Genomic DNA, 57,671 nt, shown 5'->3' with positions numbered 1-57,671 from the left:
CGATGGCCGACTCGCTGACGCTCACCGAAGCCTTCACCATTACCGCTGACAACCCCTGTTCGGGTGCGCATGCGCTGGTGACGGCACGCCGGCCTGCGCCGTCCGTGGGCCAGGAGCGGCTGTCGACTCCCCTGGCCCACGCGGGCTTAGCGAAGGCCGACGGCGTGGTCCGTACCGGTTGCAGCCAACTCCCGCACCCGTCGGCGCGACGCACCCTGCGAACTCCAGGCGCCGGTACCCCCCGTTCAGGCTGCGCGGACCGCGTCCGCGCCGGAGCGTGCCGCGTTCCGGCGCGCCGAAAGCAGAGGTGAATTGATGGACGTCGCTGTCATCGGCATCACAGGGCGCTACCCGCAAGCGGAGGACCTGGACACGCTCTGGGCACACCTCCGGGACGGCAGGGACTGCGTCACCGAGCCGCCCGCCGACCGGTGGGAGGAGGCGCAGCGATCGGGAGCCTGGGGCGGATTCCTTGAGGGGATCGACAGGTTCGACCCGGCGCTGTTCGACATCTCCCCCCGCGAGGCAGCGCTGATGGATCCACAGCAGCGACTGTTCCTGGAGACGGTGTGGGAGCTGCTGGAGGGCTGCGGCGTCACCCAGGAGATCATCGAGCAGCAGTACGGACGGCGCATCGGCGTCTACGTCGGGGCCGCCTGCCAGTTGTACCGGGCGGACGCCTCCGATCCCGCAAGTGCGGCGCTCACCTCGACAGCCTCGTACAACCTCATCGCCAACCGTGTCTCCTACTTCTTCGGGCTGGAGGGGCCGAGCCTGGCGGTGGACAGCATGTGCGCCTCCTCGGCCATGGCCATCCATCTGGCCTGTGCCGATCTGCACCGCGGGGAGAGCCGACTGGCGGTCGCAGGCGGGGTGAACCTGGCCACCCACCCGGACAAGTTCCGCGGGCTGTCCGAGATGGGGCTGCTGGGCAGCCACCCGGGCAGCCGCAGCTTCCGCAACGGTGACGGCTACCTTCCCGCCGAAGCAGTCGGCGCCCTGCTGCTCAAGCCGCTGGACGCCGCAGTGCGCGACGGCGACGACGTACACGCCGTCATCAAGGGCAGCGCCTCGCTGCACAGTGGTCGCGCCAACGGCTTTCTGACGCCCAGCAGCCGCGCCCAGGTGACCGTCATGCAGCGGGCACTGGAGCAGGCCGGCGTCGAGCCGGACTCGATCGGGTACGTCGAGTCGGCGGCCACCGGAGCCACGACGTCCGACGAGACCGAACTGAGCGCGCTGCGGGAGGTGTTCGGCGAGTCGGCGGAGCCTGTGGTGGTCGGTTCCGTGAAGTCGAACCTCGGGCACCCGGAGGCGGCCTCGGGGGTGGCGCAGCTCACCAAGGTCGCCCTCCAGCTGCGGCACCGCGAGCTGGTCCCGCTCACCGAGGCCGGAGAGCCCAACCCCCGCCTCGGACTGGACGGCAGCCCGCTGACCCTCTGCGAACGGCTGGCTCCCTGGGAAAGGCGCCGGGACGCCGGAGGCCGGTCGACGGCACACCGTGCGCTGATCAACTCCGTAGCCGTCGGTGGCAGTCACGTCAGCCTGGTGGTCGAGGCTCCACCTGAGAGCACGGCCCGGCCGCAGCCCCAGGCCGACGCACGCCCGCAGCTCGTCGTGATGTCCGCCGCAGGCCGGTCGCGGCTGCTCACGGCAGTGCGGCGGCTGGACGAGTACCTCGGGCACAGCGGCGAGATGAGCCTGGCGGACGTCGCGTACACACTTCAGTTGGGCCGTGAGGCGATGCCCGAGCGGCTCGCCGTGGTGGCGGGCGATGTCGACGGGCTGCGTGACTCCCTCGCCCGGTTCCTGGCCGGGGCCGACGACTCCACGGTGCACACGGGCAACGCCGCGGATGGCGGGGCAGGCCCCCTCCTCGCGGTGCTCGACGGGGCCCCGGGCGAGGCATTCCTCTCCGCGCTGGTCGCCGACCGCGACCTGGAGCGGCTCGCCGAACTGTGGGTGAACGGCGCCCGGATCCCCTGGAGCAAGCTGCATCCGCAGCGTCGGCGCCTGCTGCCGCTGCCGGGGACCGCGTTCGAGCGGGGGAGCTACTGGCTCGGCCGTACGAGCGCTCCCGCTCCCGCGCCCGCGACCGGCCGGTCCGAGCTCCCGGAGCCCGCTCCCGTGGACCCGGCGTCCGCGGGAGCCGAACAGGCCGATAGGGAAGGCGGGGCCGAACAGGCCGACAAGGAAGCAGCTGTCCTTGCGGTCTGCGCCGAGTTGCTCGGGTTCCAGCCGGGCGAGCTCGGACCTGAGGACAGCTTCCTGGCGCTGGGAGGCCACTCGCTGCTCGCTCACCGGTTGGCCGCGCTGCTGCGGGAGCGGGGCATGCACTGTGCCCCGCCGAGCATCCTGCGGGCTCGCTCGCTCGCATCCATCGCCGACGCGGCAGAAGTGGTCGGGACGGCCGGGACTGCCGAACCTGTCGAAGCAGCCGGAACGGTTGAACCGGTACCGGCGAGCGCGGTTACGGCCTCCACGGTGAACAGCGGGCCCACGTCGGCGCCCGCCGGGATTCCCGGGAACAGCACCCGCGTCACCCCCGACATGCTGCCTCTGGTGTCCCTCACCGAGGAGGAAGTGGCGGCCGTCGTCGCCGCTGTGCCGGGCGGAGCGGCGAATCTCCAGGACGTCTACCCGCTCGCCCCGATGCAGGAGGGCATGTTCTTCCACCACATCAGGGAGAGCGAGCACGACCCCTACGTCTCGTCGGGGCTGTTCTCCTTCGCGGACCGCGACTGTCTGGACGGGTTCGTCCGAGCGCTGCAGGCGGTCATCGTCCGGCACGACGCGCTGCGCACCGTGATTCTTTCGAACGGGCTGAGCGGACCTGTCCAGGCGGTGCTGCGGCAGGTGGAACTCGCCGTGGAAGAGGTCGAGCTCGCTTCCGGCAGGCCGGCCGAGGAGCAGTTCGCCGAGCTGCTCCGGCGCGCCCCGCGCATGGAGCTCGACCGGGCCCCGCTGATCCGGCTGCGGCGCGGCCGGCATCCGGACACCGGGGTGTGGCATGCGGCGTTGAGCCTGCACCACACCATCCACGACGCCTCGTCGCTCGGCCTGCTGTTCGCCGAGATCGGCGCGCACATGGAGGGGCAGGCCGAGAGCCTGCCGGACCCGGTGCCGTACCGCGCGTTCATCGAGCACACCCGGCGCGGGCCGGAGGACCTCGATGCGGCCGCCGCCTTCTTCACCGAGCTGCTCGGTGAGGTGTCGGAGCCCACCGTGATGTTCGGACTGCACGATGTGCACGGCGACGGAGAACAGGTCGTCGAGGTTCGCCGGTCGCTGGACGACGGGCTGGGCCGACGTATCCGTGCGCTGGCGGAAGAGCTGAAGACCAGCCCCGCGACGCTGTTCCACGTCGGCTGGGCCCTGACCGCCGCCGCCTGCTCCGACCGCGACGACGTGGTGTTCGGCACGGTCATGTGGGGGCGACTGCAAGGGCCCGCCGGGACGCAGAGCATGCTCGGCAGCTTCATCAACACCCTGCCGGTGCGCTTCGAGCTGGCCGGCCGCAGCGTGCGGGAGCTGGTGGAGCAGGCCGATACGACGCTGCACAGGCTCGTGCGCTTCGAGCAGACCCCGCTCTCCGAGGCCCGGGCGCACAGTGGACTGCCCAGCCCGGAGACGCCGCTGTTCAACGCGATCCTCAACTACCGGCAGATGCCGGGTGACAACGGAGTTGAGCGCCTGCTCCAGCGGGTTGGCGTCACCCCGCTGTCGTCCGAGGTGATCGAACGCAGCAACTACCCGCTGACCGTCTCCATCAACGACCTCGAGGACACGTTCCAGATCGACGCCCAGATCCACCAGGCGCAGGACGCCGATGTGGTCGTCGACTGCCTGGAGGCCGCCATGGTCGCCCTCGCCGACGCGCTGTCCGGTCAGGAGAGCGCCGGGCGCCCGGCCGTGGAGCTGTCCGTGCTGCCGTCCGCGATGCGGGAGCGCGAGATCGCCGGGTTCGCCTGGGAGCCGGTGACGACCGAGGACCCCGGCGGCGCCCGCTCCGACCGCCGCGTGGACGCGTGGTTCGAGGAGATCGTGCGCGAGGTGCCGGACGCGGTGGCGGTGCGGTGCGAGGACCGTTCGCTCACCTACCGGGAGCTGAACGCGCGGGCGAACCGTCTCGCGCGGTATCTGCGGGCGCAGGGTGTGACGCGTGATGCGCTGGTCGCGGTGTGCCTGCCGCGGAGCGAGTGGCTGGTGGTGTGTGCGCTGGCGGTGGTGAAGGCCGGCGGCGCGTACGTACCGCTGGATCCGTCGGCTCCGGCGGAGCGGCTCGGTCATGTGCTCAGGGACAGCGCCCCGCGCGTGCTGCTGGTCGACGGCGCGGTGCCCGAGGGGCTCGACGCGGGCGAGGCCGCGGTCGTGGACGTACCGGGCGACGCCGGCCGCTGGGCGGATCTGCCGGACGGCGACCTGGAGCCCGAGAAGGGCGCCTCGACCGGGGATCTGGCGTACGTGATCTACACGTCCGGCTCCACGGGCCTGCCCAAGGGCGTGATGGTCGAGCACCGCAACATGTCGCGGTTCTTCGTCGCCGCGCAGGAGTGGTTCGGCTACCGGACCGGGGATGTGTGGACGCTGTTCCACTCCTTCGCCTTCGACTTCACCGTCTGGGAGATGTGGGGTGCGCTGCTCCACCGTGGCCGCCTCGTGGTGGTCACGCAGGAGGTGGCGCGCAGCCCGAAGGACTTCTACGCGCTGCTGTGTGCGGAAGGCGTCACCGTCCTGGGCCAGACGCCCACCGGCTTCGGGCAGCTGATCGCAGCCCAGGGCGAGGACGGCGCCCCGCACCAGGTGCGGACGGTGCTGCTCGGCGGGGAGGAACTGGACGCCTCGCCGCTGGCTCCGTGGTTCCGGCGGCCGGTCAACGACGGGACCACGCTGGTCAACATGTGGGGCACCACCGAGACGACGGTGGTCTCCACGTACCGGGAGGTGACCGAGCCCGACACCCGCCTGACGACCCGCCCCATCGGCCGCCCGCTGCCGGGCTTGAGCGTGTACGTGCTGGACAAATACGGGAAGCCGGTGCCGACCGGCGCGGTGGGCGAGCTGGTCATCGGCGGCGAGGTCGTGGCACGCGGCTATCTGAACCGGCCGGAGCTGACCGCCGAGCGCTTCGTGGAGGATCCGTTCTGCGGCGTACCGGGTGCCCGTATGTACCGCACGGGAGATCTGGGGCGCCGGCTGGCGGACGGCACCCTGGAGTTCCTCGGGCGCACCGACGGCCAAGTCAAGATCCGCGGCTACCGCATCGAGCTGGGCGAGATCTCCACCCGCCTCAACGAGCACCCCGCCGTTGCGGATGCCCGCGTCGTGGTGCGCGGCCAGGGCGACGACCGGCGGCTGGTCGGATACGTCGTACCGTCCGACGGTGCGGCGCGACCGGTGCACGAGCTGTTGCGCCTGGCCCGCACCGAACCGCACGTCATGGACCGGGTGCACGAGCTGCCCAACGGGCTGCCGGTCTTCGCCCGGGACCGCGGTGAGGCCGAGTCCCGCTACGCGGAGATCTTCACGGCGCAGGGCTTTCTGCGGCACGGCATCACGCTCGGCGAGGGCGACTGTGTCGTGGATGCCGGCGCCGGTATCGGCCTCTTCACGCTGTTCGCGGGGCTGCACTGCCCGGCGGCCAGGCTGTACGCGTGCGAGCCGAGCGGGCCGCACTCCGACGCGCTGCGCCGCAACGTCGCGCTGTACGGACTCGACGCGCGGGTCTTCGACGGAGCACCGGCCGCAGCCCTGGCGGAGATCCTGGCGGAGGAGGGCGCAGCCCGGATCGACCTGCTGAGAGTGGGCGCGGAGTCCGCCGGGTCCGAGGTGCTCCGCGGCATTGCCGGCGCCGACTGGCACAGGATCCGCCAGCTCGTGGTCGAACTCCCCGACGCTGACGGGCAGCAGGAGAAGGCCGTGGCGCTGCTGGAGGAGCACGGCTTCGACGTCGTCAGCGAGCGGCGCGAAGGAGCGGGGCCAGAAGCGGCGCCGTACGTCCTGTTCGCCAGGCGCCCCGACGACACGGTAGGGGCAGGTGCCGTGATGGACGTGCCCGTGCCGCGCTGGCCGAACGAGCGGGTCCTGAAGGCGGAGCTGGACGCCGCGGTGCGGGCCGCCCTCCCGTCGTACATGGCGCCTTCCGGCTACGTCCTGCTGGACGAACTGCCGCTGACCGGCAACGGCAAGCTGGACACCGGCGCGCTGCCGGAACCCGAGAGCCCGCGGCGGTCCGACGAGCAGGGATCGGCCCCACGCACCGCGACCGAGCGTGTCGTCTGCGAGGTCTGGGCCGAGCTGCTGGACATCGACGCCGGGCACGTCGGGCTGGACAGCAACTTCTTCTCGCTGGGCGGTAATTCGCTGCTCGTCACCCGCATGATCAACCTGATCAAGCAGCGGACGGGGGTGGAACTGCGGGTCCAGACGATCTTCGGAGCGGAGCAACTGGCCGATCTGGCCGCCGAGGTGGAGCGGAGCCTGCCGGACACCGGGCCGGCCGCCGAGCTCGACCTGGGCACGATCAGCGAAAGCATCAGCCTCGTCCAGAACATGACCGACGCAGAGCTGGAAGCGCTGGACATCGACAACGCCGTCGCCGACACCGAGAGCTAGGCAGAGAGATCAATATGAGCATGCCGCAAGAGGAGAGCGGGCAGGAGCTGATCCGCAAGATTCAGTCCATGCCCTTCAAGCGGCAGCGCGCCGTGATCGCGCTGTTGCGCAAGCAGGGTGTCGACGTGTCCGCGCTGGATCTCATTCCTCGCCTGCCCCGGTCCGAGGACCAACTGCTGACGTTGTCCTTCGCCCAGCAGCGGCTGTGGTTCCTGGCCCAGCTCGAGGACACCAGCGCCCACTACAACGTCCCGATGGCGCTGCGGCTGCACGGGAAGCTCGACGGCGCCGCGCTGCGTCGTGCGCTGACAGAACTCGTGCTGCGGCACGAGGCGCTGCGTACCCGCTTCGAGGACCGCGACGGCGTCCCGCACCAGATCATCGACGACGGCGCCGACTTCACGGTGCGTGAGCGGGATCTCGACGACCCGGCGGCCGTCGTCCGGACCTGCCAGCAGGAGATGCTCACCCCCTTCGACCTGGCGCACGACACGCTGATCCGGGCGCTGCTGCTGCGGCAGAGCGAGACCGAGCACGTCCTGATGGTGACGATGCACCACATCGTGTCGGACGGCTGGTCGGTCGGCGTGTTCTTCCGCGAGGTCACCGAGCTGTACGAGGCGCACCGCCAGGAGCGTGAAGCCGCCCTGGAGGCGCTGCCCGTGCAGTACGCCGATTTCGCGCACTGGCAGCGTCAGTGGCTGGCCGGCGAGGTGCAGACGCGACAGATCGAGTACTGGAAGAAGCAGCTCGACGGCGTCGACCCGGGGCTGACCCTGCCGGCGGACCGGCCGCGCCCGGCAGTGCGCGACCACGAGGGCACCCGGGAGTTCTTCCGGTGCTCCCCGGAACTCCTCGGGCGGCTCCGGAAGCTCGGCGAGCAGCACGACGCCACTCTGTACATGACGCTGCTGGCCGCCTACTCCGTCGTACTGCACCGCTACACGCAGCAGACCGACATCGCCGTCGGCACCATCGTGGCCAACCGCAGCCGGGCCGAGGTGGAGGGGCTGATCGGCCTTTTCGCCAACACCCTGGTGATGCGTAACGACCTGTCCGGCGACCCGGCCTTCGCCGAACTGCTGGCCCGGGTGAAGCAGACCGCGCTGGAGGGCTACGACCACCAGGACGTGCCCTTCGAGGCCGTGGTGGAAGCGCTGCAGGCGGACCGCAGCCTCAGCCACTCGCCGGTGTTCCAGACGGTGCTCGTGCTTCAGGAGGAACAGGCGGAGCCGAAGCTCACCCTGGGCGGGCTGGAGGTGACCTCTGTCGAGGTCGACTTCAACATCAGCAAGTTCGACCTCACCCTGGACCTGCGGGAGACCCCGGACGGACTGGCCGGTGCCGTGGAGTACAGCACAGCGCTGTTCGACAGGGAGACCGTCCAGCGCTTCATACGTCACTTCACCACTCTCCTCGCCTCCATCGCCGAGGCGCCGCAGGAACGCATATCCCGGCTGGAGCTGGTGGACAGCGCCGAGCTCAGCCGCCGGGCGGAGGAGTGGAAGGCACTGGCCGGGGACGCGAAGTCGTCGGAGCGGTGCCTGCACGAGTGGTTCGAGGAGATGGTGCGTGCGGCGCCCGACGCCGTTGCGGTGCGGTGCGAGGACCGTTCGCTGACCTACGGGGAGCTGAACGCGCGGGCGAACCAGGTGGCCCGTTTCCTGCGGACCCGGGGCGTGGGCCGCGAGTCGCTGGTGGCGCTGTGCCTGCCGCGGAGCGAGTGGCTTGTGGTGTGCGCGCTGGCGGCGCTGAAGGCCGGTGGCGCGTACGTACCGCTGGACCCGGCGGCGCCGCCGGAGCGGCTGCACCATGTGCTGACGGACAGCGCCCCGAAGGTGGTGCTGGTGGATGGCGGCGTGCCCGAGGGCCTGGACGTCGGCCGGGCCGCAGTGGTGGACGTGCGCGACCGCTGGGACTGGCTGCCGGCCGACGATCTGGAGCCGGTGGATGGTGCCTTCCCGTCGAACCTGGCGTACGTGATTTACACGTCGGGGTCGACGGGTCTGCCCAAGGGCGTGATGGTCGAGCACCGCAACGTCTCCCGGCTGTTCACCACGACGCGGGAGTGGTTCGAGTTCGGTCCGGGGGATGTGTGGACGCTGTTCCACTCCTTCGCGTTCGACTTCTCTGTGTGGGAGATGTGGGGGGCGCTGCTGCACGGCGGCAGCCTGGTGGTGGTCCCCCAGGAGGTGACGCGCAGTCCGCGGGACTTCTACACGCTGCTGTGCGACGAAGGCGTCACCGTCCTGAACCAGACGCCGAGCGCCTTCGGCCAGCTGATCGCGGCGCAGGGCGAGGACGGCGCTCCGCACCGGCTGCGGACAGTGGTCTTCGGCGGTGAGGCGCTGGACACCGCGGCGTTGCGGCCCTGGTTCGCGCGGCCGGTCAACGCCGGGTCCGAGCTGGTGAACATGTACGGGATCACCGAGACGACGGTGCACGTCACCTACCGCGCGCTGACCGAGGCCGACACTGCTCGCGTGGTCAGCCCGATCGGCGGCCCGTTGCCGGACCTGAGCGTGTACGTCCTGGACGCGCACGGGAATCCCGTGCCGACCGGCGCTGTGGGCGAGATGTATGTGGGCGGCGCAGGTGTGGCGCGTGGGTATCTGAACCGGCCGGAGCTGACCGGGGAGCGCTTCCTGGACGATCCGTTCCGGGGCGTGCCGGGTGCCCGGATGTACCGCACAGGAGACCTGGGCCGCCTGCTGGCGGACGGTTCGCTGGAGTACTACGGACGCAACGACGACCAGGTCAAGATCCGGGGTCACCGCATCGAACTCGGCGAGATCTCCGTCCGTCTCGACGAGCACCCCGAGGTCCGCTCGTGCGCCGTCGTGGTCCGCGAGGACCGGCCCGGCAACCGGCAGCTCGTGGCCTACGTGGTACCCGCGGCCGGCCAGGCGCCCCCCGAGCTGCGTACCGAACTGGACCAGCTCGCGCGGCGTGTCCTGCCCGAGTACATGCTTCCCGGTGCCTATGTGTTCCTGCCGAGCCTGCCGCTGACCACCAACGGCAAGCTCGACCGCGCCGCGCTCCCCGCACCTGACATCGACGCCTACGCGGAGCGGGAGGAGCGGGCGTACGTCGCGCCCTCCACCAGCACGGAGCAGACGCTGGCGGCGGTGTGGGCGGAACTGCTCGGCTTCGAGCGCGAGCAGATCAGCGCGGACGACAACTTCTTCACGCTGGGCGGCCATTCGCTGCTCATCACCGTCCTGGTGGCCCGGCTGCAGGACGCCGGTCTGCACCTCACCGTGCGCGACACGTTCAGCGCCCCCACCCTGGCGGCTCTGGCGGCGCGCATCGACGAGAACACCGGCGCCGACGGGTCCGCCGCGTCGGGAGCGGCCGACGGGGGGAGCGCCGTCCGCTACACCGTGCCGCCGAACGTCATCCCCGAGGGATGTGACCGGCTCACACCCGAGCTGCTGCCCCTGGTCCGGCTCGGCCAGGAACACCTCGACGCCATCGCGGACCGCGTCCCCGGTGGCGCGTCCAACATCGCCGACATCTATCCGCTGGTTCCCTCGCAGGACGGCATCCTCTTCCACCACCTGATGGACCCGGAGAACGACCCCTACGTGATGTCCGCGGCGTTCACCGCGGAGGACGAGGCGGCGTGCACCGCGTTCACCGAAGCCCTTCAGGGCGTGATCGACCGGCACGACGTGATGCGTACGGCGGTGCTCACCGCGGGGCTGCCGGAGCCGGTGCAGGTGGTCTACCGCTCGGTTCGGCTGCCCGTCGAGCACATACGCCTCGCCGGGGACGAGAGTGCGGCAGGCGGGGAGGCCGAGGAGCAGGTCAAGGCACTGCTGCACAGCCCTCCTCCGCTGCTGCCGGACCGGGCGCCGATGATGCAGCTCCGTATCGCTCCGGAACCCGGCTCGCAGCGCCGGTTCCTGCTGGTGACCTTCCATCACCTCATCGAGGACGCCACCTCGCTGCGCCTGATCTTCGACGAACTGGCGACGCTCATGGCCGGGCGTGCCGACCTGCTCGCCCCGCCCGCGCCGTACCGCGACTTCGTCGCCCACACCCTGCACCAGTTGCGCACGGGCGACGCGGAGGAGTACTTCCGCACCGCTCTCGGCGATGTCACCGAGCCGACGGTGCCGTTCGGCCTGAGCGATGTGCACGGTGACGGGCGGCGCACGCACAAGCCGCGCCGTTCGCTGTCCGCCGACCTCACCGGGCGGCTGCGGGCCGAGGCCGGGCGGCTCGGTCTCAGCCCGGCGTGGCTCTTCCACGCCGCCTGCGCCCGTGTCGTGGCCGCCAGCAGCGGACGCGACGACGTGGTGTTCGGCACTGTGATGTCGGGCCGTCTGCAAGGGGTGCCCGGCGTGGAGCGGATGCTGGGCAACTTCATCAACACCCTCCCGCTGCGGGTGAAGCTGGCCGGCCGGACCGTCCGCGATCTCGTCGACGAGGTCGCCTCCGGGCTGCGCGAGCTGATCGCCCGCGAGCAGTCCTCGCTGAGTCTGGCCCAGCGGTGCAGCGGGCTGGACAGCGATACCCCGCTGTTCAGCGCCGCGATCAACTTCCGGCACTTCGAGCCGGGGCACGAAGAGGTCTCCGCTCCCTCTCTGGAGGCGCAGGGGATCGGTTGGCTGAGCGTGATGGACCGCACCAACTACCCCATGGGTATGTCGCTCGACGACATCGGCGACGAGCTGTCCCTGACCGTCCAGGTCGAGGACGCGGTGGAACCCGAGACGCTGCTGACGTACGTGGAGACCGCGCTCGACGGCATCGTCGAGGCACTCGCCGCCGATGACGGGCGCAGTACCCGGGCCCTCGACATCGACGTGCTGCCCCCGGCGGAGCGGCAGCGGCTGCTGGCCACAGCGCGGGGCGAGCGTCCCGCGTACCCGCAGGACTCCTGCCTTGCCGAGCTGTTCGAGGAGCAGGCGGCCCGGCGGCCCGACGCGGTCGCCGTACGGCACGGCGAGCGGCGACTGACCTACGCCCAGCTCAACGCCCGTGCGAACCAGGTGGCCCACCAGTTGCGCGGCGCAGGGGTCGGCCCCGACGTCCTCGTCGGACTGTGCGCCGACCGTACGCCTGAGCTGGTCGTCGGACTGCTGGGCATCCTCAAGGCGGGCGGAGCCTACGTCCCGATCGACCCCGACTATCCCGAACAGCGGATCCGCAGCCTCCTGGAGAGCTCCGGGGTGCGCGTGGTGCTGGGACAGTCCCGGCTGCCGGACGCGCTGTTCGCTCAGGTCGCCGGGGTGGCCGAGGTGCTGCACCTCGACACCGGCGAGCGCGCCGCCGACCGGGCACAGGTGCTGGAGAGCATGCCCGAGCACAACATCTCCCGCGTCGGCCTGGGCCTGACGCCGGACCACCTCGCCTATGCCATCTTCACGTCAGGCTCCACCGGTCGGCCCAAGGGCGTGCTGGTCGAGCAGCGTGGTGTGGTCCGGCTCGTGCGCAACCCCGACTACTTCGCCGCCGACGAGGACACGGTGGTGCTGCACCACTCCTCGATCTCCTTCGACGCCGGCTCCCAGGAGGTGCTCACCCCGCTGCTCTCCGGCGGCCTCCTGGTGCTGCACGACGGTGACTCCAAGGACCCCGCGCGGGTACTGGACAGCGTCGTACGCACCGGCGTGGACACCATGCTGCTGTCGGCCGCTTTCCTCCCGGCGTTCGTGGAATCCGCGGCCGGCCGTGAACTGCCGCTGCGCTGCCTGGCGGTGGTGGGCGACACCTTCTCGGCCCGGGACGTCCGCCGACTGTACGCGGCACAGCCCGGCCTGACCGTCGTCAACGGATACGGCCCCACCGAGAACAGCATCGCCTCCACCTACCACGAGATCCCGCGGGACATCGCCGAGGACGCCCGGGTGCCCATCGGCCGGCCCGTCCCGCACACCACCGCCTATGTGACCGATGAGCATCTGCGGCTCGTGCCCGACGGGGTGATCGGCGAGCTGTGCCTGGGCGGTGCCGGAGTGGCCCGCGGCTACCTCGACGACCCGGAGACGACGGCCGAGCGGTTCGTGCGCGACCCCTTCGGCGAGGGCCAGGGCGCCCGGCTGTACCGCACCGGCGACCTGGTGCGCAGGCTGCCCGACGGCACCTTGGAGTTCCGCGGCCGGGTGGACGACCAGGTCAAGGTGCGGGGCTTCCGGGTCGAACCCGGCGAGATCGAGACGGTGCTGCACGCCCACCCCTCGGTGCACAGCGCCGTGGTGGTGCCGCAGACATCGGGGGAGGTCCACGGCCTCAGCGCCTATGTGCGCCCCGCGGAGGAGTGGCTGGAGGCGGCTGCCCAGGAGCAGACCGCCGAGCATCTGAACCAGTGGGAGCGGCTCTTCGAGGACCAGTACTCACGCAGCGGGGACGACGAGGCCGTTCCAGATGACCTGAATCTGGCCGGCTGGGAGAGCAGTTACACGGGGGAGCCCGTCCCCGAGCCGGAGATGCGCGAGTGGATCGACGGCACCGTCGACAGCATCCGCCGGCTCCGGCCGAAGCGGCTGCTGGAGATCGGCTGTGGCACCGGGCTGCTCCTCTTCCGTTACGCGGAGAGCTGTGAGGCGGTGCACGGCATCGACATCTCTCCCTCAGCCCTGGACGACGTACGACGGGGTGCGGAGCGCCGCGGCTGGTCCCACGTCACGCTGCGGCAGGGCGATGCCCTGTCGGTGGCCGAGCTGGGCGCGGGCACGGACGAGGCAGCCTTCGACGTGGTCGTGCTCAACTCCGTGGCGCAGTACTTCCCCAGCCGCCACTATCTGGACGAGGTCATCGCGCGGATCCTGCCCCTGGTCGAGGAGGGCGGCCACATCCTGCTGGGCGACATCCGCAACCTCGACCTGTTCTCCGCTCACGTGTCCGCCATCGAGCGCAGCCGCTCCGGCGTTCCCAGCACGGCGGGTGCACTGAACGCGCAGGTGCAGCGCCGACGTCGGCAGGAGACCGAACTCCTGGTCAGCCCCACGTACTTCACACGGCTCCAGGAGCGCTTCGAGGAACTGGGCGCCGTCGACATCAGGGTCAAGCGGGGAGTCGGCGACAACGAGATGCTCGCCTACCGCTACGACGTGGTGCTGACCAAGGGCACCGCAGCGCCGGTGGCCGAACACCCCTGGCTGGAGGCCACCACTCCGGCCGAACTGCGTGCCCTGCTGGACGCCGGTGCTCCGGACCTGTTCGGCGTCACCGGGTTGACCAACCAGCGCGTCGCGGACGATGTGCGCGTCTGCACCTCGTTGACCCGCTGGGCACCGTCCCGCCAGGTGGAGCCGCTTCCTGGTGGCTCCCGGCTGTCCATGCGGGCACAGGAAGAGATCCGGGAACTGGAGGCGGTGCTGCGGCACGCCGAGGAGCTCGGGTACGAGGTGTCGGCAACCTGGTCGCAGGACCGGCTGGACGGCCTGGACCTGGTCCTGGGCCGGGGCGAGGCGCCCCGGGTGCGGGCGCGCTCCCCGTACCGGGCCCTGCGCCTCGCGAACGCGCCGCAGGTCGACCGACTGGGGTCGGCCCTGGTCCGGGAGCTGCGGGACCATCTGTCCGAGCGACTGCCGGACCACATGGTCCCCGGTGCCTTCGTGGTGCTGGAGGAGCTGCCGGTCACCTCGCAGGGCAAGGTCGACAAGCGGGCGCTGCCCGCGCCCGACGAGGAGGACGTGGCCAAGGAGGTGTACGTCGCACCCCGTACCGAGGCCCAGCGCACCCTGTGCCGGATCGTCGGCGCTGTCCTGGACCTCGACCGGGTCGGTCTCCAGGACAACTTCTTCAACCTGGGCGGCCACTCGTTGCTGGCCACGCGCCTCAACCTGCGGGTCAAGAAGGAGACGGGCATCGATCTGCCGCTCCAGCTCATTCTCACGGCCGCCACCATGGAAGAAATGGCCGGGGCTCTTGAGAAGGAGCTGGACACGCGGCCACGTGCGGAGCTTGTGCCTGCCGCACCCGCTGCCGAGGGCGCGGAGGCGCCGCTGTCCACCGCGCAGCAGGACCTGTGGTTCCTGCGTACGCCCGCCCACCTGGGTGCCGCGTACGACAACGTCCAGCTCGCGCTGCGGCTGCGGGGTCCGCTGGACCGTGACGCCTGCACCGGGGCCGTGCGCGCACTGGTGGAACGCCACGCGATCCTGCGTACGGGCTACGTGCGCCGCGAAGGGACCGTCGTCCAGCGTGTGAACGGCGCCGACGGCTTCGAAGTGCCTGTCCTGGAGGTCCCTGAGTCGGGGAGGGGCGACGAGGCCGCGCTCACCGAGTGGCTACGGGCGGAACGGCTGCGTCCGTTCGCGCCGGAGGACCGGCACCTGCTCCGGGCTCATCTGCTGGCCCTCGCGGAGGAGGAGCACGTCCTGGTCCTCACTCGGCCCTGGGGCGTCTTCGACGGCTGGTCGACGGGCATCGTGCTGCGGGAACTGCTGGTGGCCTACCGAGAGTTGCACTCCGGACGCGAGCCGGTCTTCGCGCCGCTGCCGCTCCAGTACGCCGATTTCGCCCGCTGGCAGAGCCGTACGGTGGACGCGGCGGAGCTCGACCGGCAGCGCGACTACTGGCGGGGGCAGCTCGCCGGGCTGCCCGGATGCCTGTCGCTCCGTACCGACTACCCGCGCTGTCCGATGAAGACCTACCAGGGCGCGGCGGTGGAGTTCTCCGTTCCGGCCGACCTGGTGGAGCGGTTGCGGAAGCTCAGCGCGGACCACGGCGCCTCGCTGTACATGACGATGCTGGCGGCCTACGCCGTACTGCTCAGCAGCCGCACCGACGACCGTGAGCTGGCGATCGGCTCCCCGGTGACCAACCGTCCGGCCGCCGAGCTGGACGAGCTCGTCGGGTACTTCGTGAACAGGCTCGTGATGCGCCTGGAGGTGACCCGGCAGCGGGCCTTCACCGAGCTGCTGGGCCAGGCCAGGGAGGTGGTGGCGGAGGCACAGGCACACAAGGATCTGCCCTTCGCCGATCTCGCCCGCACCCTGGTGCCGCAGCCCGATCCCGCCTGCTCCCCGGTGTTCCAGGTGATGTTCAACCTGGTGCCGGCCCTCTCGCCCGGCGGCGCGGGATCCGCGGGGGCACCCGACCCGGACGCGAAGGACGCAGGCGGTGTCGACGGCCTGGAGGCGGAGCCCGTGGCCAACGGCGCCGGTACGGCGAAGTTCGATCTGAGCCTGGCGCTGCACGAGACGGACTCCGGGCTGGACGGCCACCTGGAGTACAGCACCGATCTGTTCGCGAGGGGCACCGCTGACCGTCTGGCGCGCAGCTATGTGCGCCTGCTGGAGCGGATCGTTCAGCACCCGGACGCGGAGCTGGCCGGGCTGATCACCGACACCGTGGAGTCGGCGTGAGCCATCTCGTGGCCACGGTGCTCGGGGACGTGGCTCTCGTCGTGCTGGTGTCCTGGCTGTTCGGTGGCCTCGCCCGGCGCCTCGGGCAGCCCACCGTGATCGGCCAGATCCTCGCGGGCATCGCCCTGGGGCCGACCCTGCTGGGCCGGCTCCCGGGCGACCCGTCCGGATATCTGTTCCCCGATGAGGCGCGGCCGTTCCTGTCGGTGCTCTCCCAGATCGCGATCGTCCTGTTCATGTTCGTCGCGGGGTACGAGATCGACTTCCGCACCTTCCGGGCGGGCCGCACCGCCGTGAGCGTCGCGGTGGTGGGACTGCTGGTGCCGATGGCGCTGGCGGTCGGAGCCGTCTCGCTGGGCGGCGGGGTGTTCTCGGCAGTGGACCCGGGGCACGCGGACCAGCGTTCGTTCGTGTTGTTCGTGGCAGTGGCGGTCTCGATCACCGCGCTGCCGGTGCTGGCGGCCATCGTGCGGGAGCGCGGCGCGGCCGGTACCCCCGCGGGAACGGTGTCGATCGCGGCGGCCGGGTTCATGGATGTGGCGGCCTGGCTGGTGCTGGCGGCGGTGCTGAGCGACTCCGGGCAGGCGACCCGCTGGTCCTGGCCGGTCGCCCTGGCGCTGCTGGCGGCCTTCACCGCGTTCCTTCTCGGCGTGGCCCGGCCCGCGCTGCGCTGGTGGCTGGAGCGTCCGGCCACGCTGCTGAGCAACCCGGTGCCGGTGGCGCTCGTCCTCGCCCTGGGCAGCGCGTGGGTCACCGAGTCGCTCGGACTGCACGCCGTCTTCGGCGGGTTCCTCGCGGGGCTGGCCATGCCGCGGCGTGACGGCGCGCCGAACGCCGACATCCTGCGGCCGATGGAACAGACCTCGGACATGCTGCTGCCGCTGTTCTTCGTCACCACCGGGCTGTCCGTCGACATCGGCAACCTGGGCGCGGACGGCTTCGGCCTGCTGGGCCTGATCCTGCTGGTGGCGATCGCCGGGAAGGCCGTCCCCGCCTACGGGGCTGCCCGGCTGGGCGGTCTGGACGCCCGCCAGTCGGGGCTGGTCGCCGTCATGGTGAACACCCGGGGGCTCACCGAACTGATCGTGCTGGACGTCGGCCGGTCCGCCGGTCTCATCGGCCAGGACCTGTACGTCGTGCTCGTCCTCATGGCGCTGGTCACCACCTTCATGACGGGTCCGTTGCTCCAGCTGGTCGGCACGAACAGTGACGCGGGCCGGCGGCCGGAGGACCCCACGAAGCATTCCGAACCTTCCGAAACCACCTCTGCACAGACCGAACCGTCGATGCCGACGGCGATGAAACAGGAGACAGAATGAGCAAAACCGAAGCATTTGATGTCGTAGTCGTCGGCGGCGGTCCCGGTGGTTCGACGCTGGCCGCACTGGTGGCCAAGCAGGGGCACTCGGTCCTTCTCCTGGAGAAGGAGGTCTTTCCCCGCTACCAGATCGGGGAGTCCCTGCTGCCGTCCACCATCCACGGGATATGCCGGATGACCGGCGCCGCGGACGAACTCGCCAAGGCCGGTTTCCCGATCAAGAAGGGCGGCACGTTCCGCTGGGGCGCCAACCCGGAGCCGTGGCAGTTCTCCTTCTCGGTTTCTCCGAACATGGCGGGCCCGACCTCGACCGCGTACCAGGTCGAGCGGTCCAAGTTCGACAAGATCCTGCTGGACAACGCCCGCCGGGTCGGTGCCGTGGTGCGTGAGGGCTGCGCGGTCTCGGAGGTGCTGGAAGAGGGCGACCGGGTCACCGGCGTGCGGTACACCGACGAGAAGGGCGAGCAGCGGGAGGTGTCGGCCAGGTTCGTGGCGGATGCTTCCGGCAACAAGAGCCGGCTCAACCAGCGGGTCGGCGGCCGGAGGGAGTACTCGGACTTCTTCCGCAACCTGGCGCTGTTCGGCTACTTCGAGGGCGGCAAGCGGATGCCGGAGCCGAGCCGTAACAACATCCTGTGCGTGGCCTTCGACAGCGGCTGGTTCTGGTACATCCCGTTGAGCGACACCCTCACCAGCGTCGGGGCCGTGGTCCGCCGGGAGATGGCGGAGAAGGTGCAGGGCGACCCGGAGAAGGCCCTCCAGGCGCTGATCGACGAATGCCCGATGATTTCCGAGTACCTTGCTCCGGCCCGGCGGGTCACCGAGGGGCAGTACGGCGAGATCCGCGTCCGCAAGGACTACTCGTACCACCACACCGCCTTCTGGCGGCCGGGAATGATGCTCGTCGGCGACGCCGCATGCTTCGTCGACCCGGTCTTCTCCTCCGGAGTGCACCTGGCCACCTACAGCGCGCTGCTCGCTGCCCGGTCCATCAACAGCACGCTGGCCGGCGCGGTCGAGGAAGAGGCGGCCATGAAGGAGTTCGAGATGCGCTACCGCCGTGAGTACAGCGTGTTCTACGAATTCCTGATGTCCTTCTACGACATGCATCAGGTGGAGGGCTCCTACTTCTGGGAGGCCAAGAAGCTCACCAAGAACAGCCATTCCGAGATGGAGTCGTTCGTCGATCTGGTGGGCGGCGTCTCCTCGGGGGAGACGGCACTCCGCGACGGGGAAGCGCTGGCGCAGCGACTGAGCGCGCAGAACGAGGAGTTCGCCTCCGCCGTCGAGACCATCGCCGACGGCGACAACGACAACTGGGCCCCGTTGCTGGGTTCGTCCGTCGTGCGGGAGGCCATGACCGAGAGCTCCAAGGTGCAGATGCACGCCTCGCTGGGTGAGGACGCGGAAGAGGAGACATCGCTGTTCGAGGGGGGGCTGATCCCCTCGCCCGACGGGATGTCCTGGGTCCACGCCCCGGCAGGCTGAGGAACGGCCCGGGCCGAGGGCGCGTCCGCGGATCTTGGCCCGCCTCTCCGTTGTGCCGGTGAGGGGTGCCCCTGGCGGACGCTTGCGGGCTTCCCGCGCGTCGTGGCTGGTGGAGGCACCTCCCGGCCGGGGTCCCCCAGCTACCGCTGGGAGGTGCCCCCAGGGGGAGCAGTTCCCCGCGCCCCTTACGGAGCGCGTCCCCCATGCCGGGTACGCAAGATCCGCCGGACAAGCCCAAAGGCGGCCCGGCGAAGTAAGTACGTGTCCATGTCCGAAAAGGAGGTGCACCATGTCGAACAGCACGACAGCCGAGGTGATCCGCGAAGTCGACGAACTTCGCGAGGAAGTCAAGGGATCCCGCGACGCATTCCGTGACCAGGGCTTTCTGGACAAGCTGGCGCAGCGCATATCCGATGCGCCGAACCTGGGGCAGCAGCCCGCGGCCAAGGCACTGGTCGAGGATCTCCGGAACTTCTCGGCCGAGCCCCGCCTCGCAACCGTCAAGGCACATATCAGCGAAGAGCGCGACCACCACATATTCTCCCTCTTCGACGCCTCGTACTTCCCCTCCCTGTCGCTGGAGTACCTGACGTACGAGACACTGCCGACGAACCCGCATCTGGCCACCCGGTACGCCAGCAACACCATGCCGGTGAACATCACGGCCAGCTCGAAGGGGTTCACGTCGCGCGTCGTGGTGGCGCTCTTCCCGGAGAACCACATCGACGGCGTCCAGCAAGGCGACGACCTGATCTTCTACTTCATCAACAAGTTCGTCGAGCGGCACAACCGCATCACCCGGAAGATGATCGACGCGGTGATGGCCGAGGACAGCTTCCCTCACCTGAGGGGCGTCGATGACGTCACGGTCGAGCAGGCGTCCTCGTGGTGGGTGCGACTGCACGAATTCCACCACCGGCACGGGGACATGCCCATCCCGGATTTCCTCCCGTACAAGAAGCGGAAGCCGCTCGCCGGGCTGGAGGAGCTGCGCGTCGATGTCTCCGCGATGCTGGTATGCCTGAACGACCGGGAACTGCCGGCCCGCGAGGCGCAGCTGGCGTACGAGTACATCCTCTCCGAGCGGCTGCTCCGCTACGCGGTGGAGGGGATTCCGCGCCCCAACTATGACGCCGTCGCGTCGCAACTCCTCTTCAACTACCTGTCCCAGCACGGCGGAATCGAGCTGACCGGAGGATCGATCCGGCTGCACCCGGAGCTTCCCGCGGTCCTGGCGCAGTTCCTCGGTGAGATCGAGCGGATCGAGGAGCAGATCCACACCACGCCCGTCGAAGAGGTCCAGAAGAAGCTGCTGGAATTCACCAACCAGTACACGGACTACGACCCGGACGCGAAGGACTACCGCCACATCCCGTTCTTCGCCGAGATAAAGGAGCGGCTGGGCGTCTGACAGCCGGCAGGGGGTTGCCGGGGCGAAGGCGTGCTCGCCGCTGCTGGTGATGAATTAGGTCACAACTCACCTTTCATTGCTTTCAGTTGGGCACTTCCGATATGATCGACGTCGACTGCCAGGGGGGTCGTCGGGAGCCATGGGGAGGCTCCTCTGGGGGTCCGTGGCCGTGAAATTCGCGGCCCGGCACAACGGGGGCGTGGTGAAACACAGTGACTTTTTGCGGGCGTAGCGGTGATGCTCCCCGATCCTGACGGTGCAATACCGTTGTTGTTCTTTCCCCGGAAGGTCCTGGAATTTCCCGTGACCTGTCCCGGGTGACAACCCTTTTCCGTTACACGAATCCGTTTACGCGAAGGCAAGGAACAACCCTTCACCGGCCTGGTCCGGGATTCGGCGGCGCGGCTGCCGGGGCCCGTGCCGCACGGGGACGGTGCGCGTGCGTCCAGGGACGATCCCGGGGGACGCCGGCACCGGCCCGGACCGGGCGTGTACGCGCGAGTGCGCATGAGGAGCCACGTGCGACAGGAGCATCCGGAGCGGAAGCACCGGGACACGAACACGTCATGCCCACCGGCCGACAGCGCGATCGCCGTCGTCGGCATGTCCTGCCGCGTTCCCGGGGCCGACGACATCGACGCCTTCTGGCGGCTGCTGCGTGACGGCGTCGACGCGATCGACGACGTCCCCGAGGGGCGGTGGGACCTCGGCGGTGTTCCGGAGGACCTCGGTCCGGCAGGGCTGAGGCGCGGTGGATTCCTCGACGGGATCGCTGACTTCGACCCCGGGTTCTTCGGTATCTCGCCCCGCGAGGCCGCGGCGATGGACCCGCGGCAGCGGCTTGCCCTGGAGCTGAGCTGGATTGCGCTGGAGCACGCCGACGTGGTGCCGGAGACCCTGCGCGGCGGCTCCGCCGCGGTGTTCCTCGGCGCCACCGGTGACGACTACGCCGCGCTCGTCCACCGGTACGGCGGCGACGCCGTGTCCCACCACTCGCTGGCCGGACTGAGCCGGGGCGTGATCGCCAACCGGATCTCGTACCACCTCGGCCTGCGGGGGCCGAGCCTCACCGTCGACGCGGCGCAGTCCTCTTCGCTGGTCGCCGTGCACATGGCGTGCGAGAGCCTGCTGTCCGGCGCCACCGGGCTGGCGCTGGCTGGTGGTGTCCATCTGAATCTGACGCCTGACAGCACGCTCGCCTTCGCCCGGGCCGGTGCCCTGTCGCCGGACGGCCGCTGTTACACCTTCGACGCGCGCGCCAACGGCACCGTCCGCGGCGAGGGCGGGGGCATCGTCGTCCTCAAGCGCCTGGCCGACGCGGTCGCCGACGGCGACCTGGTGCACTGTGTCCTGCTCGGCAGCGCGGTGAACAACGACGGTGGCGGCGGGGGCCTCACCGTCCCCGACGGCGACGCGCAGCGGGAGTTGCTGCGTGACGCCTGCGCCCGTGCCGAGGTGGAGCCGGGGCAGGTGCGGTACGTCGAGCTGCACGGCACCGGCACCAAGGCGGGGGACCCCGTCGAGGCGGAAGCACTCGGCTCGGTGCTCGGCCAGGGACGGCCGGACGGGCAGCCCCTGGCCGTCGGTTCGGTGAAGACCAACATCGGGCACCTCGACGGTGCCGCAGGCGTCGTCGGACTGATCAAGGTCGCGCTGTCCCTCGGACACGGCATCCTCCCGGCGAGCCTGAACTACGCCGAGCCCAACCCGGCGATCCCGATGGAGCGGCTGAAGCTCCGGGTGAACGACACCACCGGCTCCTGGCCCGAGGGCCCCCGGCTCGCAGGCGTCAGCTCCTTCGGACTGGGCGGCACCAACTGCCACGTGGTGGTTGCGGATGCCCCTGCCGTGCCGGAGGAGGAGACGCCCGCCGCGTCCGCCGTACCCGGCGACACCAGGGACGGCTCGTCAGCGCCGGTCCCGGTGCCCGTGGTGGTGTCGGGCAGGACCGAGGCGGCGCTGCGGGCCCAGGCGGGCCGACTGCTGGAGCGGGTGGAAGCCGACAGTGAACTGCGCCCGAAGGACGTGGGATATGCGACCGTGACGACGCGCTCGGCGCTGGAGCACCGCGGTGTCGTCGTCGCCACGGATCGCGCCGAACTCCGCGCGGGGCTGGCCGCATTGGCGGCGGGCGAACCGTCGCCGCACGTGGTGGAGGGCGTGACGGGCCCCGCCTCGGGCGTGGTGTGGATGTTCCCAGGGCAGGGCCCGCAGTGGGCCGGGATGGCGCGGGAACTGTGGGAGGCCTCGGCGGTGTTCGCCGCCCGGATGGACGAGTGCGCCCGGCTGCTGGACGGCTTGGTCGACTGGTCGTTGCGGGAAGTGCTCGACGACGAGGCCGCGTTGCGGCGTATGGATGTGATGCAGCCCGCGCTGTTCGCGGTGCAGGTGTCGCTGGCTGAGGTGTGGCGCTCCGTGGGGCTGTTGCCGTCCGCCGTGGTGGGCCACTCCCAGGGGGAGATCACCGCTGCCTGTGCGGCGGGGATCGTGTCTCTCGAGGATGCCGTGCGGCTGATGGTCGAGCGCAGCCGGGTCATCGTTGCCCGGCTGTCGGGGCGTGGAGCGATGGCCCAGCTTGCGATGCCCGTCGAGGATGTCGACCGGACCCGCGTCACGATCGGCGCCGTGAACGGCCCGAACGCGGTCGTCGTGTCGGGCCCGGTCGACGTCGTGCGGGAGATGGTGGCCGAGTGCGAGGCCAGGGGCGTGCGCGCCCGGATGGTCCCGATCGACTACGCCTCGCACTCCCCGCAGGTCGAGGAGATCCGCGACGACGTTCTGCGGGCCGCGGGCCACGTCGCCGCCCGGGACACCGATATCGCGTTCCACTCCACGGTCACCGGCAGCCGGCTGACCGCGGAGGCGCTGGACGCCGAGTACTGGTACCGGAACCTGCGGGAGCGGGTGCGGCTGGAGGAGACGGTCCGGGCGCTGTCCGCGGACGGTCACGGGGTGTTCGTGGAGGCCAGTCCGCACCCGGTGCTGACCATGGCTGTCCAGGACACGGTGAGCAGCATCCCGGGCGCGGTGGTGCAAGGTACCCTGCGCCGCGGCGAGGGCGGCATGCGGCGGTTGCTGCTGTCCATGGCCGAGCTGTACGTCCAGGGCGTAGCGGTGGACTGGCGGCCCACCTTCGTGGGCATGGGCGCCCGGACCGTGGCACTGCCCACCTACGCCTTCCAGCGACAGCCCCATTGGATCGCCGGGGCGGGCGCGGCCGGGCCCGTACCGCTGGAGCAGTCACCGGCACCGCAGCCACCGGCGCACCTGGCACCGCAGTCACCTGCGCAAACGGCACCGGCTCCGGCTGCCGAAGCCCTCGCCGAGCCGTCCGGCCCGGGGGAGCCGGAACTGTGGACCCTGATCCGCTCACAGACGGCCGCCGTCCTCGGGCACGTCGACCCGGGCGCGGTCCAGGCGGATCGCTCGTTCAAGGAACTCGGCTCCGACTCCGTCACGGCGGTGGAGATCAGCAGGCGGCTGAGCCGCGCCACCGGCCTGCGGCTGCCGACCACGCTGCTCTTCGACCACCCCACCCCCGCCGCCCTCGTGCGGCACCTCCACGACGCGTTGTCGGGGCACCGCCAGGACCGGCACCGGGCCGCCGGACACGCCGCCTCGGACGACGACGCCATCGCGATCGTCGGCATGAGCTGCCGGCTGCCGGGCGGCGTGTCGTCACCCGAGGAGCTGTGGCAGCTCGTCGCCGAGGGCGGGGACGCGATCTCGGCGTTCCCCGAGGACCGCGGCTGGAGCCTGGAGTCGGCGGACACGGGGCACGTCCGTACGGGAGGCTTCCTGGCGAACGCGCTGGATTTCGATGCCGACTTCTTCCGGGTCAGCCCGCGCGAGGCGCGGGCGATGGACCCGCAGCAGCGGCAGTTGCTGGAAGTGTCGTGGGAGGCGCTGGAGCGGGCCGGGATCGACCCCGCGTCCCTGCGCGGGAGCCGTACGGCCGTCTTCGCCGGAGTCTCGGACCAGGACTATGTGCCCCGGCTGCACGAGACGTCCGACAGCTTCGGTGGCCACGCCCTGACCGGCGGAGCTCCCAGTGTGGCGTCCGGCCGTGTCGCCTACACCTTCGGTTTCGAGGGGCCGGCCGTGTCGGTGGACACCGCGTGTTCGTCGTCGCTGGTGTCGCTGCATCTGGCGGCGCAGTCGCTGCGGTCGGGGGAGTGCTCGCTGGCGCTGGCGGGCGGTGTGGCGGTGATGTCCACACCCGGAATGTTCGTGGAGTTCTCGCGGCAGGGCGGGTTGTCGCCCGACGGGCGGTGCAAGGCGTTCTCGGACGCGGCCGACGGCACGGGCTGGTCCGAGGGCGTGGGCATGCTGGTCCTGGAGCGGCTGTCGGACGCACAGGCGAACGGACACCGGGTGCTGGCCGTACTGCGCGGTTCCGCCATCAACCAGGACGGCGCCTCCAACGGGCTGAGCGCCCCGAACGGCCCGTCACAGCAGTCGGTCATCCGCGACGCGTTGGCCAGTGCCGGCCTGAGCCCTGCGGACGTCGACGCGGTGGAGGCGCACGGCACGGGCACCGCGCTCGGTGACCCCATCGAGGCGCAGGCGCTGCTGGCCACGTACGGGCAGGAGCGCGACCGGCCGCTGTGGCTGGGGTCGGTGAAGTCCAACATCGGCCACACACAAGCGGCGGCGGGCGTGACCGGCGTGATCAAGATGGTGATGGCCCTGCGGCACGGTGTGCTGCCGCGGACGCTGCACGTCCAGCAGCCGTCGCGCCATGTGGACTGGTCGGCGGGCGCGGTGGAGCTGCTGACCGAGCAGCGGCCGTGGCCTCGGGCCGAACGCCCGCGCCGGGCCGGGGTGTCCTCGTTCGGGATCAGCGGCACCAACGCGCACGTCGTCCTCGAGCAGCCGCCCTTGAACGCCGAGCAGGAAGGGACCGGGGATCCGGCCGTTCCGCTCCCCGTACCGGTGGTGCTGTCGGGCAAGTCCGAGGCGGCGCTGCGGGGCCAGGCGGACCGGCTGCGCCGATACGTGGGTCACGTGGAACACGCAGCATCGGATGTGGAGCTGCGCCCGGCGGATATCGGCTGGTCGACGGCGGTGTCGCGGGCCGAGCTGGAGCACCGCGCCGTCGTCGTGGCCGCGGGTCGGGAAGCGCTGATGGCCGGGCTGGACGCGTTGGTGCAGGGTGCGGAAGCCCCGGGCACCGTCCAGGGAGCGGCCCGGCGGACCGGTCACCCGGTGGTGTTCGTCTTTCCCGGGCAGGGCTCGCAGTGGACAGGCATGGCCGTGGAACTGCTGGACGCCTCACCGGTTTTCGCCGAGCGCTTCCACGAGTGCGCCGAGGCACTGGCGCAGTTCACGGACTGGGAACTGGAAAGTGTGCTGCGGCAGGTGCCGGGCGAGCCGACGCTGGAGCGGGTGGACGTGGTGCAGCCCGCGTCCTGGGCGGTGATGGTGTCGCTGGCGGCGCTGTGGCACTCGTACGGCGTCGAGCCGTCGGCCGTGGTGGGGCACTCGCAGGGCGAGATCGCCGCCGCCTGTGTGGCCGGGGCGCTGTCCCTGGAGGACGCGGCGCGGGTCGTCGCGCTGCGTTCGCAGGCGGTCGCGAAGGGGCTGGCCGGGTTCGGCGGGATGATGTCCGTGGCCCTGCCTCTGGCGGAGGTGGAGTCCCGGCTGGAGGAGTGGGAGGGCCGCCTCTGGGTGGCGGCGCTGAACGGTCCGACCTCCACGGTGGTCGCCGGTGAGCCGCAGGCGCTGGATGAACTGCTCTCCGTCTGCGAGGCGGACGGGGTCCGGGCGCGCAAGGTCCCGGTTGACTACGCCTCCCACACCCCTCATGTGGAGCGGATCGAGGACGAACTGGCGCGGGTGCTGGCCGACGTGCGTCCCCGGCCCGCTCAGGTGCCGTTCTTCTCGACCGTCGAACAGGACTGGCTGGGCGAGGGACTGGTGGACGCGGGCTACTGGTATCGGAATCTGCGGCGGACGGTGCACTTCCAGTCGGCTGTGGAGGCACTGGCCGAGCAGGGCTACGGCACCTTCATCGAGGTCAGTTCCCACCCGGTGCTCTCCATGAGTGTCCAGGAGAGCCTGGAGGGCCGCGTGGGAGAGGCCGCGGCTTCGATGGTCTCGGGGTCGCTGCGGCGTGACGAGGGGGGCCTTGACCGGTTCCTCACCTCGGTGGCGCAGGTGTGGACGCGCGGGGTCGCGGTGGACTGGGGCCGCGCTTTCGACGGTGCCGGTGCGTCCCTCGTCGAGTTGCCGACCTACGCCTTCCAGCATCAGCGTTACTGGCTGGACGCCACGGCCGACAAGCCGTTGCTGGGGGACGCCGTGGAACTCGCGAACGGCGGCGGCACCGTCCTCACGGAACGGCTGTCGCTGCGCGCGCGGCCATGGCTGGCCGACCACCGCGTGCTCGGTCAGGTCGTGGTGCCGGGGACCGCATTGCTGGAGATGGCCCTGCGCGTCGGCAGCGCGGTGGACGAGCTGACCCTGCACACGCCGCTGGTGGTGCCGGAACGGGACGAGGTCGAGGTGCAGCTGACGGCGGCACCCCCGGACGACACGGGCCACCGCGCCGTCCGCATTCACGGCCGCGTCCCCGGCGGCGCCGACGAGGAATGGCAGCTCCACGCCACCGGAGTGGTGAGCGCGGACGGGCCCGAGGGCACGGGCGTCGTGCTGACCGAGTGGCCGCCCGCCAAAGCGGTGCCGATGGACCGTACGGGCTGGTACGACGAGCTTGCAGCGCGCGGCCTGGAGTACGGGCCCACCTTCCGGAACCTGCGGCAGGTGTGGCGGCACGGCGACGACCTCCTCGTCGACATCGCGCTGCGCGACGACGCGGGGCCGTTCAAGGTCCACCCGGCGCTGGTGGACGCCGCGCTCCATCCACTGGTGCTGGAGGCGGGCTCCGGTTCCGCTCCCATGGTGCCGTTCTCGTGGTCCGGGGTGCGGCTGGCGCGGGCGGGCGCGTCCCAGCTACGGGTCCGGATCAGCCCGGCCGGCGCGGACCGGGCATCGCTGACCGTGACCGACGGCAGCGGGGTCGGGGTGCTCTCCGTCGACTCCCTCACCCTGCGGCCGCTGGACGCCCGGCGGGTCGACCCCAAGCTCTTCCAGGTGGACTGGCGCGAGGTCACCGTCCCAGGCGAGCCCGTCCGGCCGGACGCCCCGACCGCCGTACTGCCGGTCATGCCGGTCACGCCTAGTGCGGAGGATGTGCCCGAGGCCGTCCACAAGACCGTCGAGTCCGTGCTGTTGGATGTCCAGAACCGGCTGGAGCAGGACCCTGACGGCTCGTCCCGGCTGGTGGTCGTCACCCGGCGGGCAGTGGCCGTGCAGCCGGACGCCGACATCGACCTCGCCGCCGCCACCGTGTGGGGCCTGCTGCGGTCGGCCCAGACCGAACACCCCGGCCGGATCGTGCTGGTGGACTCCCACGGTGCCGACGAGCCGACGGCCGACGAGCTGGGCCGCGCCCTGGCGACCGGCGAGCCGCAGGTCGCCCTGGACTCGGGCCGGATCCTCGTTCCCCGGCTCGCCCGCGGCTCGGTCCCGGCACCCGACGCCGACCGGCCGCTTCTCGACCCCGAGGGCACCGTTCTGATCACCGGCGGCACCGGGGGACTTGGCGCCACGACGGCGCGGCACCTGGTGGCCCGGCACGGAGTACGCCACCTGCTGCTGGTCAGTCGCAGCGGTACGGCCGCCGACGGTGCGGACGACCTCGTGGCGGAGTTGACCGCGGCGGGCGCATCCGTCTCGGTGGCCGCCTGCGACGTGGCCGACCGGGACGCGCTGGCCGACGTCCTCGCGTCCGTGCCCGCCTCGGCGCCGCTGCGCGCCGTGGTGCACGCGGCGGGGACCCTGCAGGACGGCGCGGTGCTCTCGCTGACGCCGGAGCGGCTGCACGCCGTGTTGTCGGCGAAGGTGGACGCGGCCTGGCAGCTGCACGAACTGACCCGTGACGTCGAGCTGTCGGCGTTTGTGCTGTTCTCCTCCGTCTCGGCCACGGTCGGCCTGCCCGGGCAGGCCAACTACGCGGCCGGCAACGCGTTCCTCGACGCGCTGGCGCAGCACCGGCGTGCCCAGGCGCTGCCCGCGGTCTCACTGGGCTGGGGCCTGTGGGAGCAGAGCACCGGTCTGACCGGCCGCCTGGCCGACACCGACAGGGAGCGGATGGCGCGCATGGGGCTGCGTCCGCTGCCCACGGTCGGGGGGCTGGCCCTGCTCGACCTCGGGCTCGGCGCGGATCGGGCGCACCTGGTGCCCGCCTGGCTCGACATGTCCGGGCTCCCCGACACCGGGCAGCCCGCGATGCTCCGCGGTCTTGCCCCGGCCCCGGCCCCCCGCGGCAGGGCACAGGAGGGCGCACAGCCGCTGCGCGACAAGCTGCTGACGATGTCCGACCACGACCGCGAGCTGACGGTGCGCCGGATGGTGCAGTCGGAGATCGCGGCCGTACTGGGCCGCTCCGGCCCTGCCGACGTGACCCCCGACCGAGGCTTCACCGACCTGGGCCTCGACTCCCTGACCGCGCTGGAACTGCGCAACCGGCTCAGCACCCTCACCGGGCTCACGCTGACCGCCACCGTGACGTTCGACCACCCCAGCCCCACCGCCCTGGCGCGGCACCTGCTGAAGGGGCTCGCCCCGGAGCCGTCGGACGCGGAACAACCGGCGACGGAGCAGCCGGCAGCGGAGCAGCCGGCAGTGGAGCGGCCACTTCTCGCCGAGCTGGACCGGCTGGAGGAGAGCGTGACCGCCGTCGCCGACGACGACCTGCGATCGGCCGTCACCACCCGACTGTGGGAGCTGCTGGCGACGCTGAGCCCCGAGGAGGAGGCGGCGGAGCCGGCCCGAGACCACGAGGTCGCCGCGGCGAGCGCGGACGAGCTCTTTGCCCTGATCGACGATGAGCTGGGAAGGCCCTGACATGAGCGACGAGAAGCTGCTCGGATATCTGAAGCGGGTTACCAGCGAACTGCGCCAGACGCGACAGAAGCTGGACGCGCTGGAGTCGGCGGGCCAGGAGCCCCTCGCGATCGTCGGCATGTCGTGCCGGTTCCCCGGAGGCGTGACGTCGCCCGGGGAGCTGCACCGGCTGGTCGTCGACGGCGTGGACGCGGTGTCCGAATTCCCGGTGAACCGTGGCTGGGATCTCGACGGGCTCTACGACCCCGACCCGGACCGCACCGGCACCAGTTACACCCGACACGGCGGATTCCTGTACGACGCCGCCGAGTTCGACCCGGCCTTCTTCGGGATGTCGCCGAAAGAGGCGCTGGTGACCGATCCGCAGCAGCGGTTGCTGCTCCAGTCGTGCTGGGAGGCGTTGGAGCACGCGCGTATCGCTCCGACGTCCCTGCGCGGCAGCAGCACCGGAGTCTTCGCCGGGGTGATGTACAGCGACTACGCGTCACGGCTGGCGCAGGACGCGGGCGGCTTCGAGGGCCACCTGTTCACCGGCAGCCTTCCCAGTGTGGCGTCCGGCCGTGTCGCCTACACCTTCGGTTTCGAGGGCCCGGCCGTGTCGGTGGACACCGCGTGTTCGTCGTCGCTGGTGTCGCTGCATCAGGCGGCGCAGTCGCTGCGGTCCGGTGAGTGCTCGCTGGCGCTGGCGGGCGGCGTGGCGGTGATGTCCACGCCGAGGACCTTCGTGGAGTACGCGCGCCAGCGCGCTCTCTCGCCCGACGGGCGGTGCAAGGCGTTCTCGGACGCGGCCGACGGCACGGGCTGGTCCGAGGGCGTGGGCATGCTGGTCCTGGAGCGGCTGTCGGACGCACAGGCGAACGGACACCGGGTGCTGGCCGTACTGCGCGGCTCGGCGGTGAACCAGGACGGCGCGTCCAGCGGGCTGACTGCCCCGAACGGGCCGTCGCAGGAGCGGGTGATCAGGCAGGCGCTCGCCTCGGCGGGGCTGACTCCCGCCGACGTCGACGCCGTCGAGGCGCACGGCACGGGCACCGTTCTCGGCGACCCGATCGAGGCGCAGGCGCTGCTGGCCACGTACGGCCGGGACCGTACGGAACCGCTGTGGCTCGGCTCGCTCAAGTCGAACATCGGTCACACCCAGGCGGCTGCGGGCGTCGGCGGCGTGATCAAGATGGTGATGGCCATGCGGCACGGTGTGCTGCCGCGGACGCTGCACGTCCAGCAGCCGTCGCGCCATGTGGACTGGTCGGCGGGCGCGGTCGAGCTGCTGACCGAGCAGCGGCCGTGGCCGCAGGCCGAACGCCCGCGCCGGGCCGGGGTGTCGGCCTTCGGCGCCAGCGGCACCAACGCGCACGTGATCCTCGAACAGCCGCCGGTCACCGAGCCCGACGAGGCCCGGTCGGCGGTCGGGGCGCCGGTGCCGGTGGTGGTCTCGGGCGTGACCGGGACGGCCCTGCGGACCCAGGCGGGGCGGCTCCTGGAGCAGGTGGAGTCGGACCCGGACGCGCACCCGGTGGATGTCGGATTCTCCACGGTCACGACCCGTTCGGCGCTGGACCACCGCGGCGTGGTCGTCGCCGAGGACCGTGCCGAACTCATGGAGGGCCTGGCCGCGCTGGCGGCAGGCGAGTCTTTGCCGCGGGTGGTCGAGGGCTCAGTGGCTCCCGAGTCCGGCACGGTGTGGGTGTTCCCCGGCCAGGGCGCGCAGTGGGCCGGGATGGCGCGGGCGCTGCGGGAGTACTCGTCGGTGTTCGCCGCACAACTCGACGAGTGCGAACGGCTGCTGAGCGCCCACGTCGACTGGTCGCTGTCCGAGGTCCTCGATGACGAGGCGGCGCTGTCCGAGGTGGACGTGGTGCAGCCCGCGCTCTGGGCCGTCATGGTCTCGCTGGCCGAGGTGTGGCGTTCGGTCGGGCTGGTCCCGTCCGCCGTGGTGGGCCATTCCCAGGGCGAGATCGCCGCCGCTTGTGTGGCCGGCGCGCTGTCCCTCGAGGACGGCGCACGGATCTCCGCACTGCGCAGCCGCACCTTGCGGGCGCTCAGCGGCAGCGGCGGGATGCTGTCGATCGTGGCCTCGGAAGGCTGGGTGCGGGAGCGGGTCGAGCCCTTCGGCGACCGGATCTCGGTGGCGGCGGTGAACGGCCCGAACACGGTGGTGGTCTCGGGCGACCCCGACGCGCTGCGGGAACTCGGGGGCGTGCTGGCGAAGGCCGGAGTGATGCGGTGGAACGTCCCGGGAGTGGACTTCTCCGCCCACTCCGCGCACGTCGAGGCCCTGGAAGCCGAGCTGGCGGACGTGCTCGCCGGTGTACAGCAGCGCCGGGCCCAGGTGCCGTTCTACTCGACGGTGACGGCCGGCCCGCTCGACGGTACGGAGCTGGACACCGCGTACTGGTACCGGAATCTGCGGGAGCCGGTGCGGTTCGAGGAGACGGTCCGGGCGCTGGTCGCCGACGGTTTCGGGGTGTTCGTGGAAGTCAGCACGCACCCGCTGCTGACCACGGCGGTCGAGGACACCGTGGATGCCGCCTCGGCCGGCGGTGTCGTGGTGGCGGACACCCTGCGCCGTGAGGAGGACGCGCCCCGGCGGTTCCTGCTGTCCATGGCCCGGCTCCACGCCCACGGCGTTGCGGTCGACTGGACGCAGGCGTTCGACGGCACCGGTGTCCGCACCGTGGACCTCCCCACCTACGCCTTCGAGCAGAAGCCCTACTGGCTGGAAGCGCCCGAGCCGCTGCTGAGCGCGCCCGTCGAACTGGCGGACGGCGAGCGGACCGTACTGACCGGACGGCTGTCCCTGCGTACGCACCCATGGCTGGCGGGACACCGGGTGCGGGGCCGTGTCGTGGTGCCGGGGACAGCCCTGCTGGAGATGGCGCTGGAAGCCGGAACAGCGCTGGACGCGGCGGACGCCGTGGACGAGCTCACTCTGCTGGCGCCCGTGGTGGTGCCCGAGCAGGGCGAGGTCGAGATCCAGTTGCTGGTGGAACCCGCCGACGACAACGGTTTCCGGCCCCTGCGGCTGTACGCCCGCGGCTCCGAGGCCGAGTGGCGGCTGCACGCGACCGGAGCGCTCACCGAGGCCGCCAGAGAGGCGGACCAGGACTCGGCGGACTTCGTCAACTGGCCGCCTCCTGACGCGGAGAAGGCGGATCTCGGCTCCTGGTACGCGGATCTGGCCGCGCAGGGCCTGGAGTACGGGTCTGGCTTCCGGGGCCTGCGGGCGCTGTGGCGGCACGGCTACGAGCTGTTCGCCGAGGTGTCACTGGCCGAACCGGTACGCGCCGCGCTGCTCGACGCCGCCCTGCACGCGGCGCTGGACCTGGAGACCGAACCCGCGCTGCCTTTCTCCTGGAACGGCGTGCGGTTGCTGGACCCGGCAGCGGCGGCGGAGATGACCAGCCTGCGGGCGCGCATCACCCTTCTGGAAGACGGCTCGGTGGCCCTGCGGATCGCCGACGGGACCGGCCGCGGTGTCCTGTCGGCCGACTCCCTTTCGCTGCGTCCGCTCAGTGCCGCACAGCAGGCCCTCGCGGGCCGCGACGCGCTGTTCGAGCTGAACTGGGTTCCCGCGCGGCCCGGCTCAGCGCTGCCAGTGCCCGTGGCCGACCCGGCAGAGGTCACGGTGCTGCACTGCCCGTCCGCGGAGGGCGACCCGTCCGCCAGGATCCAGGCGGTGACCTCCGAGGTGCTCAGCGATCTGCAGAGCTGGCTCGCCGAGGCCGAGACCGGCGGCGGTCACCTGGTGGTGGCCACCCGCCGGGCCGTGGCGGGCGGCCTCGGGAGCGCCGCGGAGGTGGATCCCGCTGCTGCCGCCGTATGGGGCCTGGTGCGGTCGGCGCAGACGGAGAACCCGGACCGGATCGTGCTGGTCGACACCGACTATGCCGACGACGCCGAGGGCCTGTCGGAGGTGCTGCCGTCGCTGCTCGCGTCCGGTGAGCCCCAACTCCTGGTGCGCGATGGCGGGATACGTGTGCCGAGGCTCGCACGCGCCACGCTGCCCGAGGAGCCCGCGGCACCCGCGTTCCCGGCCGACGGCACGGTGCTGATCACCGGGGCATCCGGCACGCTGGGCGGACTGGTGGCGCGGCATCTGGTGGCCGAGCACGGTGTACGCCACCTGGTGCTGGTGAGCCGCCAAGGATCTGAGGAGCTCGCCGACGAGCTGACCGCGACAGGGGCGACGGCGTCGTCGGCCGTGTGCGACGTCAGTGACCGGGAAGCCCTCGCCGAACTGCTGGCCTCGATCCCGTCGGACCGCCCGCTGCGTGCCGTTGTGCATGCCGCTGGAGCGCTCGACGACGGCGTGATCGGCTCGCTGACACCGGAGCGGCTGCGGGCGGTGCTGTCGGCGAAGGCCGACGGAGCCTGGAACCTGCACGAGCTGACGGAGGGCCTCGACCTGTCGGCCTTCGTGCTGTTCTCCTCGGTTGCCGCCACGCTGGGCACCGCGGGTCAGGGCAACTACGCGGCGGCCAACGCCGTCCTTGACGCACTGGCGCACCACCGCCGCGGCCTGGGCCTGCCCGCGCTGGCGCTGGGCTGGGGTCTGTGGGCCGAGCGCAGCGCCCTGACCGGCCGGCTCGGCGCGGCCGATCTGGCCCGGCTCACGGGTGCCGGCGTGCGCCCGCTGGCCACCGGGGAAGGGCTGGCGCTTCTCGACGCCGCCCTCGGCGCGGACCGGGCCCACCTGCTCCCGGCCCGGCTGGACCTCACGGCACTGGACTCCGCGCAGGGCACGCTCCCGCCGCTGTTCCGCGCACTGGCCCCGGCCCGCCGTCGGCGCACGGCCGCCACCTCCGCCGGGCCCCTCGCCCTCACCGCCGGCGAGGGCACCGGCCTGCAGGCGATGACCGAGGCCGAGCGCGAGCGCTTCGTCAGCGAGCTGGTCCGGCGGGAGGTCGCCGCGGCGCTCGGGCACGACTCGGTGGCCGACATCGACCCCGACGCCGACTTCCAGCGCCTCGGCTTCACTTCCCTCAGCGCCCTGGAGCTCCGCAACAAACTCGCCGCCCGCACCGGCCTCCGCCTCCCCGCCACCCTGATCTTCGAACACCGCACCCCGACCCGCCTGACGGACTACCTCACCGCCAAGCTCGGCGGTGCCGCGGGCTTGCCCGGCGGATCTCGCGTACCCGGCGTGGGGGCTGCGCTTGCCAGCCCCGGGCCTCTGGCCCAGACCTCCCAAGCGCCGCAGGGGGAGACGCGCCCCGAAGGGGCGCGGGGAACTGCGCGACCGGCCACGACGAATCCGCAGTCCGCGGACGTCGGACAGGGGCACCTCCTCCCCGGGGCAGGGGAGGGCGACGGCATCGCGATCATCGGCGTCGCGGGTCGCTACCCCCTCGCGGGAACGGTCGGCCAGCTGTGGGACAACCTGGCAGAGGGCCGGCACTGTATCCGCGAGGTCCCCGAAGAACGCTGGGACGCGGACGCTCACCACGACCCGACCGGCACGTGGGGTTCCTACAGCAAGTGGGCGGGTTTCATCGACGACGTCGACGCGTTCGACCCGCTGTTCTTCCACATCTCGCCCGCGGACGCCGAAGCGATGGACCCCCAGGAGCGCCTGTTCCTGGAGACCGCGGCGGCGACCCTCGAGGACGCCGGCTATCCGGCGGCCCGGCTCGCAGCGCAGGGACCCGTCGGAGTGTTCGCCGGGGTGATGAGCAACGACTACGCGTGGATGGGCGGCGAGGCCAACGCGCTCGGCGTACCGACCGACGCGCACTCCCACCACTGGTCGGTCGCCAACCGGGTGTCCTCCTTCTTCGACTTCACCGGCCCGAGCCTCGCGGTGGACACCGCGTGCTCGGCCTCGCTGACCGCGATCCACCTGGCGTGCCAGAGCATCAGGTCCGGTGAGTGCGCCACCGCGCTCGCGGGCGGCGTCAATCTGATCCTGCACCCCCAGCACCTGCGCAGCCTGGCGTGGGCCGGGATGCTCTCGCGGGACGACCGGATCAAGGCGTTCGGCGCGGACGCCGACGGCTTCGTCGACGGCGAGGGCGTGGGCGCCGTCCTGCTCAAGCCGCTGGCGGCGGCGATCGCCGACGGCGACCGCGTCCTCGGCGTCATCCGCGGCTCCGCCGTCAACGCGGGCGGGGACGCGGGCGGTTACACCGTGCCGAAGGCGTCAGCGCAGGCCGACGTGATCCGCGGAGCGCTGACCCGCGCCGGATTCGGCGCCGACACCATCGGCTACGTTGAGGCGCACGGCACCGGTACCCACCTCGGCGACCCCATCGAGATCGCGGGCCTGGTCGAGGCGTTCGGCGGGCCGGTCGACCCGGCGAGCCGTGTGGAGCGGCCGACGGTGGCGATCGGTTCGGTGAAGTCCAACATCGGACATCTGGAGGCGGCAGCCGGGATCGCGGGCTTGACCAAGGTGCTGCTGCAGTTCCGGCACGGAGCACTGGCGCCGTCGCTGCACTCGGAGCGCCGCAACCCGGAGATCGACTTCGGCGCCACACTGTTCGAGGTGCAGCAGACCCTGGAGCCCTGGACGCGGCTGGAGCGGCGGGACGGGGGCGGGGACGGCACGGACAGCACCCCCGCCGAGCTGCCGCTGCGTGCCGTCGTCAGCTCCTTCGGCGCGGGCGGGGCCAACGCCTGCGTGACGTTGGAGGAGTACGTGCCGACCGGTGCGCCGGAGCCGGTGGAGGACACCCAGGAGCAGCTGCTGGTGCTCTCCGCCAAGACCGAGGAGCGGCTCCAGGTCCGCTCGGCGGACCTGGCGGCCCACCTGCGCGGTGGGACGCCGCGGGGGACGGAGGCGACCGGCGGCGCGCTGGCGGACGCCGGGCGTCTGTGCCTGCGGCTGGCCTCCGAGATCGCTGACGTGGCCCCGGACTCCCTCGACCTGGCGGACGACCTGGTCGACTGCGGCTTCGGCATGGCGGAGCGCGCCCACTTCTTCGCGCTGCTGGCCGAAGAGTTGGGCACGGAGCTGCCCCCGGCAGCGACGGCCGCAGACACCCTCGGCGCCGTCGCCGAGGCGGTGGCCCCTCTCATGCCGCCCGCCGAGACAGCCGCCGATCCGGAGCTGCGGCTCGCCGATGTCGCCCACACCCTCCAATCGGGCCGTACCGCATACGAGTTCCGGCTGGCCCTGTCCGCCGGTTCGGTGGCCGAGGCCGTACGGCTGCTGGAGGCGTACGCGGAGGGGCGCGACGAGGACCGGGTCCTCACCGGCCAGGTGACGCGCATCCGGGTGCGGCCGGACGAGGACGAGGCCGAAGCGCTGGAACATGCGCTGACCCGGCGTGATCTGACGGCGGTGGCCGAGCGCTGGCTGACCGGGGCCGAGGTGGACTGGTCGCGGATCACCCTGGCGGGTGCCCGCCGGATCGAACTGCCCGGTTATCCCTTCGCCCGCAAACGCTGCTGGATCCCCCGGCCGCCCGCCGGCGGGGCCCCGCTCCCCGCCGCGGCGCTGGCCGTCGACACCGCGTCGGTCCTCGATCCGGCCGTCACCCGGGTGCTCGACGGGTACGCGGCGCTGGACGCCGCCTCGGTGTCCGGGGTGCTCAGCGCCTACCAGCGCATGGGCGTCTTCCAGCGTCCGGGCGAGCAGCACCACGGCGAGGAACTGCGTGGCAGGCTCCACATCAGGGACAAGTTCCGGCGGCTGCATCAGGCGCTGCTCGGTCTCCTGGCGGACGCCGGGTATCTGACCCGCGAGGGTGACCAGGTCACCACCACCGCCGCGGTCGGCCGAGCGGGCCGCTGGGAGGCCGAGTTCGACCGCGTGGTGAGCGACTGCCCGGACGTCGAGCCCACGGCTTCGCTCAACCGCGCGTTCCTGCATGCGTACCCGCAGCTCCTGCGCGCCGAGCTGGTGGGGACCGAGGTCATGTTCCCGGACTCCTCGATGGAGCTGGTGCAGGACCTGTACAAGGGGAACCCGCTCACCGACTTCTTCAACCAGCTCGTCGCCGACTCCGTGCGGCGCTTCGTCGAAGCCCGGCTGCCGCATCTTCCGGGCCACGAGACGGTCCGGATCGTGGAGTTGGGTGCCGGGACCGGTGCCACCACCGAGTGCGTGCTTCCGGCACTGGCCGGTCACGCCGACCGGGTCGGCTACACCTTCACCGACATCTCGCCGCGTTTCCTGGAGTACGGCCGCGAGCGCTTCGCCGCGCAGCACCCGTTCGTCGGCTTCCAGCTCCTCAACCTGGAGCGCGAACTGAACGAGCAGGAGTTCGCGCAGGGTTCGGCCGATGTGGTGCTGGCCACCAACGTGGTCCACGCCACCAAGAACCTGCGGGCCACGCTGCGCAAGATCAAGTCACTGCTCAGGCCCGGCGGCCTGCTGGTGCTCAACGAACTGACCTCCATCCGGCCGTACCTCACCGTCGGCGGCGGTGTGATGGAGGGCTGGTGGGCCTTCGAGGACAGCGAACTGCGTGTCCACGGCTCACCGCTGGCCCCGCCGGAGAGCTGGAAGCGGTTGCTCGGCGAAGAGGGCTACACGCAGGTCAGTGCACGCGGCGCCGAGGGCGCCGAGCTGGGCCAGAGGGTGCTCGTCGCGGAGAGCGACGGTGTCGTACCCGGCGCGGTGGCGTCACCTCCTGAGGGGGTGATGGTCTTTGGTGCGGGTTCCGGGACCGCCGACGGCATGCAGGACCGGCTCCGGGAGCTGCTGGAGCGGATCCTGAAGCTGGACGAGGCGATCGATCCCGATCGTCCGCTGGGGGACTACGGCTTCGACTCGCTGAGCGGGTTGCGGATCGTGTCCGCCGTGGACGCGGAGTTCGGTGTGGCGGTGCCGCTGGACGAGTTCTTCGAGCGCCCGACGCTGCGTGAACTGACGGCGCACCTGACGTCGAGCTGGCTGGCCGACACCGCGGCTGCCGACAGCGCCGTTCCCACCGGTCCCGCGGCGGCCGTCTCCGCCGCTTCCGTCTCCGCGGCCCCCGCCGTGTCCGTGCCCGTCGCCGACGCGTCTCCCGCCGTGTCCGTGCCCGCCGTCGCCGCGAGTTCTCCGGCCGCAGCGGAGGCGGAACGGGTCCTGCGGCCCCGCACGGACGCGGAGCAGTCGACCCATCCCATGTCCGAGGGGCAGCGCGCTCTGTGGGTGATCGAGCAGATCGCCCCCGGGAACCATGCCTACAACCTGCCGCTGGCCTTCTGGCTCGACCGCGACGTCGACGTGCTCGCCCTGCGCGTCGTCCTGCAGGACCTGCTCGACCGGCACGAGGAACTGCGGGCAACGGTCCGCACCGACAAGGACGGGCCGTACATCCGGATCGCGGCCGAACCCGAGTTGCCGTTCCAGCAGGTCTTCCTCACCTCCGTCTCGGAAGAGGACCTCCGCGAACGGCTGCGTGCCGACATGCGCCGGCCGTTCGATCTGGCCGACGGCCCGCTGCTGCGCGCGACGCTGTACACCCTCGGCGACGGCTCGCAGGCATTGCTGCTGAACGTGCACCACCTGGTGCTGGACGGGGTGTCCATCCCCCTGCTGCTGGAGGAGATCGACCGCGGCTACCGCACCGTCCGCGAGGGCCGTCCGCTGTCGGCCGACCGGCCCGACCACACCTTCGCCGACTACGTGGCATCGCAGCGCGACCTCCTCGCCGGTCCCACGGGGGAGCGACTGCGCACGTACTGGACCGACCGGCTACGGGGCCGGACGACCGCCGTTCCGCTGCCCCTGGACCGGCCGCGCCCGCCCGTGCCCAGCTTCCGGGGGGCCAGCGTCGAGGGCCGCGTCCCGGCGGAGGTGTCCGAGCGGGCTCGTGGGCTCGCCGCGCGGGAGCGCACCTCGCTGTCCAGCGTCATGCTGGCAAGCTTCTTCGCGCTGCTGCACCGCTACAGCGACCAGGCCGACATCGCCGTCGGCACACCGACGGCGAACCGCCCCGCCGACGGCTACGACGACGTGCTCGGCTACTTCATGAACATGGTCGTCGTGGCGGAGCGGGTCGAGGGCCGGGAGCCGTTCCGCGATCTGGTCCGCCGGATCCACCGGACGGTCCTCGGCGCGCTGGAGCACAGCGCCTACCCGCTGATCACCCTCACCGAGGAACTGAAGCGGGAGGCCCCCGGCGCGACGGACGCGTTGTTCGATGTCGCCTTCTACTTCCACAACTGGGCACGCGACATGCGGAACGACGGCCTGGTCGGGGACCGGGTCGACGGCGTCCACCAGGAGGGTGAGTTCGACCTGACCCTCGACCTGATCGACAGCCCCGAAGGCTGCCGGTACACCCTCAAGTACAACCCCGACCTCTTCGACGCCGCCACGGTGGAGCGCCTCGGGGACCACTTCGTCACGCTGCTGGCCTCCGCCGTCGGCACCCCGGGAACCGCGGTCGGCGAGCTGGATCTGCTGACATCTCACGAGCGGGCGATGCTCGCGCCGCCCGCTCGTGCCGACTACCCGGCCGACAAGCAGGTCTGGCAGTTGGTGCGGAGCCAGGCCGAGGCACGCGCGGAGGCGGTGGCGGCCCGGGACGAGGAGCGGGAGCTGACCTACCGCGAGCTGCACGAGCGGGTGGAAGCGCTCGCGGCCCGGCTGCGCGCCGCCGGTGTCGGCCGGGGCCGTACCGTCGGCGTCCTGCTTCCGCGCGACGTCGACCTGCCCGTTGCCCTGCTTGCCGTGCAGGCCGCAGGTGGCGCCTACGTACCGCTCGACCCGGCATATCCGCAGCAGCGGCTCGCGTACATGGCCGACGACGCCGGACTGCACCTGCTGCTCACGCACTCCGCCGTCGAGGCCGACTGCGGTGACGCGGTGCCCCGGCTGTTCGTCGACGGGGGCCTGGAGCCGCCCGCAGCTCCGTCGCCCGGCCCTTCGGAGCCGTCGGACGCCGCGTACGTGATCTACACCTCGGGTTCCACCGGCAGGCCCAAGGGCGTCCGTGTCCCGCACCGCGCGCTGACCAACTTCCTCTGGTCGATGGCGCGTGAGCCCGGGTTCGGGCCGCGCGACACGCTGCTGGCGCTCACCACGGCTTGTTTCGACATCTCAGGGCTCGAGCTCTATCTGCCGCTGATCAGCGGTGGCACCGTCGAGATCCTGCCGACCGAGGTGGCCCAGGACGGACTGCGGCTGCGGGAGGCGGTCGAGCACAGTGCGGCCACGGTGATCCAGGCGACCCCCGCCACCTGGAGCATGCTGCTCGCCGCCGGATGGCAGGGGAACCCCCGGCTCACGGTGCTGTGCGGCGGCGAGGCGCTCTCCGCCGACCTCGCGGAACAGCTGCTCGCCGGCAACGGCGCGGTGTGGAACCTCTACGGGCCCACCGAGACCACCATCTGGTCGGCGGCGTGCAAGCTCAGCCCCGGTGAGCGGGTGACGATCGGTGCCCCGATCGCCAACACCGCGCTGTACGTGCTCGACAGCGCGCGCAGGCCCGTCCCGAAGGGTATGCCCGGCGAGCTGTACATCGGCGGCCACGGGGTGGCCGACGGCTACCCCGGCCACCCCGAACTGACCGCCGAGCGCTTCCTGCCCGACCCGTTCGCGGCCGGGCCCGAGGCCCGGATGTACCGCACGGGCGATCTGGTCCGCCGGTCGGCCGACGGGCGGATCGAGCACCTGGGCCGGATCGACTCCCAGGTCAAGGTGCGTGGCCACCGCGTGGAGCTGGAAGAGATCGAGGCGACCCTGCGGCGCCTGGACGGGGTCCGCGACGCCGTGGTGGTGGCACGCGGTCAGGGCGGCGGCGACCGCTCGCTGCTGGCCTGTTACGTACGTGCCGACGGCGGCGCCGACCCGACCCGGGAGCAGCTCGCGGCCTGGCTGCCGGCTCATATGCTCCCGGACGTGCTGATCCCGGTCACCGGCTTCCCGCACACGCTCAACGAGAAGGTCGACCGGAGCACGCTGGCCACACTGCCGCTGGCCGACTTGCGGGCGCGCTTCGGCGCCACCGCCGCCGGACAGCCCGAGAGCGCCCCGGAACCCGCGGGACGCGTCGAGGCGCTGGTGGCCGAACTGGCCCACACGGTCGGCCGCCTGGCAGGGCTGCCGCACGAGGAGATCGGCGCACACACCCCGCTCGGCGAGGTGGGGATGAACTCGGTGAGCTTCACCGCGCTCAGTGCCGAACTGCGCAACGCCTACGGCATCGAGGTCTACCCCACACTGTTCTACCGCCGAGGCACGCTCCACGCGCTGGCCGAGCACCTGTGGGAGCAGCATCCCGCCGAGCTCACCGCGCGGTTCGGCGCCGCCGCACCGGTCCACGCTGCCGAAGTAAGCGCCGGCGCCGAAGTACGCGCCGCCGTCGAACCGCGCCCCGCCGAGGCACAGGCCGAGGTGCGGCGCGGCGACGACATCGCGGTCGTCGGCATGGCCGGACGGCTGCCGGGCTCGTCGGACCTCCAGGAGTTCTGGGACCATCTGGCCGCCGGGGACGATCTGGTCCAGGACGTTCCGGCGGAGCGCTGGGACGGGCAGGACCAGTCGCGCTCCTCCTCCTACCGAGGAGGCTTCGTCCCCGACGTGGACCGCTTCGACGCCGCCTTCTTCGGGATCTCACCCCGGGAGGCGGAGTTGATGGACCCCCAGCAGCGGCTGCTGCTCGAAGTGGTCTGGGCGGCCATCGAGGACGCGGGCTACCGCCCGTCCGAGCTGGCCGGGAAGCGCGTCGGGGTGTTCATCGGCGTCGCCAACAATGACTATCTGGAGGCGCAGCGGGCTGCCGGACACGGTCCCCAAGGCCACACGGCCACCGGCGCGGCGCTGTCGATGATCCCGAACCGGGTCTCCTACCTGCTGGATCTGCGTGGGCCCAGCATGGCCGTGGACACCGCCTGCTCCGGCTCGCTCACCGCCGTTCACCAGGCGTGCGCCGCGCTCCAGGACGGCACCTGCGATCTGGCGATCGCGGGCGGCGTCAACCTCATCCTGACCCCGACCGTGTACGAGGTGCTCAGCCAGGGCGAGATGCTCAGCCCCGACGGCCGCTGCAAGGCGTTCGACAGCCGGGCGAACGGCTACGTCCGGGGTGAGGGCGTCGGCGTGGTGCTGCTCAAGCCGGCGGGCCCGGCGAGGCGCGACGGCGACGCGGTGCACGCGACCGTCAAGGCGGCCGTGACCAACCACGGCGGCCGGACCACGTCGTTGACGGCCCCCAACCCGGACGCCCAGGCCGATCTGCTGGTCGACGCCTACCGCGCCGCCGGCGTACCGCTGGAGTCCGTCGGCTACATAGAGACGCACGGCACCGGAACCGCGCTGGGCGACCCGATCGAGACCGCCGGTCTGTCCGCCGCCTTCCGGCGGCTGCGCGCGGAGCAGGGAACGGCTGAGGCGCCCGGCTGCGCCATCGGTTCGGTCAAGACCAACATCGGCCACCTGGAGGCCGCCGCGGGCATCGCCGGGATGTTCAAGGCCGTACTCGCGCTACGGCACGGCACCATCCCGGCCAGCCTGCACTTCCAGGAGCAGAACCCCTATCTGGAACTCGACGGCGGCCCGTTCGAGGTGGCCGCCACTGCCCGGTCCTGGCCGCGGCGCCGCGACACCGCCGGACGCGAGCTGCCACGCAGTGCCGGGGTCAGCTCCTTCGGCTTCGGGGGAGCCAACGCGCACATCGTGCTGGAGGAATCACAGATGCCGGACGCTCGTGAGGAGGAGGCCGCCGAGCAGGCGTACGTGCTCTCCGCCCGCACACCCGAGGCGCTGCGGAGCGCAGCGCAGCGGCTCGCCGACCACCTGGGGGACCGGAGCGTCCCGCCGGGCGACCTCGCGTACACCTTGCAGACGGGCCGTGAGCCGATGGCCCACCGGCTCGCCGTGGTGACGGAAGGCGTGGCCGGGTTGCGGTCCGAACTGGTCGCCTACCTGGCCGGCCGCCCGTCGGGGGTGCGCACCGGGCGGGCCGAGCGGCATGCGACCCGGCCCAAGGTCACCGCGACCGGGGACCTGACCGCCGTCGTGGACGCGTGGGTGGCCGGCGCCGAGGTCGACTGGACGCCCCTGCACGAGGGCGCGGCCCGCCGCCGGGTACATCTGCCCAGCTACCCCTTCGCCCGTACCCGGCACTGGTTCGCCCCGGGCCCGGCACCGGTGGCGGCTCCGGAGAGGGCCGCGGCCCGGCTCCACCCCACGTTGCTCGACGCCGACCTCTCGGCGCCCGGCGAGCGTTCGTTCGCCAAGACGCTCACGGGCGGGGAGTTCTTCCTGCGCGACCACGTGGTGGGCGGCGAGCCGGTGCTGCCCGGCGTGGCGTATCTGGAGATCGCCCGGCTGGCCGGCGAACTGTCCGCCGCCTCGCCGGTGCGCGGTGTCGACGGCCTGGTGTGGGCCGCGCCGGTCCGGCTGCCCGCGGGCGGAGGGGAACAGCGACTGCTGGTCCGCCTCGGTGACGACCAGGCCGGCACGTCCTTCGAGGTGCACAGCGCGGAGGGCGGCCCCCGTGGGCACGCGCGCGGCACGCTGCTGTTCGGCGCGCCCGAGCCTCGTCCCGCCCGGATCGACGTACCAGGTGTACGCGGGCGCTGCACGGACGTCCGCGACGGCGCGAGCTGCTACCGGCTCTTCTCCCGGCTGGGCATGGACTACGGTCCGAGTTTCCAGGTGATCGAGGAACTCGCCGTGGGGGACCGCGAGGCGCTGGCGGCACTGCGCCTTCCCGCGGGCCGGGTGGCGGACGCGGGCGCCTATGTGTTCCATCCTTCGCTGCTCGACGCGGCTTTGCAGACGGCGGGCCTGCTCGCGTCCGGCGCCGACGACCTGGCGCAGCCGTTGCCGTATCTGCCCTTCTCGCTGGGCTCGGTCCGGCTCCACGCGGAACTGCCCGAGCGGATGTACGCCTATGCCACTCCTTCGGCGCGTCGGTCGTCGGCCGGAACGCTCTGCTTCGACGTGGCGCTGCTGGACCGTACCGGCGAGGTGGTCGTCTCGATCGACGCCTTCACGCTCCGGGCGGTGCCCCGGCCGGACGCGGAGGATGCGCAGCGTGCTTCGGCTGCTTCGGCTGCAGAGGACGCGGTGACCGCCTTCGAACCGGCCTGGCAGCCCGCCCCGCGGGCGCAGCACGAACCGTACGGAAACGTAACTGTGCTGGACGCGGGCTCCGAGGGGGCCGAGGTGAGTGCAGCGCTGACTGCCGCGGGTGCGGACACCCGGCGGATCGTGCTCGGCGACGGCTTCGATGCCGAGGCGGCGGTCGGGGACGGTGAGACCCCGCCCGCCCATGTGGTCCACCTGGCCGGGGAGAGCACCGATCCCGGCAGCGCCGTCGAGCACGGCTTCCACACCGCCATGGCGTTCCTCCAGGTGTGGCAGCGGCAGCGGCGCGGCGCACTGCGCTACCTCTATGTGCACCGCGAAGCGGCCGCTTCGCCGGCCCACCCGGCCATGGCAGCGTTCGCCCGCTCGGTACGTCTGGAGCACCCGGCGATCGACTTCGGCGTGCTGACCGTCGCGTCCGGCTCCCTCGCGGACGCCGTGGCCGACGAGCTCGGCGGCCAGGGCGAGCCCGAGGTGCGGATCGACGCCGCGGGCAGGGCCCGCCGTTCCTGGCGCGAGGTGGGCCTTCCGGCCGTTGGCGCCTCGGCGTTCACGGGTCCGGGCGCCCATGTGATCACCGGCGGCACCGGTGCGCTGGGGCTGTTGCTCGCCGAGCACATCGCCAAGGTGCGGCAGGAGGCGGGACTGTCCCGCGGCGGGATCGTGCTCGCCGCCCGGTCCGCTCCCGGTCCCGAGGCCGGTGCCCGGATCGAGGCCATCGGTGCCCGGGTGGTGCGCGCTGACGTGTCCGATGCCGCGGCGGTGCGCGCACTGATCGCCGAGGCCCGTGAGGCCCATGGCTCGGTGTCCGGCATCCTGCACGCCGCCGGAGTGCTCGGCGACGGCCTGCTGCAGCGCAAGAACCGCGCTGACGTGGACGCGGTGCTGGCCGCCAAGGTGCACGGCACGGTGCTGCTGGACGAGGCGACGCGGGACGACGCGCTGGACTACTTCGTGACGTTCTCCTCCGCGGCGGCGGCGTTGGGGAACGCGGGCCAAATTGGTTACGCCTTCGCCAACGCCTTCCTCGACCACTTCGCCGAGCAGCGCGAGGAGTTGCGCCGCCAAGGCGCGCGGCACGGCCGTACCTTCGCCGCGGCCTGGCCGGTCTGGGCCGACGGTGCCATGCGGATCGCACCTGCTGCCGAGGAGTACGTGGAGCGCGTGCTCGGTATGCGTCCGCTGCGTACCGCACCGGCGCTGGAGGCGCTGGAGCGCGCGCTGGCCGGTACAGCGCCGAGGCTGCTGCTCGCACCGGGCGATCCCGCCCGGATCCTCACCGCGCTCGACGGCAGGTCGGCGCACACCCCCGCAACCCCCGGCGTCGCAGCGCACACCACCGCCGTACCAGCGCACACCACCGCCGTACGAGCACACGCGACCGCCGTACCAGCGCATGCCACCGCCGGCGCGCCGCAGGCCACGGCCGCCGTGGAGCAGGACACCGCCGGTGCACGGGAGCAGGCCGAGCGGCTGGTGCTCCGGGTCCTGGCGGAGGAACTGAAGCTCCCCGAGGCGGACATCGACCTCACGGAGTCCTTCGACCACTACGGCGTGGACTCACTCATCACCATGAGCGTGACCCAGCGGCTGGAAGAGCGCTTCGGTCCCCTGTCGAAGACCCTGCTGTTCGAGTACGTGACAGCCGAGGAACTGGTCGACCACCTGGCCGAAGCACACCCGGATGCGTTCACCACGTCCGAGGCCGTGCCCGCCACCGTCGAGGCGGTACCGGCTCCGGACGCGGCGACCGGCGCCGTGGGGCCCGAAGCGAGCGGCGACGACATCGCGATCATCGGTGTCGCGGGCCGCTATCCGCAGGCCGACGACGTGGAGGAGTTCTGGCGCAATCTGCGCGCGGGCGTGGACTGCATCGAGGAGATACCGGCCGACCGGTGGAACCATGACCGGTTCTACGACGCGGACAAGTCCGCCACCGGCAAGACCTACGGCAAGTGGGGCGGGTTCATCCGCGGCGCCGACCGGTTCGACCCGCTGTTCTTCCGGATGTCGCAGATCGAGGCCGAGCACACCGACCCGCAGGAGCGGGTCTTCCTGGAGACCGTCTGGCATTTGCTGGAGGACGCCGGCTACACCCGCGAAAGCCTGCGCGGCTCCCGCACCGGTGTGTTCGCGGGCATGATGTACGGCCAGTACCAGTTGTACGGCGTTCAGGAGGCGCTGCGCGGCGAGGGACTGCCCCCGCACTCGTCCTACGCCTCGGTGGCCAACCGGGTGTCGTACTTCTTCGACTTCACCGGCCCCAGTGTCGCCGTGGACACGATGTGCTCCTCCGCGCTGGTCGCCATCCACCAGGCGTGCCAGGCCATCCGCGACGGCGACTGCGAGACGGCGGTTGCGGGCGGCGTCAACATCTCCACCCACCCGGCGAAGTACATCCAACTCGCGTGGCGCAGCTTCCTCTCCGAGGACGGCCGCTGCCGCAGCTTCGGCGAGGGAGGCACCGGCTACGTCCCGTCCGAGGGCTCGGGCGCAGTCCTGCTCAAGCGCCTCGATGCGGCTCTCGCCGACGGTGACCGGGTGCTGGCCGTGGTCAAGGCCACCGCGGTCAACCACGGCGGAACCGGCCGGGGCTTCAACGTGCCCAGCCCCAAGGCCCAGGGTGACCTGGTGCGGTCTGCGCTCGACCGGGCCCGGATGCGCCCGGCCGACCTGGACTACATCGAGGCACACGGCACCGGTACGGCTCTCGGCGACCCGGTGGAGATCACCGGCCTGCTGCGGGCCTTCGACGGCGATGTGCCCAAGGAGAAGCTGCCGATCGGCTCGGTCAAGTCCAGCATCGGGCACGCCGAGTCGGCGGCCGGGATCGCCGCGATCACCAAACTGCTGCTCCAGATGCGCCACGGCCAGTTCGTTCCGTCGCTGCACTCGGAAGAGCTCAACCCGAACATCGACTTCGCCGCCACCCCGTTCCAGGTCCAGCGCGAGTTGGCACCCTGGCCGCGCCGCGTGCTCGAAGACGGCACCGAGCGGGCCAGGACCGCGGGGGTGAGCTCCTTCGGCGCCGGCGGCACCAACGCGCACATCATCCTGCAGGAGTACCCCGGTGCGCCGACGCAGCCGACTGCTCCGGCCGGGCCGCAGTTGGCCGTGCTGTCAGCGCGGGATGCCGAGCGGCTGACGGAGCAGGCGCGCCGGCTGGCCGCGTATCTGCGCGCCGAGGGAGCCGGGTCGGCGCCGCATGAGGTCGCATGGACGCTGCAGTCCGGGCGCGAGGCCATGGCCCACCGGCTGGCCGTCCGCTTCGCCGACCTCGGGCAACTGGCCGCGCGACTGGACGAGTTCGTCACCGGCGGCACCCCCGCCGACTGCTGGACGGGGGTGGTCGATCCACGTCGGCCCACCAAGGGCGAGGCGCCGCCCACCGATCCTGCGGCCTACGCCGATGCCTGGACCTCGGGCCGACAGGTCGACTGGTCGGCGCTGCACCATGGGTCCCGGCCCGGACGGGTTCCGCTGCCCGGCTATCCCTTCGGCGGCGAGCGGGTCTGGCTGGCGGCGGCCGACGCCGAACTGGCGGTGCTCGAAGCCGTACCCGCCGGAGGGTCGTTGCTGACCAGGCACTGGGTTCCCGCCGAGCCCGCGGCACGCCTCGCCCTGCCCGGCCGCACCGCCGTGCTGGCCGCGCCGGGCACCGAGGCACTTGCCGAGCGGCTGGCCGCCGCGCTGCCCGCCGCCGAAGTGCTCACCATGACGGAGCTCGACGCCGATCTGACCTCCGGCAGCACCCGCTGGGACCGTTTCGACGCGGTGGTCGACCTGGCGGGCTGCGCCGGGTCGGTGACCGCCGTCGACCGCGCGGCGCTGTCCACCTGGTTCCGCTGGCTCCAGCACGTGGTCGACCGGGGCAAGCGCGACCTGCGCACTGTGCTGGTGTCCCGTACTTCGCAGGACGGCCATGGCGGTGCGGCCCGGGTGGGCCTGTACCGCATGCTCCAGAGCGAGTACCGCCATCTGCGCTCCCGCCACGTGGACGTGGGATCGTGCGCGGACGAGCAGATGTGCGGGTGGGTGGCCGATGAACTCGCCGTCGACGGCGAGGAGGCCGAGGTCGCCTACCGGGAGGGCGTCCGGCACCGTTCGCTGCTGCGCGAACTGCCGCACAGTGCGCAGCAGCCACCGCGCGTCCCGGACGGCCACGTGCTCTGGGTGACCGGTGGCACCCGCGGAATCGGGTTGCTGACCGCCCAGCACTTCGTCACCCGGCACGGGGTGCGCAAGCTGGCCCTCACCGGCCGTGAGGAACTGCCGCCACGGGCCGAGTGGGCAGCGCACATCGCCGCGGACACCGCGCTGGGCCGCAAGCTGCGCCCCTTGGCCGAGCTCGCCGAGCGGGGAGTTGAGCTGGAGGTGCTGGCCGTCCCTCTGGACGACGAGCAGGCACTTGCCAGGGCCCTGGCCGATGTGAAGCGCAGACTGGGCCCGGTGGGCGGGGTGGTCCACTGCGCCGGTACCACCGACTCCGAGAACCCCGCCTTCGTCCGCAAGACTCCAGAGGGCATGGCCCGGGTGACCGGCCCGAAGATCTTCGGCCTCGACACGATGGCGGCGTGCTTCCGTGCCGAGCCGCTGAGCTTCTTCGTGCTGTACTCCTCGGTCACGGCCGCGGTCCCCGCACTCGCTGTCGGGCAGAGCGACTATGCGCTGGCCAACGCCTATCTGGACGAGGTCGCCCAAGCGCGCCCGTACGGACTGCCGTTGGTCAGTGTGCAGTGGCCGAGCTGGCGGGACACCGGCATGGGGGAGGTGCGCAGCGCCGCCTACCGGGCATCCGGGCTGGCGGCTCTTTCGGACGCGCAGGGACTCGCCCTGCTGGACCGCGCGCTGGCCGCCGACGCGCGTGTGGTCCTGCCCGCTGTGGTGCGCCCGGACGCCGACTGGCGTCCCGAGCTGCTGACGGCCCGCCGGCTGGACGCGGCCCCCGAGCGGATGTCGGCGGCGCCCGAGCGGTCGGCGGCACCCGCCCCCCTCACGGCGGCGGCCGGTGACCCCGATCTCCAAGGCGCGAAGGACGCGGTGGCCTCGTGGCTGCTCGACCGGCTCGCGCTGGAGCTCCGTTTCGACCGGGCCAAACTGACGGGCGATGTGCCCGTCCAGGACTTCGGCATCGATTCGATCCTCGTCACCCAGCTCGTGCAGACCCTCGCCAAGCAGCTCGACGTGTCGCTCGACCCGTCGGCCCTGCTGGAGTACCCGACCGCCGACGAATTCGCGGAGTATCTCGCGGGGGAGTGCCCCGAGGAGCTGGTCGCCGTCTTCGGCCAGTCCTCACCCGGCACCCCGGACCCCGTGGCCCGGGAGGCAGCCGCCGCCGGTACGGGCCCGGCCGCCGCACCCCGCGCCGCGGCGCCCGTCCCGGAGCGGCGGGGTCTCGCCGGGGACGACATCGCGGTCGTCGGCCTGTCCTGCCGGTTCCCGGGCTCCGCATCCGCGAGCGAGTACTGGGAGCTGCTCCGGCAGGGCCGTTCGGCACTGCGCCCGCTCCCCGAGCAGCGCTTCGCCGGGCTGACCGGCTACCACGCCGGGCTGCTCCCGGACGAGCTGCGCTTCGACCCCGAGTCCTTCCTGCTGTCGGAGGCGGATGTCGCGGCAATGGACCCGCAGGCGCTGCTGCTCCTCGAAGAGGTCAACCGGGCCGTGCACCATGCCGGTTACCGGCCGGAGGAGCTCAAGGGGCGCCGTGTGGGGGTGTACGTCGGCGGCCGTGCGACCCGTACGCCCGACGACGCGCTGGTGGACCAGGCGAAGAACCCCGTGATGGTCACCGGCCAGAACTATCTGTCCGCCAACATCTCCCAGTTCTTCGACTTTCGCGGACCGGGCATCGTGGTCGACACCGCCTGCTCCTCGGCCCTGGTGGCGATGGACATGGCCGCGCAGGCCCTGCGCGCGGGCAGCGTCGAGTCGGCGGTGGTCGCCGGGGTGAACCTGCTCGCCGACGATCGGGCGCACCAGATCTTCGCCCAGCGCGGACTGCTCAGCTCCGGCACCGAGTTCCACCTGTTCGACCGCAGGGCTTCCGGGCTGGTCCTCGGCGAGGGAGCGGGCGCAGTCGTCCTCAAGCCCCTGACGAAGGCGCAGGCCGACGGAGACCAGGTGCTCGCGGTCCTCAAGAGCATCGCGATCAACAACGACGGCCGGACCGCGGGGCCCGCCACTCCGAACCTGGAGGCGCAGAAGCAGGTGATGACCGAGGCGCTGGCGGCCGGCGGACACAGTCCTCAGGAGGTCGGCTGGGTGGAGGCCAACGGCTCCGGATCCGTCGTCACCGACCTGCTCGAACTCAAGGCCGTGCAAGCGGTCTACGGCACCGACACGGCACATCCGGTCTCCCTCGGCTCGGTGAAGCCGAACATCGGCCATCCGCTGGCCGCGGAAGGTATCGCAGCGTTCATCAAGGTCGTCCTGATGCTGCACCACCGGGAGCAGGTGCCGTTCGGCTCCGGACAGGAACCGCTCGAACACTTCGACCTGGCCACGTCGCCGCTGAACTTCCCCAGGAAACCTGGGCCGTGGCCCAGGACGGCCGGCCTCGCGGCACTGAACTGTTTCGCCGACGGCGGCACCAACGCACACGTGCTTCTCGGCCCCGCGCCCGAAGCCGCCCACCCCACAAAGGCACCACTGCCGGAACCCGTGCTGAACCGGAGGATCGTCATCCGAGGAACCACCGAATCCAAGACTGCGGCGAGCAGCCTGTTCTGGGACAGGTACCGATGAACGGGACGCAGCCCATCGTGTTCGCGTACTCCGGGCAGGGCTCGCAGTACTACGGCATGGGCAAGGAGCTCTACGACGCCAACGAGGTGTTCCGTACGGCGCTGCTCCGCTATGACGAGGCGGTGGCCGGGGAGCTGGGCGAGTCGGTGCTCGCGCGGATCTTCGACCCGGCGAAGCCGAGGAACCACCCCCTCCTCGACACCCGGATCACGCACCCGGGCATCGTCATGATCGAGCTGGCGCTGACGGAAACCCTGCGCGCCGAGGGCATCGAGCCGGACTACGTCCTCGGCTGCAGCCTCGGCGAGTACGCCGCTGCCGTCGTCGCGGGCAGCCTCGACCCGTTCGACTGTCTGCGGCTGCTGGTACGACAGGCCGACGCGGTCAGCGCGAGCCCACCCGGCGGCATGCTCGCCGTGCTCACCGGGATCGACGTACTGGACCGCGTGCCCGAGCTGCGGGTGTGCGAGATCGCCGCACGCAACTATCCCGGCAGCTTCGTGGTCTCGGGCCCGGAGGCGGATCTGACCCGGGCCGAGGCGGCGCTGCGCGACGCCGGCGTGCTGCACGTGCGGCTGCCGGTCGAGTACGCCTTCCACTCCCGCCTGATGGACCAGGCGCTCGACACCTGCCGGGAGGCTTTCGACGGAGTGACGCTGGCGCCGCCACGCCTCCCCTGGGTCTCCTGCGTGGACGGCGGGACGGTGCAGCGGGTCACCCCGGATCACTTCTGGCGTGTCGCCCGGCGGCCCATCGAGTTCGAGGGAGCCATCGCCGGTCTGCGGGAGAAGGACGACTTCCTCTACCTGGACCTCGGTCCCGCGGGGACCCTGCACAACTTCCTCCGCCAGCTCCTCCCGGCGGAAGCGCATGCGACCTCGTTGCCGCTGCTCAGCCAGTTCGAGAAGGACACCGCGCTGCTCGACGGGGTCCGGAAGCGGACGCATGCCGTCCGGACGACACCACGGAAGGTGCATGCCATGGAGGAATCCCGCGGCCCCGTCGGAAAGGTCTACGGCTTTCCGGGACAGGGCTCGCAACGGCGGGGAATGGGCAAGGAGCTGTTCCCGCGGTTTCCCGCGGAGACGGCGCTCGCTGACGAGGTGCTGGGTTACTCGATCGAGGAACTGTGCGTCAGTGATCCCGAACGCAAGCTCGGCAACACGGAGTTCACCCAGCCCGCGCTCTACGTCGTGGGTGCCCTGTCCTACCTGGACCGTACGGCACAGGACCCCGTGCCGCCGGACCACCTCGTCGGACACAGCCTGGGCGAGTACGTGGCGCTGTTCGCGGCCGGAGTCTTCGACTTCGAGACCGGGCTGCGGCTGGTGCGGCGGCGCGGCGAGCTGATGGCCGCTGCCGACGCCGGTGCCATGGCCGCGGTGGTCGGCGTCGACGAGGAAACCGTCGTAGGGACGCTCGCGGACCCCGCGTTCGCGTCGCTGGACCTGGCCAACTACAACGCCCCCGACCAGTTCGTCGTTTCCGGTCCCGGCGAGGCGGTCGACGCGGCGTGTGCCGCCTTCGAGGCAGCCGGAGCGCGTGCGGTTCGGCTCCGCGTCAACGCGCCGCTGCACTCCCGGTACATGCGTGGCGTGGCCGAGGAGTTCGCCCGGTTCCTCGACGGCTTCACCCTGCGTGCCCCGACGGTCCCGGTGCTCGCCAACGTCGATGCCCTGCCGTACACGGCCGACACGGTCAAGGAACGCCTGACGGCACAGATCGCCTCCCCGGTCCGCTGGACCGAGACCGTACGCACCGTGATGCGGCACGGCGACTTCGAGTTCGTCGAGCTGGGCCCGGGACAGGTGCTCACCAAACTGGTCACGCGCATCAGGACCGCCCCGAACCCTCTCCCGACGGCGGCGGCACGGCGCCCCGAGCCCACGGCCGCCACCGAACCCACCGTCGCCCTCACCGCCGACGAACTCGGCGCCCGGAGCTTCCGGGAACGGTACGGGCTGCGCCGCGCCTATGCCATGGGGGCGATGTACGGCGGCATCTCGGGCCCGGAGATGCTGCGCGCGTCGGCCAAGGCGGGGCTCCTCGGCTTCCTCGGCACGGGCGGACTCACCCCGGCCGAGACGGAGCGACAGCTTCGCGAGCTGGAGCCCGGCGCCGCCGTCGGTGTCAACTTCCTCTACCGGCACGGCGCTCCGGAGCAGGAAGCCGCGCTGGTCGACCAGCTGTTGCGGCACGGCGTTGACCTGGTGGAGACGTCCGGCTTTCCGCTGATCACCGAGGAGCTGGTGCGCTTCCGACTCAAGGGCGGCCGGGTCCTGGCGAAGGTTTCCAGGACCGACATGGCCGCCGCTTTCCTCGCCCCGCCTCCCGAGCCGCTGGTCGCGCGGCTGCTGGCCGCGGGCGCGGTGACCGAGGCCGAGGCGGCTGCGGCGGCGTCCCGCCCGATGGCCGACGACCTCTGCGTCGAGGCGGACGGCGGCTGGCTGTGCGACGGCACGGATCTGCTGACCCTACTCCCCGCGGTGCTCCGGCTGCGGGACGAGGCCGCGCTGCCCGGCCCGCGGGTGCACGTGGGCTGTGCCGGCGGTATCGGCGCTCCCGAGGCCGCGGCCGCGGCCTTCCTCCTCGGCGCCGAGTTCGTGCTGACCGGGTCGGTCAACCAGTGCTCGGTCGAGGCCGCCACCAGCGACCAGGTCAAGGACCTCCTCCAGCAGGTGCACGAGTACGACGTGGACACCGCGCCGTACGCCGGTCTCTTCGAGCTCGGGGTGCAGGCCCGCTATGTGAAGCGCGGGCTGTTCTTCCCCGCGCGGGCGGCGAAGCTGTACGACCTGTGGCGCCGCCATGCCTCGTACGCCGAGCTCGACGCAGGCACCAGGGCTCAGCTCCTCGACCGCTACCTGGGCGGAGAGCATCCCGCACCCTGGGCCCCGGCACCGGGCGCGGACCCGAAGGCGGAGCTGGCCGCCCTGTTCCGCGGCTACTTCGAACGCGGCTTCCGCCTCGCGGTGACCGGCGACCGGCAGTCCAAGGTCGACCACCTCGTCCACTGCGGACCGGCGATGGGCGCCTTCAACCAGGCGGTCGCCGGTACGGACCTGCACCCCTGGCGGGCCCGGACGGTCGAGGCCGTTTCCGACGTCCTCATGGAGGGCGCTGCGGCCCACATCACGGCCCGGCTGCGGAGTTTCCACGAGACGCAGCGGAGCCAGAGCGAGTGACCAGCGAAGAAAGAGGCAGGCGAACGATGAGTACCGTGCCGCAAGACCAGTCCGTGATCTTCTATCCGTTCACGCAGGAATTCATGGAGGACCCCTATCCGCACTATGCGGAGTTGCGCAGGCATGTGCCGGTGCATCATCACCCGGGCGGCTTCTGGATGCTCTCGCGCTACGACGACGTGGCAGCGCTGCTGCGTTCCGGACTCTCCGTGGAGCAGCGCCATGTCGCGCCGGGGCCGTTCCGTGACGCGTACGCGAAGGCGGGCGTCACGGAGAAACCGCGGCTGAAGGGGCTCGCCCTGCTGGACCTGGACCCGCCGGATCACGACCGGCTGCTCAAGCTGGTCAAGCAGGCATTCACCACACGCGCCATCAACGCGCTCGAACCGATGGTCCGCGAGCTGGTCGACGAGGCGCTGGACGACATAGCCGAGGCCGGGGGAGGCGACCTGGTCGAACTGCTCGCCTTCCCACTGCCGTTCGCCGTCATCTCGCGGATGCTGGGCATGCCGCCGATCGACACCAAGCATCTGCGCATGCTCACCAGCCTGTTGATGCGTTCGGTGGAGCTGACCACCGACCTCGAGGTGATGAGGGTCATCGAGGCAGCCGATGTGGAGATCTTCGAGCTGGTCAGCGACGCCGTCTCCCGGAAGCGGAGCGAGCCCGACGACGACCTGCTCACCGCTCTCATCGCCGCCGAGAGCGACGGGGACAAGCTGAGTCACGACGAGCTGGTCGCCCAGGTCACCATGCTCTATGTCGCGGGCTACGAGACGACGGTGAACCTGATCTCCGGTGGCGCTCTCTCCCTGCTGCGCAACCCGGAGCAGCTCGAACTCCTGCGGGCCGAGCCGGAGCTCGGCGGGAACGCGGTGGAGGAGATGCTGCGTTACGAACCCCCGGTGCACACCAGCAGGCGGGTGACGCTGGAGCCCTACCACGTCGGTGGCTACGAGATCCCTCCCGGCTCGTTCATCCTCGCCAACCTGGCCGGGGCCAACCGCGACGAGGAGTTCTGGGGCCCCGACGCGGAGGAATTCGACGTGCGGCGGGAGAAGGCGCGCAAGCATCTTTCGTTCGGCAGCGGTATGCACCACTGCCTCGGCGCGCAGCTCTCCCGTATCGAAGGCAGGGTGGCGATCGGCGAACTGGTGCGCCGCTTCCCCGGCCTGAGCATGGACGGCGAGGTCGAATGGAACGGCCTGCGGAGCCTGCGCGGCGCCGCCCGGCTGCCGGTCCGAGTATGAACGTGAAGGAGTGGACCCGATCATGAGCGAAGAACCGACCGGCCATCTGGTCGCCATCCTGGGCGGGGGTGTGATGGGCTCGGGCATCGCCGCCTTGGTGCTCGGACACGGCATACCCGTACTTGTCGTCGACATCGACGAGGAGACGCTCGAAGACGCGCGCGCCAGGATCATGCATCAGCTCAGGCACGCCCAGCTGATGGGCGTGCTCCCGGCCGGCCGTGCCCCGGGCGAGCTGGTCACCACCGTGGCTCTTTCGGACGTGGTGGATGCGACCGCCGTCATCGAGGCGGTGACCGAGTCACCCGAGGTCAAGGCCAAGGTGCTGGCAGAGGCGTCGGCCGCGGTCAGGCCCGGCACTCCGCTGATCACCAACACTTCCGGCATTCCCATCAGCGAGATGGCCGCGTGGACCCAACGGCCCGAAGAGCTCCTCGGCACGCACTTCATGAACCCGCCCTTCCTGATCGAGATGGTGGAGGTGAGCCGGGGCCCGCAGACCAGTGAGACGACCGTCGAAGCGCTGGTCGCGCTGTTGACCGCCCTGAACCGGCGATCCGTGCTGGTACAGGACGCGCCGGGCTTCGTGACCAGCAGGCTGCTCCACCCGATGATCAATACCGCGGCGCGGATCGTGGGCGAGGGCACCGCCACGGTCGAAGCGGTCGACGAGCTGATGGAGGGGTGCCTCGGACACCCGACGGGTCCGCTGCGCACCGCAGACATGATCGGGCTCGACAATCTGGCCGACTCGCTTGCCGCGCTGTACGAGCGCACCGGTGCCGAAGAGTGCAAGCCCTGTGACCTGTTGCTGGCAAAGGTGCGCGACGGTGAACTCGGCCGCAAGTCCGGCCGCGGTTTCTATGCATACGGAAAGGAATAATTGTGACGACTGAACAGCACACCGAGCACGTCAACGCCGAATCCATCGAGAAGGCGCTGCTGAGCTTCCTGGAGGCGAAGACGAAGACGTCGGTCGCGCCGGCGCAGGAACTCTTCTCCTCCGGACTTGTGTCCTCGATGTTCGCCATGGAGCTCGTCGTCCACCTGGAGAAGGAGTACGGCATATCCATCGTCGGCACCGACCTGCGGCTGGACAACTTCCGGACGGTGCAGACCATGACGGAACTGGTGCTCCGGCTGCGCGACACGGCTGAGACGGTTGATGGTGCCTGAGCGGCTCGCCGACGAGATCGCGGTCGTCGACGAGCTCGTCGGCGACCGGGCCGAGGGATGGGACCTCACCGGGGAGATCCCCCGTGAACTGCTCCGGAAGTTCGGCGCCGAGGGCCTGCTGTGCGCCCAGGTCGACGCCGGCCACGGCGGGCGCGGCCTCGGCAGCCGCGACAACGGAGAGCTCACCGCGCACGCGGGGAGCCGGTGCAGTTCGCTGCGCAGCGTGATGACCTCCCAGGGCATGGCGGCCTGGACCATCCAGCGGCTGGCCGGTCCTGAACAGTCGGCGGCTCTGCTGCCACAGCTGGTCAGCGGCCAGTTGGCGGCTGTGGGGTTCAGCGAGACGGACGCCGGTTCCGATCTGTCCACGATGAGCACCACGGTCGAGCTCCACGGTGACTCGCTCGTGCTGGACGGCCACAAGGTGTGGGTCACCGGTGCGCACTACGCGGACCTGCTGGTCGTCTTCGCCAAGTGCGACGGTGGCGCCGCAGCGGTGGTGGTGCCCACCTCGGCACCCGGGGTGCACGTGGAGCGGGTCGCCGATCCGATGGGGTGCCGTGCGGCTGGGCATGCCCACGTCCGGTTCGACTCGGTCCGGCTCCCGGCCTCCAGCATCCTCGGAGGGCCCGGACTGCCGTTGCCGCTGCTGGTCACCGCCGCGCTCGCCTACGGCAGGATCTCGGTCGCCTGGGGCTGTGTCGGCATCCTGCGCGCGTGCCGGAACGCCGCGGCTCGGCACGCGAGTTCCCGGACCCAGTTCGGCAAGCTCCTGACCGGCCACCAGCTCGTGGAGCGGCACCTCGCCGAGCTGTTCGTCGCCGAGCAGGTCGCGACCCGGGCGTGCGCATACGCCAGCGAGTGCTGGGAGGCCGGCTCTCCCGACCTCGTCGTCGCCACCGTGCTCGCGAAACACGTCAGTGCCGGCAACGCGGCCAAGGGAGCCTCGACGGCAGTCCAGGTGCTGGCATCGGCGGGGACGCAGGACGGCCATGTCGTGGCACGCGCGTACCGGGACGCGAAACTGATGGAGATCATCGAAGGCAGCAACGAGATCTGCCAGTTGATCCTGGCGGAGCACGCCGTGGCAACAGCGCAGTGAGGAGTCGGCCAGGGTGCGGCGCCCGGCCCGCGATGTGTCGCGGGCCGGGAGGCGGTTCCGGCTACCTGGGCGGCATCCGGAGGGCGCCGTCGAGCCGGATCGTCTCGCCGTTGAGCATCGGGTTCTCCACGACGTGTGAGACGAGCGAGGCGTACTCCGCAGGATCCCCCAGCCG

The 57,671-nt window shown here is 71.6% G+C and carries 13 protein-coding genes (1 of these 13 cut by a window edge); 12 read left to right on the top strand and 1 reads right to left on the bottom strand.

Annotated features, from left to right (window positions below):
* Positions 1-315: 315 nt before the first annotated feature.
* The 12 genes from ACTWQF_RS23050 (at position 316) to ACTWQF_RS22995 (ending at position 57,496) form a co-directional block, all read left to right on the top strand.
* A complete protein-coding gene (locus tag ACTWQF_RS23050; protein WP_443281523.1) occupies positions 316-6,615 on the top strand; it encodes an amino acid adenylation domain-containing protein in 6,300 nt (2,099 codons plus the stop codon).
* A 20-nt stretch (positions 6,616-6,635) separates the two neighbouring features.
* A complete protein-coding gene (locus ACTWQF_RS23045; protein ID WP_443281547.1) occupies positions 6,636-15,938 on the top strand; it encodes an amino acid adenylation domain-containing protein in 9,303 nt (3,100 codons plus the stop codon).
* A complete protein-coding gene (locus tag ACTWQF_RS23040) occupies positions 15,935-17,257 on the top strand; it encodes a cation:proton antiporter (protein ID WP_443281522.1) in 1,323 nt (440 codons plus the stop codon). Before ACTWQF_RS23045 ends, ACTWQF_RS23040 begins: the two co-directional genes overlap by 4 nt.
* Positions 17,254-18,744: a tryptophan 7-halogenase gene (locus ACTWQF_RS23035; RefSeq protein ID WP_443281521.1), complete on the top strand. Its 1,491-nt coding sequence runs from the start codon at positions 17,254-17,256 to the stop codon at positions 18,742-18,744. Before ACTWQF_RS23040 ends, ACTWQF_RS23035 begins: the two co-directional genes overlap by 4 nt.
* A gap of 289 nt (positions 18,745-19,033) precedes the next feature.
* Entirely contained in the window at positions 19,034-20,155 is a 1,122-nt protein-coding gene (locus ACTWQF_RS23030; RefSeq protein WP_443281520.1) for a DUF6421 family protein, read from the top strand.
* Between the two features lie 603 nt (positions 20,156-20,758).
* On the top strand, positions 20,759-29,065 hold the full coding sequence (locus ACTWQF_RS23025) for an SDR family NAD(P)-dependent oxidoreductase (protein ID WP_443281546.1): 8,307 nt from the start codon (positions 20,759-20,761) through the stop codon (positions 29,063-29,065).
* Positions 29,066-29,081: 16 nt separating this feature from the next.
* Positions 29,082-50,783 carry an amino acid adenylation domain-containing protein gene (locus ACTWQF_RS23020; RefSeq protein WP_443281545.1) on the top strand — a complete coding sequence of 7,234 codons (21,702 nt, stop codon included), beginning with the start codon at positions 29,082-29,084 and terminating at the stop codon, positions 50,781-50,783.
* The gene (gene fabD, locus ACTWQF_RS23015) at positions 50,780-53,968 is read left to right on the top strand and encodes an ACP S-malonyltransferase (protein ID WP_443281518.1); all 3,189 of its coding nucleotides are present in this window, start codon (positions 50,780-50,782) and stop codon (positions 53,966-53,968) included. The genes ACTWQF_RS23020 and fabD overlap by 4 nt, the downstream gene beginning before the upstream one ends.
* Positions 53,969-53,994: 26 nt before the next feature.
* Positions 53,995-55,218 (top strand): cytochrome P450, encoded by a 1,224-nt coding sequence (locus tag ACTWQF_RS23010; protein WP_443281517.1) that lies wholly within the window; start codon positions 53,995-53,997, stop codon positions 55,216-55,218.
* Between the two features lie 22 nt (positions 55,219-55,240).
* Positions 55,241-56,101, top strand: a complete 861-nt coding sequence (locus ACTWQF_RS23005; protein ID WP_443281516.1) for a 3-hydroxyacyl-CoA dehydrogenase family protein — start codon at positions 55,241-55,243, stop codon at positions 56,099-56,101.
* A gap of 2 nt (positions 56,102-56,103) precedes the next feature.
* Positions 56,104-56,394: an acyl carrier protein gene (locus ACTWQF_RS23000; protein ID WP_443281515.1), complete on the top strand. Its 291-nt coding sequence runs from the start codon at positions 56,104-56,106 to the stop codon at positions 56,392-56,394.
* Positions 56,384-57,496, top strand: coding sequence for an acyl-CoA dehydrogenase family protein (locus ACTWQF_RS22995; RefSeq protein WP_443281514.1), 1,113 nt, complete (start codon positions 56,384-56,386; stop codon positions 57,494-57,496). The genes ACTWQF_RS23000 and ACTWQF_RS22995 overlap by 11 nt, the downstream gene beginning before the upstream one ends.
* A gap of 61 nt (positions 57,497-57,557) precedes the next feature.
* Here the strand turns inward: ACTWQF_RS22995 and ACTWQF_RS22990 are convergent, their stop codons facing one another.
* Positions 57,558-57,671: the end of a 3-hydroxyacyl-CoA dehydrogenase gene (locus ACTWQF_RS22990; RefSeq protein ID WP_443281513.1), read on the bottom strand. The gene runs 648 nt beyond the window's last position; 114 of the gene's 762 nt are visible here — the last part of the coding sequence; its start codon lies off the right edge, out of view — the gene reads right to left on this strand; it ends in the stop codon at positions 57,558-57,560.

This window comes from Streptomyces sp. 8N114, from assembly GCF_052245835.1.
In the GTDB taxonomy this organism is placed as follows: Bacteria; Actinomycetota; Actinomycetes; order Streptomycetales; family Streptomycetaceae; genus Streptomyces.
Note: the sequence above shows the minus strand (reverse complement) of the source record. Positions and strands in the feature narration are given on the sequence as shown.

Excerpts from the sequence above, each read along its gene's own strand:
- ACTWQF_RS23050 (WP_443281523.1), top strand. The coding sequence starts at position 316 with ATGGACGTCGCTGTCATCGGCATCACAGGGCGCTACCCGCAAGCGGAG.
- ACTWQF_RS23045 (WP_443281547.1), top strand. The coding sequence starts at position 6,636 with ATGCCGCAAGAGGAGAGCGGGCAGGAGCTGATCCGCAAGATTCAGTCC.
- ACTWQF_RS23035 (WP_443281521.1), top strand. The coding sequence starts at position 17,254 with ATGAGCAAAACCGAAGCATTTGATGTCGTAGTCGTCGGCGGCGGTCCC.
- ACTWQF_RS23030 (WP_443281520.1), top strand. The coding sequence starts at position 19,034 with ATGTCGAACAGCACGACAGCCGAGGTGATCCGCGAAGTCGACGAACTT.
- ACTWQF_RS23025 (WP_443281546.1), top strand. The coding sequence starts at position 20,759 with ATGTCCTGCCGCGTTCCCGGGGCCGACGACATCGACGCCTTCTGGCGG.
- fabD (WP_443281518.1), top strand. The coding sequence starts at position 50,780 with ATGAACGGGACGCAGCCCATCGTGTTCGCGTACTCCGGGCAGGGCTCG.
- ACTWQF_RS23010 (WP_443281517.1), top strand. The coding sequence starts at position 53,995 with ATGAGTACCGTGCCGCAAGACCAGTCCGTGATCTTCTATCCGTTCACG.
- ACTWQF_RS23005 (WP_443281516.1), top strand. The coding sequence starts at position 55,241 with ATGAGCGAAGAACCGACCGGCCATCTGGTCGCCATCCTGGGCGGGGGT.
- ACTWQF_RS22995 (WP_443281514.1), top strand. The coding sequence starts at position 56,384 with ATGGTGCCTGAGCGGCTCGCCGACGAGATCGCGGTCGTCGACGAGCTC.